The following is a 57,671-nucleotide window of genomic DNA, read 5'->3' as shown; positions in this document are numbered from 1 at the left end:
GCGGTTCCTTTGTTCGCCCTCGTTGTACATCGTCGCGACGCCATGACAGCCGCTTTACGTGTAGGTTTTTTAGCTGCCCGCAAGCCTGTCCGAGGAGGCATGCATGGGACGTACGTCAACTCTCTTTCCCAGTTGCAACTTGCGGTCGAGTGCGCCATGCATCACGGCGTTGTCGATGTCGGCCACAAGACCGGCAACGTGTTGCTCCTTGAACAGTATCCGGAGGGCCCAGAGTGCTGCATCGAAGGCTACGTCAGCAGCAAGCACGGACCCCGCGTCGTCGCCGTAACCGAAAATCTCTTGAGCGCAGAGCAGCATCTCGCGAAAATGGGCCAATTTGCCGAAGCCTCTTTGACCCCGGACCAAAGAGCCGCGCTCGTCACTTACGTCGAGCACGCCGCGGTGCAGATTGGACTGACCCTCGCTGTTTTCCACGCCAAAGTGCGCATAACACGCGACGGTCCGGTGCTGATCAAGATCGCGGCCTGCCTCGGAGGTGATCGCACCTGCCGGCTGATCGAACTCAGCAGGTCAATCTCTCTGCCAGAAATAACGATACGTAGCCACCTCGGCGATCCTGAGCCAGCCCACGATGCCGATGCAAAAGCTGCCGTGTGTGTCAGCGGCGTACGGTCCTTCGCACCGGTAGTGCGACACCGCCGCCGTCGAACGCGTTCGCGCCAGACCAGGTCTCCAGGAAGTGGAGGTCCATTCTCATATCGGCCGCACAGTGCCACAACGAGCGGCGACGAGCGACCGTGTCGCCATGTGTTGTGCATCGCGCCTGTTCGCCCGACCCGCGATTCGCGCCTTGCCGAAGCGCTGAGAACACCCGGATCCCGTCGCGCCTGTAACCGTATTTGAACGGTTTGCACTCCATGACAACCAACTACCCCGCCCCTCGTAGCCGCATAGTCGTGCTTAACCGTTGGTCCGACGGCTTCGCAGCCTACCATCGCTACATCGATCATGCTGCGAATAAGGTCGCTTACATCTGCACGCCGAACGGCGCCGCTGCGCTCGACGCTTCTCAAACCGCGCACGTTGAAGAGCTATCCGACATCCTTGATGAAGATGCGTTGCATAAGGCCATGAACTCCTGTCACGCGGCGCTCGGCGGCATCGACAGGCTGATCGCATTGTCCGAATTCGACCTTCTGAAGGCCGCGCGACTGCGCAATTCGTTCAATATTCCTGGCGATCTTCCCGATACCGTCGTGCGCTTTCGCGACAATGGCGCTATGAAGCATACCGTTGCTGCCGCGGGCCTGCGTGTGCCGCGCGTTGCAGCGTTGGAAGATGTGGCCTTTGCAAAAGTAAATTCGCCCCCTGTGATGCGCTTTCCGATCATTGTAAAGCCACGTACCGCCGCAGCAAGCCTAGACGTACGGCGCATAGACACCCGTGCCCGGTTGGATATGTTGTGGCCGACACTACCGCTGGTTGAGTACGAGTGCGAGGAGTACGTCGAAGGGCCCGTCTATCACGTTGACGGTTTCGTGCGCGACGGCACATGGGTAATCGCGCGCGTGTCCCGCTACATCAACACCCGTCTTCAGTTTGCACAAGGAAAACCCCTGGGCTCGGTGATGCTCGACCCGGGACCGCTGAATGATGCGGCTCTTGAATTCGCGGCCGCATGCCTGCGAGCGCTCGCCCTGAGTAATGGGCCGTTTCATCTCGAGATAATCGGAGCTTGCGACGGATTCTATTTTCTGGAAGTCGGTGCCCGTGTCGGCAGTGGGGAAATTCCCTTTCTTTTCCACGAATTGTACGGCGTCGACCTCTTTGACCTCTGGGTCACCCACCAATCAGGTGACGAGGCGCGGTTCGCCGCACGGGCGCAGGCGGCGTTAATCGCGTCAACCTCGTCCACACGCGGGGGATTCCTGATGCTGCCAGAGCCAGTCGGCAAAGTATTCGTCGGCGCACAATTGCCGAACGCTATCCCGGGGCTTTACGAAGCTGTCTTCCCAGCGAGACGTCACTTATTCAACGGTTCCAGCCGCACTGGCAACATCCTCGCACGCTTCCGCTATCGCGGCGCATCGGAGGAAGAAATCGACAAGGCAATTCGTGCAACGCTGCGCGATTTCCGCTACACGCTGGCGGAGAACGTGGCGCTCACCGAATAGCCGTACACATGACGCGTCACGCTATGCAAGACTTTGCGCCTCCTCCAACAATAGCTCGCGCATCCAGATACTTGCCGGATCACCACTATGCAGCGCAGGCCATTGAACAGCCTCAGTGAAAGTGGATAGCGGAAGCGGTACTTCGGCGATCCGCAGAGCAGAGGCCTCCCCGAGATGCCTGGCCAGCCTCAAAGGGATCGTCGCAATGCGACGCGTACCTGATAGCACCGCCGGAACAAGGTGAAATGTCGGGACGACGATCTCTTCACGCCTTCTGAGACCGAGGTCCAGCAGGAAAAACTCTTCGATTGAAGGCCTGCGTGCCCGCCCGAACCTCACTGTAACGTGTCCCATTGACATATACCGGTCGAGCGAAATCTGCTCCGACAACTGCTTGTTTGCAGGACAGCCGACACACACGAGCTTCTCGTCGAAGAGTGGCGCTTTCGGGTTAATATCCGGCAGCAATAGATCGGGCAGAATCAAAAAATCGGCGTCGCCACGCCGCAGTAGATCTCCAGGCTCGTCGTCTGGGAAAATCAATTCGAAACTTACTGCGGGAGCCTCGCGCGCAACGCGTTTAATGACCTTCTGGAAGTAGACGAGAGTCATGAAATCAGAGAGGCAGACCCTGAACCGGCGATCCGACTTTGCCGGCTGGAAGACGTCGCGCGAGATGATGGAAAGCTGGATATGCGATAGAGCCTCCCGCACCGGTCCGGCAAGCTCTATCGCCCGTGATGTGGGCACGAATTCTCGGCCTCTCATCACAAAGAGGTCGTCGCGAAAATAGTCTCGTAACCGCGACACCGCTGCACTCATGGCAGGTTGGCTCAAATTGATGTCGCGTGCCGCAAGCGTGACGTTACGCTTCGCCATCAATGCGTCCAACGCGACGAGAAGATTCAGATCGAGGCCTTTGAAGCGCATCTTTAATTATCCGCTTTGTGGATGATACATATCGAAACAATCGATTGTACAAATTTATTGAGGTCCCGCAAAGTTACGGCAATCCAGCTTGATATGCAAGTCACTAATATGAGTATTCCCGTCGTTCTACTGAACGACACTCAACATCAAGTCCCAGATATTGATCCGCAACGTGGCATTTCGCGGTTGCGACTTGGGCTGGTTCCCGGGTAAACGGTGACTCATCCAAAGATGAGTGAAAGACCATGAGAAGACTCAGCGATTGTGAAATGCCGCAATTTATTTCTGAAGTGCTAAACATGCGTGAACGTAACGGAGAGCGTCGTAAGGTTTACCTTACCTTTGACGACGGACCACACCCGATATGGACACCAAAAGTACTAGATCTGCTGGCGCGGCAACAGGTACCGGCAACCTTCTGTGTACTCGGCACCTACGCGGCTGAGTATCCGGAACTGATCCGGCGCATGGTTTCGGAAGGCCACCATGTCGCGAATCACAGTCTCTCCCATCGGGACTTGTCGAAATGTGAGCCGGATCAGATAAGGCACGAGATAGCGGAAGCGAACTCGCTTATCCAGCGTGCTTGCCCAGCGGCAACGGTGCGATATATGCGTGCGCCGTATGGAAAATGGACGAACGAAGTTATAGCCGAATCCATGAAAGCGGGACTAACGTCCCTCCACTGGTCCGTAGATCCACGAGATTGGTCCCGTCCGGGTGCAGACGCGATTGTCGATTCCGTACTGACGTCGGTGCTGCCCGGCTCGATCGTACTGCTGCACGACGGGTCTCCTCCGGAAGAGTGCGACTTGCATGATCGCGATGCTTCGCGTGAGCAGACTGTCATTGCACTATCACGCCTGATTCCACGATTGAAGGAAAGGGGCTTCGTCATCAGTTCGCTTCCGTAAGTTCAACCGAAAATCTCGCTTAATGAGTATCTCTGGCCCAGAGCTGCTCGACAGGTGGACGATATACTCCATTAGAAACGTTTCAGCAATAGATCCAGGTGTGCGCGCTGACCTACGGCTAGCACTAAGGAAATACTGACCCCGGATGCAGGCATTGGATGATCTGATTTTCAGTCGACGCCGATGGAAGCCTCCTGGACGACATCGGTACCATGAGGTGCGTTACTGGACATTTTTCTCGTACGCAAAACCGTGTCTTTCCTGCCCTATGAAGAAACGCCAAACCTACAGGCACGAGAATAATTGCCCCTCGAATCGAGCGTGAACCTTAGATGATATTTCCACGCCTGACTCCCGCGCCATCGCTCACGGCAGGCCTGTACTGAGAATCCCAACGTCTCCTAGCACACTGACCTGATGAACATTTCTGCCGCAATCAACACTACATCTGTCCTACTATATGCGTCACTTTCGGCCATCTATAAAAGCGCGCAGGTACTTCATACTCTACCGACTAGCGGCCGACCTGCATACGTCAACGTATCCAAGACCGAGTATTTGCCGGACATCGACGTCATCGTCCCGTGCTTTAACGAAAACCCAGAAACGCTGCGGGCGTGTCTCGACTCGATTGGCGCCCAGGACTACGCGGGCGGCATCAGGGTCCACGTGGTCGATGATGGATCCGCCAACCGCGATGCGTTGAAGGTGGTGTATCGGGAGCACGAACATGATCCGCGATTCAACTTCCTGCTTCTTCCAAAGAATGCGGGAAAGCGTAAAGCGCAAATCGCCGCAATACGTTCTTCGACCTCGGAACTCATACTTAACGTAGACTCGGACACCACTCTGGCTCCGGATGCAGTAAACAAACTCGTGCTGACAATGAGTGACCCATCGGTCGGTGCAGCCATGGGGCAATTGATAGCCAGTAATCGCAGCGACACGTGGCTGACCCGCCTGATCGATATGGAATACTGGCTTGCGTGCAACGAGGAGCGCGCGGCTCAAGCGCGATTTGGCGCTGTGATGTGCTGCTGCGGACCGTGTGCGATATATCGGCGCACAGCGCTTCTTCTGCTTCTGGACCAGTACGAAACGCAAATGTTCCGGGGCAAGCGCAGCGATTTTGGCGAAGACCGCCATCTGACAATTCTCATGCTCGCGGCGGGCTATCGAACGGAGTACGTTCGAGATGCAGTCGCCGCGACCGTCGTTCCAGACAAGCTGCGGCCGTACCTGCGCCAGCAATTGCGCTGGGCGCGAAGCACCTATCGCGACACGCTGCTCTCCCTCCGCCTTTTGCCTCGTCTTGACCGCTACCTAACTCTTGACGTGATCGCGCAAAATATTGGCTCTCTGCTGCTCGCCATTTCAATGATCTCCGGCTTTTTGCAGATATTGCTCACAGCCACGGCTCCTTGGCAGGCATGCTTCGTCATTGCTTCAATGACTGGGGTCCGCTGCTCCGTTGCTGCCATTCGCGCTCGCGAGCTTCGATTTCTTGGATTTTCAGTGCACACACTTATAAACCTATTGCTCCTGCTTCCGCTAAAAGCATACGCTCTATGTACCCTGGACAACAGTGACTGGCTTTCTCGCAGTTCTGCCGTCGAAGACGGCGGCGAGCACCGTGCTCCCAAGAGTGAGTAATGCGTAGCCTCGCGCGCTCACCAGGGAATCTTCCTTAAACAGTGGTCTGTATACATTTCTGGCTCCATGTCTAATGCGACGATCACGTTCTCGAGTGTAAAGAAATCCTACGGCGGTAAGCTTGCCGTTGACGGATTGTCCTTCCGTGTAGGGCCCGGCGAGTGCTTCGGTCTGCTCGGGCCTAATGGTGCAGGCAAAAGCACTACCACTCGAATGGTGCTAGGTATGGCGCTGCCTGACGCAGGCGTGATTACCGTCCTCGGGGAACCGGTGCCAGCGCGGGCACGCCTAGCGCGCAGGCGCATTGGCGTCGTTCCGCAATTCGACAACTTGGAGCCAGGTTTTAGTGTGAGCGAGAACCTGCAGCTCTTCGGGCGCTACTTTGGGATGAGCACAGGCGAAATCGAGGCGGTGGTCCCGTCCTTGCTGCAGTTCGCACATCTCGAGGACAGGGCTCACGCACGCGTCACCGAGTTGTCGGGCGGAATGAAGCGCCGTCTAACCATTGCACGCGCGCTTATCAACGATCCGCAACTTATTGTCATGGACGAACCGGCGACAGGGCTAGATCCGCATGCGCGCCACCTCATCTGGGATCGTTTGCGCTGCTTACTCGCACGCGGCAAAACGATTCTTCTCACTACTCATTTCATGGAAGAGGCAGAGCGATTGTGCGATCGACTATGTGTAATCGACAGAGGACGCAGCATTGCGGAGGGTGCACCTGATGCGTTAATCCAGGAGCAGATTGGAAGTCACGTTCTCGAGATATACGGCGGCAACCCTCATGAACTCAAAGCGCTGCTGATGTCGTTTGCACAGCGTACAGAGGTAAGCGGTGATGCACTGTTCTGCTACACGGCCGATCCACAACAGGTATGCACGCGACTGAGCGAGCGTACAGGTCTGCGTATTGTGCAACGTCCCGCGAACCTGGAAGACGTTTTTCTTCGGCTGACCGGGCGAGAAATGAAGGATTGAATAATGCGCGAAGTGTTTATGATTGCCCTACCCGGCAACGCCTGGAATTGGCGCACAGTATGGCGGCGCAATTATCTAGCGTGGAGAAAAGCGGCACTGATCTCCGTTCTCGGCAACCTGGCGGACCCGATGATGTACCTTTTCGGTCTCGGCTTCGGTGTCGGAATAATGATAGGCCACATCGACGGCGCTCCTTACATTGCGTTCCTGGCGGCTGGAATGGTTGCGACAAGCGCCATGACCTCAGCGACTTTTGAAACGATTTACGCTGCCTTCGCTCGCATGCAAGTTCAGCGCATGTGGGAAGCCGTGCTCTGCACCCAACTGACCATTGGCGATGTCATTATTGGCGAATTGGCATGGGCCGCTACAAAAGCCCTTCTCGCAGGCTCCGCCGTTATGGTGGTTGCGGCGATGCTCGGTTACGCGGCGTTTTCGAGCATCGTATTTGTTATGCCTGTCGTTCTTCTAACTGGCCTCGCTTTCGCGAGCGTGGCAATGGTACTCGTCGCGATCGCGCCGAGTTATGACTATTTCGTTTTCTACCAGACGCTTGTGCTTACGCCCATGTTGTTCCTGAGTGGTGTCGTCTTCCCTGTGCACCAACTGCCCGGGGCGCTTCAATACCTTGCACAGTTCCTGCCGCTTTCCCACTCCGTTGAATTGATCCGTCCGGCGATGCTTGCACGTCCGGTCGGCGGCATGGGGCTGCATCTGGGCGTGCTTTGTGTCTACACAATACTTCCATTCTTCTTGTCTGCGACACTGGTCCGCCGCCGCCTGATGTCTTGACGCTGACGGTGTTGCGACTCAGCAGCAGCCTTGTGATAAGCGCCGGACTGGGGCTACCTCCAAACCACCGCTTTCAACCTACTGAAATGCACGCCATGACCAACTTCATGCCGAAAACGCAGCCATTCGTGATTCTCGGGATGCCCAGAAGCGGCACTCACTATCTGGAAGAGCTGCTGAATGCTCATCCGAACGTCTTGAGCAATGGCGAGTTACTCAACATCCACGACGCCAATTGGCCTGACACCAACCGGCTCAAGTGCAGCAATCGGGAACTTCTCGAACTCGCTTATCTTCGCTATCCGGTCCAAAATGGCAAGGCGTACGCTACGCATATCGGTTGCAAGATCAATGAGCCGCAATTTATGGAACGCCCCGGATTCTTTGAGGAATTAGCACGGTGGCCATGCCTGAAGGCGATTTTTTTAGTCCGCAGGAATACGCTGGAATCGCTGCGATCCCTGGTGCAAGCGAGAGAAAGTGGTGAATGGCTGAAGTACGGTTCGGATAATTGGTCAGCTCCGCCTCCTCAGGTCGCATTGACTATTGAACTATGCGAAGCCTACTTCAAAGCCGCAGACGATTTTCATCGTCAAGTCGTCGACTCTTTCGCGCCAGAGAATCTGCTTACAATGGGCTATGAAAACCTCCTCAATGACCCCGCCGCATGCATGGAGGCGGTGCAGACGTTCCTTGGAACTTCCTTTCATCCTTGCTCCCACGGGACGACTCTTCAACGGCAGGAAGTACGGCCTCTGGAGCAAACCGTACTCAACTTCGACGAGTTGAAAAGTCACTTCAGTGGCGGGCAGTATGAGAGATTTTTTTGAAACAGCAACAGCAAGAGATGGACTTTCTCGTGATCGCATGGTTCATGTTCGCCCACGTTCATTTCCCTAGAAGTAGCACCAAATCGATCCTTCAAACCATTCTTCTATCTAAAGATTCATTTTACGATCTTTGCGTTTCCTACTGGCGCCGAATGCGATGCTTCCGCCTTCTGGGCAATCGCACGCCACGGGTTGCGCGTAATCGCAACTGAACAAGGTAACTTTCCATGTCCTCAAAGGTGCAGTGGAAACTGTGCTGGGAGAATGAGCTCCAGCTTTCCGATCATCTCGAATTGGCCCAGTTTTTCCGGACAACTTATGGTCCAACCGGACCGTTCAACGCAAAGCCGTTCGACGGCGGTCGAAGTTGGGCCGGGGCGAGGCCCGAACTCCGCGCCATTGCCTACGATTCGCAAGGTGTGGCGGCGCACATGGGTTCGTTACGCCGCTTCATCAAGATTGGCGCAACCGACGTGCTAGTGGCGGAACTGGGTCTGTATGGAGTGCGGCCAGACCTAGAGGGGCTCGGAATCAGCCAATCTATTCGTGCGATGTACCCTGTATTGCACGAGCTTCGTGTGCCATTCGCATTCGGCACCGTCCGCCATGCTTTGAAGACCCACTTCACCAGGTTATGTCGACATGGAATGGGAACAGTCATCTCGGGGGTTCGCGTCCGCTCAACGCTTCCCAACGTTCACCTCGATTTGCCGGCAACACGTGTTGAAGAAGTACTGGCGGTGATTTTGCCGATTGATAGGGCGATGAGTGAGTGGCCGCACGGGACTGAAATCGAACGCAATGGCCCTGAGCTGTGACTCGCCTGCATCTGAACCGGACATGCGGTCAGCGGCTCGATCTGTCCTGCAACGAGATTTGAACGCACACGCTCAGGTAAACTAAATTGAAAAACGTAACGCATTTTGACTTGTTGCGTAGGGAGTTGGACGCGGACGATCCGTGGCGACTGGACAGTAATCCGTTCGAGCGTGAGCGTCATATGCACATGCTTCGGTTAGCGCTCTCTAAAGGCCCCGTTGCCCATGCTCTCGAGGTCGGATGTGCGGGGGGCGCATTCACAGAAAAATTGGCACCTTACTGTGAGCGGCTCACCGTGATGGATGTGATGCCGCAAGCGCTTGCGAGGACACGCAAGCGGCTAAATTACCCGCCAAACGTGAACTGGATCGTTGCAGACGTCCAGCACTTTTCCTGCGCAGAGCGGTTCGAACTGATCGTAGTCGCGGAGGTTTTCTACTATCTCGCCGACATCGCTGAAGTGCGGGATGCTATCCACAAACTGGCATGCGTACTCGCGCCTGACGGCCAGTTGATATTCGGTTCAGCACGTGACGCCAATTGTCAACGCTGGGGACATATTGCTGGTGCTGAAACGGTGCTGAAGATGCTAAGCGAACGGTTCACCGAGATTGAGCGAGTCGAGTGCGTCGGCCAGTCGTCCAATGAGGATTGCCTGCTCGCATGCTTCCAGAACGCGGTGCATTTTTCCCATCAATCAGATTTCCCTTGCTAGGGTGAAAAATACCATGCGCATCTGTGGCCTCAAGCTGACACACGACGGAGCAATCGCCGTTGTCGAAGATGGAAAGCTCCTTTTTTGCATCGAACAGGAGAAGCGGGACAACAATCCGAGATATCACGATATACGGAACCTCGATGCAATTGAAACTGCACTAGCCGAGCACGGTCTACGGACTGACGACATCGACGAATTTGTGATCGACGGCTGGGACGGCGAAGTGACGTCGCAGTTTCAGATGCTGAGCGGCCCCAGCCCAATCGTCCTCGAGGGTGCCCTCTATACGGAAAGAGAAAACGGCGAACTTCTGGCTTCGGTCGACGGCACTGGGCTGCTGATCGGTGGCAAGTCATATCGGTACAGGAGCTACCCTCACGTGTCCGGCCATGTCGCCGCCGCATATTGCACGAGTCCGTTCGCACAACTTGGGCAACCTGCGTTATGCCTAGTGTGGGATGGCGGCATGGTGCCACGGTTGTACCATGTAGGACGCGACGACGTGCGGCTCATTGGCCAGTTATTCCCCATCATCGGTCAAATGTATGCGGCGGCCGGACATCATTTCGGGCCGTATGCAAAGGGGGCGGGTGCGGAGTGGGACCTGGGAGTGGCCGGAAAGCTAATGGCATACATCGCCCTTGGGTCAGTCGACGAAGAAATCGTTGATATATTTCACCATCTTTACCTGGAACGCTTTGCAGGCGACACAGAACTTGCGCGAAACTATCGCCAGAATCTCCATCTTCCGAGTACATCGCTCGCAGCGATACGCGATTTCTTCCACGCATGCGCGCCGGAGCTGCAGGCTAAACCTGCCGAAGACGTACTCGCCTCTTTCCATACTTTCCTCGAGCGCCTACTCGTCCGCGAAATGGAAAAGGCTCTGCGGCGCCATTGTATTCCTGGGCCGCGCAACCTATGCATATCCGGCGGATGTGGACTCAATATCAAATGGAACAGTGCATTACGCGCAAGTGGCTTGTTCGACGCTACCTGGATTCCGCCCTTTCCGAACGACAGCGGTTCGGCGATCGGCACCGCATGCTGCGCAATAGCCGCGAACGAGGGCTTCATGCCGTTAGAGTGGTCGGTATATAGCGGCCCCGCAATGAAAACGGGCACCCGAGTGCCCGGCTGGTCTGCGTCGCCTTGTTCCCTAGCTGAACTTGCACATATTCTCGCCAAAAATAGACCCGTCGTTTTTCTTGCCGGACGCGCCGAGCTGGGCCCACGAGCACTTGGGGCGAGAAGTATTCTCGCCGCTGCGACTTCGCCGAGCATGAAGGCTCTTCTCAACGATGTCAAGCATCGGGAATATTTCCGTCCTGTGGCACCCATATGTCTTGAAGACCGGGCGCCTGCTGTATTTCTCCCCGGCACTCCAGACCCCTACATGCTGTTCGATCATCAAACACGCGACGAATGGCGGGACAGGATACCTGCCGTCGTGCATCTCGACGGTTCTGCGCGATTGCAGACCATTGCAAGGTCATCCGAACACCCTGTTGCGCAACTGCTAATCGAATACGAGAAGCTCACAGGCCTTCCCTTGCTGTGCAACACCAGCGCCAACCACCTGGGACGAGGCTTTTTTCCCGATGTTGCGTCGGCGTGTGAATGGGGACGTGTCGAACACGTTTGGTGCAATGGTCTTCTATTTACCAAGACATGCCGAAACGAGATTTCGGCGTCAGTCGATGAGCCGGTATCGTTTGGGCTCGCATGAATTTGAGCTTCACCGTAATGCCGCAACAAGTGAGCGCTAGCTCATACCCCGACCGGACCGATCTAAGTAGGCAAGTATGGCGAATGAGCCTTCCACTTTAGAGTTGTATGCGCACGGCTTCCGGGTTCCCCCGGAAGCAAGAGCACGCTTGCTTCGGCAAACGCCGGCCATTCTCTGGTTTACCGGCCTATCAGCTGCGGGAAAGTCGGCTATCGCTGACACCGTGGAGGCGCGTCTCCATACAGCTGGCCGACTCACCTACATTCTTGACGGCGACTCCGTCAGGCTCGGTCTATGCAAAGACCTTGGCTTTACCGATGCAGACCGTCACGAGAACGTACGGCGCGTCGCGGAGGTCGCAAAATTAATGGCCGACGCCGGCATCGTTGTTTTGGTGTGCCTCATCTCGCCGTTCCGCCGCGATAGGGAACTCGCCCGCTCTACGGCGGGCCGCCGTAATTTCGCCGAAATCCATGTCCACGCGAGTTTAGCCGCGGCGGAGGCCCGTGACCCTAAAGGGTTGTATCGGCTGGCAAGGCGCGGCGCAATCCAGCGCTTCACCGGCATCGACTCCCCGTATGAGGAGCCGACGGATCCGGACGTCTTCATTGACACATGTTGCAAGTCCATCGACGAAGGTGCCGATATGGTCCTGAATTGGCTCCACAGTTCTGACCGTTGCCATCATTCGTGATTGCATACACGCTTCGCGGCAACACCGTTGAAACTGGGGGAGTTCTGCATCCGACAATTGAGAACACTCATCGCTCGCAAGCCAGGTAGATAGATAGATGAATGACGAGGTCCATTGCAGCTCCGGTCGTGCACGTTTGCATCCGCAATCGTGCGCGGTGGCTTTTCACTGCACAACAGGCCGGGTTGTCACGCGTGCCGCAGTAGTCGCTGCAGTGTTTCCACTGCTCGGCTCGCTGGCCGACTGCACGGTCGGCCCAGAATACCACACGCCAGCGCCACCCGCGATTCAGCATTACACAGCAACGCCTCTACCTGATCGCACGGCTTCGTCGCAGGGCGAAGCGGGTCTCGAGCAGCGGTTTGCGGCCGGCGGCGACCTGCCCGCTCAGTGGTGGACGCTTTATCGCTGCGAGCCGCTCAACACGCTGATAAGCGAAGCACTTAAAAATAGCCCAACGATCGCAGCAGCCAGTGCCGCGCTACGCCAGGCCGCCGAGAATCTGAGCGCACAAGCAGGCAGCGCACTCTACCCCTCTGTCGATATCAAGCTCAACGCGATACGTGAGAAGCTGAACGGCGCGACGTTGGGGCAGCCCAACGTCAACAAAATACTGACTCTATACAACACATCAGTAAGTGTTTCATATGATCTGGATCTGTTTGGTGGAGTTCGGCGCGAGCTCGAATCGCTGGGCGCGCAGGTCGATTTTGAGCGCTTTCAGCTGCAAGGCGCCTACCTAGCACTGTCGGCAAACATCGTCACGACTGCCGTCAAGGAAGCGTCGCTGCGTGAGCAGATCAGCGCGACCGAGAACATCGTAGCCGACGAGGAGACGCAGCTTGGCGTTTTGCGCAAGCAATTCGAGTTCGGCGGCGTGGACCGGATTGCCGTGCTCTCGGAAGAGACGTTAGTCGCGCAAACACGGGCGACGCTACCGCTGCTGCGGCAGTCGCTCGATCGGACTCGGCACCAGCTTGCCGTGCTTTCGGGCAGATTACCGAGCGAGACAGGTGTGTCCGAATTCACGATGTCGATGTTCACGCTACCGCAAACCTTGCCGGTCAGTCTGCCTTCCTCGCTGGTCAGGCAGCGGCCGGATATTTTGGCCGCTGATGCCGTGCTGCACCAGGCGAGCGCCGAGGTCGGTGTCGCCACGGCAAACCTCTATCCACAACTTATGCTCTCCGCGAATTACGGCCCGCAGTCTTTAACGCCCGCTGGCATGCTGAAGTATGCCGACATGATCTGGAACATCGGCGCGGGACTCACCCAACCAATATTCCATGGTGGGCAGTTGACCGCAAAAAAAAGGGCGGCGCAAGCCGCCTTTGACGAGGCCAACGCGCGATATCGGGAAGTCGTGCTGCTCGCGTTCGAAGATGTGGCGGACACGTTGCGCGCACTCGATCACGACGCGGCTGCTCTTGCCGCCCAAACCGACGCCTGGCGCTCGGCTAGCAGTTCACTGGATGTGGCGCGCGGACAGTTTCGAGTCGGCGGAGTCAGCTATCTGTCGCTGCTCGACGCACAGCGCCAATATCAGCAGGCCGTCGTGAATCTCGCGCAGGCGCAAGCAGCTCGCTATGCAGATACAGCTGCTTTATTCCAGGCACTGGGTGGCGGTTGGTGGAATGACACGGCGTATGACGAGAAGGGGCATGCCAACGCCGGCCCCCGCTCCCAGTGATTGCTCATGACGATTGCTACGCGCCGCATACGTTTCACGGGTAACGCGCCAAAGACGCTTGTGCGTCGTGAGTTTGCCGTGCAAGGACACTACGATGACGATGAAAAGACCAACAGGAAAACGGATGACCATCATGCTGATCTGCGTGGGCAGTCTGCTCGGCACGCTCATCGGCTTCAATCTTTACAAAGCGCATATGATTAAAAAGTTCATGATGCGCGATGGCATGGCCGCCGCCACGGTCACGTCAGCTGTGGTCAGCTATCAGACTTGGCAGCCACAGCTTTCCGCCACGGGCAGCCTGCGCGCGGTGCACGGCGTCGACGTGACGACAGAAGTCTCAGGCCTCGTGCGCGAGCTCAAATTCAGTTCCGGTGAGGAGGTGAAAGCCGGACAGGTTCTCCTGCGCCTCAACGACGACTCTGATCGCGCACAGCTCGCATCGCTACAAGCTGCCGCGGACCTTTCGCAAACGGTTTACACGCGCGACAAGGCACAGTATGACATTCAGGCCATCTCAAAAGCCCAGTTGGATGCCGACACAGCCGAACTGAAGAGCAAACGGGCGCAAGTCGAACAGCAAGCTGCCCTCGTCGCCAAGAAAACCATTCGCGCACCTTTCGCAGGACGCGTGGGGATCACCACCGTTAATCCCGGCCAGTACATCAACCCGGGGGACGCAATTGTTACCCTGCAAGTCGTCGATCCCATTTACGTCGACTTTCACCTACCCCAGGAGCAACTGGGACAACTCGAGGCCGGACAGCACGTCGCCGTAAATACAAGCACATTTGCGAACCTTAGCTTCAGTGGCCAAGTCCGCGCGATAAATCCGCGCGTGGACAACGCGACCCGCAACGTTCAGATCGAAGCGGTGCTGGACAACCACGAGCGCAAGCTGTTGCCCGGCATGTACGCGAACGTGAAGATCGATGTGAGTAGCGAGCAGCGCTATCTGACCTTGCCTCAAACCGCGATCGCGCACAATGCGTACGGTGCAACGGTATTCGTCATTAGACCGAGCGAGCACAAAAACGCGCACGGTAAAACGATGCCGGTGGCGCAACAGGTATTCGTGACGCCGGGACCCACGCGCGGCGATCAGGTGGCGATCCTGAGGGGTCTCGACGAAGGCGCGCAGGTCGTCACGAGCGGTCAGCTCAAGCTACAGAACGGCACACCGCTCATCATCAATAATCGTGTGCTGCCTGCGGACAATCCTGCTCCGACGCCTCAGGAGCAGTGAAAGGCCTCCCGATGAAATTCACCGACATTTTTCTCAACCGACCGGTCCTCGCGTCAGTACTGAGCGTGCTGATCCTCGTACTGGGCTTGCGTTCGCTCTCCACGCTGAAGGTCAGTGAATATCCTCAGACCCAGACGGGCGTAGTCACGCTTACCACTTCCTACTACGGTGCGAGCGCCGACACAATGGCTGGGTTTATCACGCAGCCGCTGGAAGCCGCCATCGCCCAGGTGCAGGGCATTGACTACATGTCGTCGAAAAGCAGCACGGGCGTGTCGACGATCAACGCGACACTACGCATGAATTATGATCCGAACCGCGCACTCACCGAGATCAATACACAGATAGCGTCAGTGCGTAACCAGTTGCCGCGCGAGGCCCAGCAGCCGGTGCTGACGATGCAGGTGGGTCAGACCACTGACGCGATGTATATGGGCTTCTACAGCGACGTGCTGCCGCCCAACAGTGTCACCGACTATCTGCTGCGCGTCGTGAAGCCGAAGCTCGACTCCATTCAGGGCGTGCAGACCGCGGAAGTACTGGGCGGTCGCCAGTTCGCATTGCGCGCATGGCTCGATTCAACCAAGCTCGCAGCGCATAATGTCACTGCTTCCGATGTCTACACAGCACTCGGCAACAATAACTACCTCGCGACACTCGGCACAACAAAAGGTCAGATGACCAGCGTCAGTCTAAACGCGCGTACCGACGTCCATTCGGTGGAGGACTTTCAGAAACTGGCTGTCAAACAAAAGAACGGAGTGATAGTGCGTCTCGAGGACGTTGCCAATGTCGTGCTAGGCGCGGACAATTACGATTCCAGCGTGGCATTTGGCGGCAAGCGTTCTGTGTTTATCGGAATTAAGGTAGCGCCTGACGCAAACGTGCTCGATGTGGCCAGACGCGTTAAAGCCGTGTTTCCCGATCTGCAGAAGCAGTTCCCGACGGGGATGGCTGGTGACATCGTCTACGACGCGACAGACTTCATCAACAGCGCGATTGATGAAGTAGTGAAGACGCTCGTCGAGGCGTTGCTGATTGTCACGGCCGTTATCTTCCTCTTCTTCGGTCGCTTGCGCGCCGTCATCGTACCCGTGATCGCGATGCCGCTTTCGCTGATTGGTACGTTCTTCATGATGCAGTTGCTCGGTTACTCGATCAATCTGTTGACGTTACTCGCGATGGTGCTCGCGATTGGGCTGGTGGTCGACGATGCGATCATCGTCGTCGAGAACGTCGACCGCCACATGAATGAAGGCAAGTCTCCCATGGAAGCCGCGCTAACCGCCGCGCGCGAGCTTGGCGGCCCGATTCTGGCCATGACCGCCGTGCTGATCGCCGCATATCTGCCTATCGGCTTTCAGGGCGGCCTGACAGGCACCCTTTTCACTGAATTTGCGTTCACCCTTGCGAGCGCCGTCGCGGTGTCAGGCGTGATTGCGCTAACCCTGTCGCCGATGATGTGCTCGCGCATTTTCCAGAACGTGCACGAGTCCGGGCGTTTCGCCGTTTTCGTCAATCGACAGCTGGATCGTGTGCATACCGGCTATGCGCGGCTCTTGCACGCGGCCCTCGACACATCTTCCGTGTTCGTCGTCATGGGAGTTATGCTGCTTTGCGGAACCGTGTATCTCTTTTCAACATCTCAGGCAGAGCTTGCGCCGCAGGAGGACCAAGGCATCGTCCTATCGCTGATCCAGGGCCCGCCGAATGCCACAGTCCAGCAAATGCAGACATACGCCGATCAGATATTAGAAATGTCGAAGCGCTTGCCCGAGTATGCCCAGATGTTTCAGCTAACTGGCCTGCCAACGTTGAATCAGGGCTTCGGCGGCGTGCTCTTCAAGACTTGGGACAAGCGGAAAAGAGGCGCAACCGATCTACAACAGGAGCTCCAGCAGAGGTGGAATGGCATTGCTGGTGCTCGTGTCGCCGCGTTCCAGTTCCCGCCTTTGCCGGGCGCACAGGGTTTCCCCGTGCAATTCGTGATCAGCACGACAGAGCCCTTCGAGAATCTCGACGAGGTGGCGAAAGACGTACTCCAGAAAGCGCGTGCAAGTGGCATGTTTCTCTTTGTCGATAGCGATCTAAGGATCGACAAGCCAGAAACGGTCGTCATAGTTGACCGCGACAAGATCGCGTCACTCGGCCTCACGCAAAGCGATGTAGGACAGGCGCTAGGCGCTGCACTCGGCGGTAACTACGCAAACTACTTCTCGATCGCTGGCCGCTCATACAAGGTGATTCCGCAAGTCCAGCAAATAGATCGACTGAATCCGTCACAGGTACTCGACTATTACTTGCGCACGCCGGACGGCAGCATGATTCCGGCGTCGACGGTTGCGCACCTGAAGCAAGCGGTCGTCCCCGAATCGATCAATCGGTTCCAGCAACTCAATGCGGCAACGATCTCCGCTGTGATCTCACCTAGCGTCTCCCAGGGCGAAGTTCTCGACTTCCTTCGTAAGTCCACGACCGACGCAGCTCCGGCAGGTTACAACACCGACTACGCAGGGCTATCGCGCCAGTTCATGCAAGAGTCCGGTAACTTCCTGGTCACGCTCATGTTCGCGACGATTATCGTGTTCCTTGCGCTTTCAGCGCAATTCGAAAGCTTCCGCGATGCCCTGGTCATTTTGGTGTCCGTCCCGATGGCGCTCTTCGGTGCTCTCGTCTTCATCAATGCCGGCTTTTCGACGCTCAACATCTATACGCAGGTTGGACTTGTCACGCTCATGGGGCTCGTCAGCAAACATGCGATTCTTGTCGTGCAGTTCGCAAACCAGCTTCAGCGCGTGGGCCGCGGCAAGCGAGAAGCCTTGGAGGAAGCGGCAGGTGCACGCTTACGCCCGATCCTCATGACGACGGTCGCCATGGTGCTCGGCGTACTGCCCTTAGTCGTCGCCTCGGGCGCGGGCGCAGCAGGCCGCAACGCAATGGGCCTGGTGATCTTCACCGGACTATCGATCGGCACTGCGTTCACACTGTTCGTCGTACCGGCAATGTATATGTTGCTGGGTGCAAATCATCAAGGGACGCCAAAAGACCAGTCATGACCTGGTTGTCCATCTGTGCAGTAGCGATGTCTTCGTCTATTCAAAATACGCACTCCCCGGCACCCGTGCGTCAGCATGATTGCCGCGTGAGGACAAGCGATGCGCTGCTTGGCTTTGGATTTCGTCGAGCACGCCTAACCCACCCTTCTGCGGTTACGGAAGCCAACGCTGGAAGGCCCACCGGTCGTGCTCGTCGAGCGCTATTGAGCTCACAGGCAATGAGATGGACAAGAGAACAATGAAGCGTCACACGCTTGCAATGGCACATGGATCAAGGTGCTGGGGTCGTGACCCGACGCAAACGCACGAGCGCGACGAGGTTTCTGACCCGATGCAAAGTCCATCGTTGTCAGCGCGCCTAAGGTTGACCCAGAGCACATTGTCGGATCTCAGGTATAGCATCTCCATTTTCACACTATCGACACAACGATCCATAGCACGCGTCAGATTGCTATAGACATCAATTTTACTTGTTTGATTTCGCCACGGCGGATTGCTATCGTCGATTGCATAGATATCCCAGTGCGTCATTTTTCTACTGATGTAGCAAAACGTTATCAGCATCGATATATGGATCTCGACCTGTTCTATCGAGATTCGTGCGTCACTTCCCCGCCATCATCGACTTTCGCCTCGATGCATTGCCATTACAGGAGAGAATCCATGAAAAACTGCGTTTTGCCTTCTAAAGGCCTATCGCCGACCGTCGATTTGCTGTATGACTATGCTCCGTTTTTGGAGCGGGGCGCATCTGCAGGGGCAATCGGGACGCTTTCCTCGAATATCGAAAGTCCACGCGTTGCTATCGTGGGGGCAGGCATCAGCGGCCTTCTTGCTGCTAGCGAACTAATGCGAGCAGGTATAGGCGACGTCACTGTGTTTGAAGCTCGCGATCGGATTGGCGGCAGGTTGTGGTCACAGGCGTTTGACTCGGAGCACCCACATCTCATCGCCGAAATGGGCGCAATGCGGTTTCCTCCAAGTGCGACCGGTCTTTTTCATTACCTTGACCGGTACGATATTCCCACCACAGCATCGTTCCCCGACCCTGGAGTCGTTAATACGGAGCTGCATTATCGGGGCGTTCGCCATATTTGGCCGGCCGGAGATCCGCCGCCGCCTCTATTCAGGCGTGTACACGAAGGCTGGAGAGCCCTTCTGCGGGATGGATGCGTGATCAACGGCATATCTCTCGTCGCGCCGGCCGAAATTACGGCGATGTTGAAAGCACAGCGTTTTAGAGAGGCACGCGCCGCGTGGCAAAGATGGCTGGATTTATTTCGCGACAGTTCGTTCTATGCCGCCATGATCACCATTTTCACGGGTCCTTGCCCACCTGGAGGTACTGCGTGGGAAAGACCATACGACTTCGAATTGTTTGGATCTCTTGGGATTGGCTCGGGTGGTTTTCTTCCTGTCTTTCAGGCCGGATTCACCGAGATTCTGCGTCTCGTCATTAACGGTTACATGGACGATCAACGCCTCGTCTCGTGTGGAATTTCAACGTTGTCTGAACGCATTGCAGGCGAGAATATTTGTGGAAGCACGGTCGCCGAACGGGTTCGCTTTAGCGGCGTCGGTCGCATCTACAAGGAAGGTGCAGAGATCAAGCTCATGACCGACGAAGAAGAAATTGCGACGTTTGACCGGTTGATCGTCACCAGCAACAACAGGGCGATGCAGATGGTTCATGGCTTGACAGATGACGAAACCTTTCTCAGCCGCGACGTATCAAGAGCGGTCAGAGAAACCCATCTGACCGGATCGTCAAAGCTCTTCATGCTCACCCGAGACAAGTTCTGGATAAACAAGAAACTTCCCGTCACCATCCAGTCTGACAGCTTCGCACGAGGCGTATACTGCCTTGACTACGAACCTCACAACCCAGATGGCCGGGGTGTGGTTTTGCTCAGCTATACTTGGGAGGACGACGCTCATAAGTTGTTGAGTGTTTCAGACAAAAGAGAGCGGTGCGAGTGCTTAGTCGACGACCTGTCTACCTTCCATCCAGAACTTGCGCGTCACCTAATCCCTGCAGATGAGGACTATGAACACTGCGTCCTCCACCATGACTGGCTAACCGATCCTCATTCGTGCGGCGCCTTCAAGCTCAACTACCCAGGTGAGGATGTCTATTCGCAGCGTCTGTTTTTTCAATTCCAGACGGCAAACGATCCAGCAAGCGATACAGGGCTCTACCTGGCAGGATGCGGCTGTTCTTTCACCGGTGGGTGGATTGAGGGAGCCGTGCAGACAGCGATCAACAGCGCATGCGCCGTTATACGTAGCGTCGGCGGAGATCTTTTACCTGGCAACCCTCTTGACGAAATACGCAGTGCCTACTGCTACTAAAATCGCGCGCTCAGACCTCCCACCTGCAAAAATTTATGTATTTTCAAAACACTCTTGAATCGCTTTGCGACCTCGTAAGGTCGGGAGCAGTTATAGCGGAAGAAATCCGGGACCACGCACTGAACGCTGACGCTCGCCAGACGCATCTAAACTGTTTCATACGTGCTCGCAGCCCGGAGGCGCACTTTGCGAGAGCGAATGACACTCTGAGAGGTGCGCCACTCTACGGCATTCCTTTTTCTACAAAAGACAATATCTGCGTCAAGGGACTCCCTGTAACCGCCGGGACACCGGGCATGGAAGATTGTATAGCCACTCGCGACGCACTTTTGGTCAGAAAACTCAAATCTCTCGGCGCCGTCGTCGCCGGCAAGAACAACATGCATGAACTGAGCTTTGGAATCACGTCCGTCAATCCTCATTGGGGAACCGTGGGTAATCCGGTGGCTCCGGGCCATTTGTCCGGCGGAAGCAGCGGTGGCTGCGCCGCAGCTGTGGCAGCCGGTATTGTCCCGATGGCGATCGGAACCGACACTGGTGGCTCGGTGAGGATACCCGCGGCCTTTTGCGGCATAGCGGGTTTCAGACCAACAAGTGGCCGGTGGTCTTCAACCGGAATCATTCCGGTTTCACGCACGAAGGACTCACCGGGCCTCCTGACGCGGACAGCGAAAGACGCTTTGTTTCTGTATGACTTGCTGAGTTCCGATAGACAAATCCCGTCAAAACAAACAGATACTCGCTGCCGAATCGGTCTTCCAAACTCCATGTGGAACGACGTGGATGATGACGTTCTGGATCACTGCTGGCGGGCGATCAGGCGTCTCACTCGCGCAGGATTTCAGTGCGTCGACCTCGATGACGCAGTTGTTTCCGAATTAAGTAAGTTCGGCACTTTTACCATTCCGGTTTACGAATTTTTTACGGACTTTCCACGCGCACTGCTCTCGCTTGGATGGGGAAGCAGGGTTAATGCTGTGTTCGAGAACATCCATGACAAGCGCGTAAGGAGCATCATTCATCAACAACTTGACGGAAATCTGATCTCCGCAAAAGACTATTCCGCCGCAGTGCAGAACGTTAGCGCCTTGCGGCTGCAAATGAATGCGCTGCTCAACGCTCGAGGGATCGATTTTCTCGCTTATCCCACTGTCCCGCTCACCATTCCTCACGTTAGCGATGCGGAGCGTCCAGGACTGTTCGCCGACGTGATTCGGAACACCGACCTCGCCAGCAATGTCGCAATGCCCTCCATTACCTTGCCTGTAGCGCCGAACGATGCATTACCCGTGGGATTGAGCCTTGATGCCGCACGCGGCCAAGACCGCCGGCTCCTCCTGATGGCAGCCGCTGCGGAAGAGATTCTTGCTTCGTAGCGTACGCGACTTTCCGCCGCGCTGGCGCTGGACTTCCAAACGATCACACACCGCTCCGAGGTAAACACTTCATGCAGATTTCGTTGCAAAGAATAAGCATGCTTTTTGACGCGGGTAGCTTTGTGGACCATGATCCAAAAGCGGAATCCCACTTCCTCTGCGGCGAGGGACTGATCAATTCGGTCAAGTCGTTTCTGGTCATGAATCGTGGTCAAGACTGTATGTTCAAGGCAACCGGACAATGGCGCACCGCCGAGCAAATCATAAGCACAGTGACTCAGGCCCGGGACCAGCGGGCTCCGTTGATCTACATACAGGATCATCCGGGAGAGGTGGGCAGTTTCGATACAACGAAGGTAATTTCATCGGATATGTCGAGATTGCTTTTGTCTCCAATAGGTATGGGCAGGGTCAGCGCGTCGCTCGCAGAGTTAGCAGAGACCAATCTGCTGATCTCAGCAATACTTGGACCGACGTCAGGCCCATTGGCTCTTCCGATCATGCTCGCCGATCTGGTGTTGATGACTAGCAAAGGGGCCCTATGTATGGGCCGTCCGGATATGGTGAAGGCGATGCTGGCTGAGCAGTCGGATCTGTATTCGCTTGGCGGAACAGACGTTCACTGCAGGGGCTCAGGGTCAGTTCATCTCGCGTTCGAAGATGAACGCCGTCTATTCGAATGCGTAAGAGATTTTCTGCGCTGCCTCGTCAAAGACAAGGCGCCGGCCATGCTCGAATATCAGGAACCCGATGCAGTCGATTTTGAAAATCTGATTCCACCCGATCACCGCACACCCTACGACATGCATCATTTGCTGCTCTCTTTTGTCGACAAAGGCAGCTTCACTGAGACAAACGCCGAATACGCACAAGAAGCATTGACAGGCTATGCGCGCGTCAAGGGACATTTCGCGGCGATCGTGGCAAACAACCCGCGATTCAGTAGCGGCGCCATCCACCGAAAATCCGCGGCCAAGATGGCAAAAATGATAAACATTGCTGCAAAAACCAGCATGCCAATCATCTTCCTTGCCGACATTCCCGGGTTCATGATAGGCAGGGAAGCTGAAAATAGCGGCATATTTTTGGCAGCGGCGGAGTTGTTCAGAGCACATGTCAGATGCCACGTGCCTAAGCTACTGCTCGTCGTCCGAAAAGCCTACACCGGCGGTGTGTATGCGATGAGCGGTCCCGGATTCGATCCAATAGCCGTGCTGGCGTATCCGCAGGCACACATCGGCGTTTTTAGTCCAGAGACAATGAGCAAAGTGATATCTGGCGCTGACGGCGCTACTAGAGACACGATGCGGAAGCTATCGGACGAGATCCAGAATCCCAATCTGTTGAAGGCTAATGGCCTGATTACAGACGTAATAGAGATTGAAGAAACTAGACAACAGGTTGTCAGATATCTGTTCCCGACGTGACGCAGTCTCTTCCTCACGGAAGATTTTAGCGTACGACCGCGCGCAATGGCGCCTCGAAGAGGACCGTTTTGCACCATCAAAAGCCCTCAGCCTTCTGAAGGTTTCAGCAAAATCGAGGCTCTGTCGATGCGCAATCAGCGATACGTGATCGTTTACCCGTGCAGAGAACTAGACTGCGGCCGCAGAATTTGGAAGATGGTCTCAGAAACTCAGGTGCCCACGTCAAGTTTCGCGCCTGCGCCTTACTGCCCTCGCGACGTTCCACGTACGTTGCCATGTTCAAGTTCGTGCATCATATCGGTAATTTGCGTATGCCCCTGTTTCACCCGATCGCCTGTCGGGGACAACGTTGCGAAGACCGTCGCGCGTGCCAGCGAATTTGCTATCAGCCGCTGATCGTCGGCGTTATCGGTGCAGCACCGGGACTTCGGCCATTACCGCCCCGAGTACACCACTTTGCTGGACCATACAGGACGCCTTCAACAAGCGACCGTCGGTTATTCCGCACTTGGCCATCCGCTCAATTATGATGTGGGGCGGGAAAATCAAATCGTTGAATGCTAGCTGTCATTTCTCGCGTCTCCTAGTCCGTTGAACCAGATGAATTGCACCGGATTCTCCGCGATGGATCGGAGTACTTCCATTTCAATGGGAGTGCCTGCTTATTGTATTGACGTATGTACCGCATGAGCTTTTTGTCGAGATCCCTGGTGCTGGTGAATACGCCACGCGCAATGACGTCGCGCTGGATGCGGGCAAACCAGTTCTCGACCTGATTCAGCCATGACGAATACGTGGGCGTGTAATGTATCGAGACCTTCGGATGGTCGGCCAGAAATATTTGAACAGCGGCGGTTTTATGGCTGCTCACGTTGTCACATATCACGTGAATCTCCTTTCCGCGTGGCTGCGCCGATACTACCTCGGTGAGGAACGCAACAAGCTGGGCGCTGGTATGGCGCGGCGCGGTTTTGCCCAGCACTTCGCCGGTGGCGACATTCAATGCCGCGAACAGGCTCACGGTGCCGTTGCGTTTGTATTCAAAGCCATGACTCTCGGCACGCCCGGGCGAGAGCGGCAACATCCGGTCCTTGCGATCCAGCGCCTGGATGGCTGTCTTCTCGTCCACGCAGAACACCGCCGCATGCAACGGCGGATTAAGGTACAGCCCGATCACATCGGCGGCCTTGGTCTCAAAGTCAGGATCGTTGGACACCATGTGCGTATCGAGACGACGTGGCCGAATGTCGTGCTTGCGCCAGATACGTTGCACGGTCATGAAGGCCATGCCCAGCTGTGCCGCCAGTTTGCGGCTGCTCCAGTGCGTCGAGCCGTCGGCCGGCTTGCGTCGCAGCGTGTAGTCGAGCACTCTCGCTTCAAGGCCCGCGAGGTCAGGTCGCGGCGCACGGCCTGGATGTCTGCCGTACACGTTCACTGGCGAAACGCGATTGCCACGTTGTGATGAAACGCGAATCGCATCGCAATTCGGCCATGATCGCCGCACGCGAGGCTCCTTCGTCGAGCAGCAGGATCAACCGCGCACGCCTCACCTCGCCAACGGCCATTGTGCGGCTGCGCTGCATCGACATCAGGTCTTCGCGCTCGGTTTCACTCAGATTCATTTTGCCCATGCACTATTAGATCAGTGCAATTTCATTGGTTCACTGGACAGTGTTGTGTCCCAGAAATAACTTTACGTAAATTCAGATTGTTCTATGATCGAATCACGATGAGTTGGAGGCGATCATGGGACGCAAAGGAATCGAGGTTGTCGTGTCGGAACTGGAGCGAGAACAATTGCTGTCAATGAGCCGCTCGCGTTCGCTGCCGCACTCTCTGGTGCGCAGGGCAAAGATTGTCTTGATGGCCGCTGACGGCCATACGAGTCAAGAAATTGCAACGCAGTGCGAAGTAACACCGCCGGCAATTACGCACTGGAAGAAGCGGTTTGTTGCCCATGGACTTGCCGGTCTGCATGATGAAGCCCGTCCAGGCCGGCCTCGCACGCATGACGATGAAGCAGTTGCGGAATTGCTGGCGAGGATACTGCATGAGAAGCCGGACGGGGCAACGCACTGGAGCGTGCGCTCCGCTGCTGCGCAGACAGGGATTTTGAAGAGTTCGGTGGCCCGATATCTGTCGTTGTTCGGCGTACAGCCTCATCGGTCAAAAAGCTTCAAGCTGTCTAATGATCCCTAATTCGTGGAGAAGGTGCGCAATATCGTCGGGCCGTACCTGAGCCCCCCGACCAATGCCCTGGTGCTGTGCGTCGACGAGAAGAGCCAGTGCCAGGCGCTGGAGCGTACGCAGCCGATGTTGCCAATGGGGTTGGGCTGTCTCGAGGGAGTGACGCATGATTACGTCCGGCACGGCACTACCACTCTGTTCGCCGCGCTCAATACGGCAACGGGTGAAGTTATTGCGCAATGTAAGCCGCGCCACCGACATCAGGAATTCCTGGCGTTTCTCAGGCATGTGGATCAGGCGGTGCCTGCCGATCTCGATGTGCATCTGATCGTCGACAACTATGCGACACACAAGCATCCCAAGGTCAGGGCGTGGCTGGCCAGGCATACGCGCTACCACATGCACTTCACGCCGACCTACTCAAGCTGGCTGAATCAGGTTGAACGCTGGTTTGGCCTGATTACGCAGCAGGCGATCCGTCGAGGGTCGTTCAGGAACGTGCGTCAACTCATCACCAGCATCGAGCGATATATCGAGCAGTACAACCAACACGGCCGGCCGTTCGTATGGACCGCGACCGCCGATTCAATTCTCCAGAAAGTGGCTCGGCTATGCAAAGTTATTTCTGGGACGGAACACTAGTGCCCAGATGTCCCAGAGAGACGAACTCCCCGCTGTGGATTTCGTTCCACGCCGATCCCACTGCGACGGCATAGCAAGGACTGTCGACCGCGATCAGATTGGCGTCATGTCCGTAGAAGAGTTGGGTCGGTGAATGTGGCAATCAACTCCTGAGACAAATCAGTTGTGATGCCGGCAGTACTTACTTACGACTGAAGCGCAAACGGCATTTAGAATGCGGATGCTTCCCATCCAAACAATCTATTTTCGCAATGGCGCGGAGCGACGCATACTAGATCCTGCTGTGTAGTCGTCACCGTTATAGTTGAAGTAACTACGGTACTGATGTTGCTTGATCAGCTAGGTGCATCCCGTGCACCACCGCGCGCACTTCGAATGGCATGCCGAGCCGGCATTTATCGGACGCGCCGGACCAAATACTCTCGGACGTGTGAACCGACAGTTGACAGCTATCAGGCAACCGGCTGATGAGTACTGCTTTAACCTAGGCTCGCGCATAAAACGCCGATTCGCCGGAGCAAATGAATGCACGTTGTCGATATTGATCAGATGGCCTTGTTCTTCGTGAACTCATTTGAGCTCGTGATGGTCTTCGCTAACGTCTGCGTCGTACTCGAGCTGATCTTCCCGGCCTACCGTTACAGTTTTTCGTCATACATTCGGGGCGCGCGGAACTGGATAATCCGCATTGGTTGTGGTGCATTAATCTGGCACCTTTACGCTATGGGGCTGCAATGGTTAGGTGTGAAACCACTCCTGACTGTCGATTTTGAGGCGTTGCTCCATTCCGGAAACACGATTGTAGGGGTGTTTATGGCAGTTCTTTCTAGCGTTCTGGTTGCAATTGCCGGCGACTTCTTTTACTACTGGATGCACCGCGCACAGCACGCAATTCCGTTCCTGTGGCGCTTGCATGCGACTCATCACTCGATCCGCGAGTTGACCGCATGGAACTGTAATCATCACATTTCCGAACCGATTGTTTACGCGATGTTTGTAGCACTGCCACTCGCGCTAATCCACTTCAAGTCCGGTGTCGCGCCCGCGGTTGCCATGACGCTAATTAGTTTTCAGGCGCATCTTTCTCACTCGAGCACCCGTGTGAATCTCGGGCCGCTCCGATACATCATCGGCGATAACCAGTTTCACCGCATTCACCACTCAATGGAGTCGCATCACCGGCACCAAAACTACGGGTTCTTCACCACCATCTGGGACACGGTTTTTCGCACGGCATACTGGCCGGTAAAAGAGGAATGGCCGGAAGTTGGTCTTCGCAACCAACCGGAACCGCATACGGTTCGCGACTACGTTCTGTTCCCGTTTGACCAACGCCGCTGGCTTCGGCCGTCAGTCAAAAGTGGCAATAGGATGGGTGACTGACAGTTCGGCAATTTTACCGCTCATATCGCTGCTAAAAGCCAAGGGAGACCAATCTCGACTGACATCACCCACCCTATAGGAGACAGCAAGCTTATGCAGCGAATGCCATTCCTCGCCGGCTGTGCCGCCACAGCTTTGATGGTTTGCAGTGCAGAAGCACAGGCCGAGACTTGGTCTGCAACTTCGCCCGAAACCTCGTCCTGCTATCCGTCCAATCTCCTTTTTGCCTCTAGCTCCTACGGTAGCTACACGTTCAACAATGACGTCTGGGCGCCCTGCCAAGGCGTCGCCGCAGGCGAGCAGACAATCTGGGCCAACAGCAACCTTGACTGGGGCGTCTATTCAAATCAACCCGACACCGGCCACATCAAGGCCTATCCGCACATCGGATACGCCGTCAACAAGTCCCTCAGTTCGCTTAAGTCGCTGACTGCTGTCGTCTCAGCGATCACTCCTTCTAGCGGCGCTTGGGAATCGACTTTCGATATCTGGGCCGGAAACAAGGCGCACGAAATCATGGTCTGGCTCAACTATACCGGATCCCCTGATGGCTGCGGCAACGTCAAACCGATTTCTGCGAACTGGACGTTTTCCGGCTGCGCGATCCCAATGCAGAAAGATGTCCAGTTGTCGGGCGGTTACTGGAATGTATACGTGGGCAGCAACGGCAGTAACACGGTCTATTCGTTTCTTCGCACAGAAAAGACCGACCATGCCAAGCTCGACGTGCTGGCGTTCATGAATTACCTCAAGTCGCGGAATTATTTCGATGACGTCGTGCTTGGCGATGTTCAGTATGGCTTCGAGATAACATCGTCGCCTGGCGGTCTGCCCTTCGCGTCCAAAAACTTCTCCGTCACCACCGAATGATATCGGCGCCTCCCGTCCTCGCGTGGATATATGTGTATCCGCCGGTAATGCAGACTTCCCGGAACAGGCCAGCCGGAATGACCGTTGTTCTGCCCAACGGCGAAAGTTTCATTGACGTCAAGCGATCCGTGCGGGGATGCAGGAGCAGGAGCATCCCTTCTGCGGGTAGGCATCTGAAACACTGTCCCGGCATCGTCGTCGGTTGCGTAGGAGCGGTTGCGTTTTCTGCCAGACGACCGGTGACACCTCAATCGATCTCAGATAGCGGTTCAACGGTAGGTCACCGACCTCTTAAGATGCACGAGTGTCTCAAGGCATTGTCCGCGCCGACTGAATTTTGAGCCACCGAGGGTGCGGACGAAATTTTCGATCCGTAAACGCCGACGCGCCACGAAGGATTGTCACCGATCAGTTGTGCAGCTATCCGGCCGCGAGGGGCGAAATTCCAGAACTGGCAAACATCAAACACGTCGTCGTCAAAGCCAGTGCCCGGGTGAAAAACCGCGCCGAAAACAGCCATCAACCTACGCGTGAGCGCGAACGCCGGATGCGTGGCTTCCGCGATCCTGATCGCGCACAAGCGTTCTTATCGAGCTTCGGTCCGCTTCGCCAGCACTTCGCGCTTGAGCGACATTTGCTGCGTGCATCACTCTATCGCAAACAGCTCGCCGCACGCTTTGCCGGATGGCATCGATTCACTGGGCTCGCCCAAGATCCGTCCAATTTCTGAACAAATGTACGTCCTGTGCGCTCTTGCGTCTCGAATACCTTAACGTGACAACGCCTTGTAATAGAGTCTGAATGTAGCGTAGCGTCGACGACGGGCGCGGTCGACGGCTGCTGCAGCGAGGGCGGGACTGGGAGACCTGACTATCCGAAAGCACTCTCAGTCTCCCGATCACTATCGCCACGAACGGATCAGCAGATCCGCGGCAGTTGCTCGCCTGTAAGCCAGTCGACGATGCGCCGTCCGCCGAATTTCGTCTCGATCTGCACGAAGCCGTGGGCGTCCGCGACCACCTCACCGATGCAAACCGCCGCCGCGCCCAACGGATGTGCGCGCATCGCGGCGAGCAGTTGCGGCGCGTCGACGCTTGCGCAGATTGCAACTAGCTTGCCTTCGTTGGCGACATAAAGCGGATCGAGGCCGAGCAGTTCACACGCCGCATCGACTTGCGGCAGCACGGGAATTGCGCGCTCCTGAATGCGCATCCCGACGCCCGACTGGCTGGCGATCTCGTTGAGGGTGGTGGCCAGTCCGCCGCGAGTCGGGTCGCGCAGAACGCGCACACCGGGCGCGACGGCAACCATGTCCGCCACGAGCGTGTGCAGCGCGGCGCTGTCCGAACGGATCTCCGTGTCGAAGCTTAGGCCCTCGCGTTGCGACATGATCGCCACGCCGTGCTCGCCGAGAGTGCCCGAGAGCAGCACAACGTCGCCGGGCCGCGCCTGCGCGCCATCAACGTGAATGCCCGAGGGCACGACGCCGATCCCGGTCGTGGTGATGAACACGGCATCGCCCTTGCCGCGCTCGACGACCTTGGTGTCGCCCGTCACGATTGGAGCGCCGCAAGCGCGCGACGCAGCAGCCATTGACTCGACGATGCGGAGCAGATCCGCCAGCGGGAGGCCCTCCTCCAGGATAAAGCTCGCGCTGAGATACGAAGGCCGTGCGCCCGCCATCGCGATGTCGTTGACGGTGCCGTGCACGGCGAGGCTGCCGATGTCGCCGCCGGGAAAGAAAAGCGGCGAGACGACGTGCGCGTCGGTGGTCATCACCATGCGCTCGCCGGGCCCGGGTGCGAGATGCGCGAAGGTGGCCTGGTCGTTGCCTTGGCGCAGCCATTCGTTATCGAAGGTTGCGACGAACAGCTCGCGGGTCAATTGCGCCGATGCGCGGCCACCCGCGCCGTGGCCCATGTCGATGCGGCCGTCGCGAAAGTTTAGGGGTCGCACGTAGGCGGACTTCACCGGGGATGTGTGGACTGGGCGCATGCTTCGACGACTCGAATGTCCTTAAAGCGACCATAAGAATAATGCGCGGCGCATGAGCCCTCGCTGGACACCATGCACGAGCCCATGGGATTCTCGGGCGTGCAGACCGTGCCGAACATTGTGCAGTCGCGCGGATGTATTAGCCCCCGCAGGATCGCCCCGCACTCGCATTTGCGGTGATCGGCGACGGGCCGGTAGACGAGCTCATAGCGGACTTCGGCGTCGTAGCGCGCGTACTTCGGGCGAATGCGCAGCCCGCTCAATGGGACCTCGCCCAGGCCGCGCCACTCGAACGACTCCCGCGTTTCGAACACCTCCTGCATGAGCGCCTGCGCGGCAGCGTTGCCCGCGCGCGTGACGGCGCGCGCGAACTCGTTCTCGACCTCCGCGCGGCCATCGTTGACCTGACGCACCAGCATGAGGATCGCCTGCAGCACGTCGAGCGGCTCGAACCCGGCAATCACGACCGGCTTGCGATACCTCTGCGCGAAGGCCTCGTAAGACGCGGAGCCGATCACAACACTCACGTGCGCGGGACCGACGAAGCCGTCGAGCAGCACCGCGTTCGCGTCGACAGACGGCTCGGCGAGCAGATGTGTCATCGCCGCGGGCGTGAGTACATGGCAGCACAGCACGCTAAAGTTCTCCGCGCCGCAGTCCGCCGCTTCGCTAACGACGAGCGCGGTAGGCGGCGTAGTGGTCTCAAAGCCGATTGCGAAAAAGACGACCTCGCGTTCCGGATGCTCGCGCGCGATGCGCAGCGCGTCGTGCGGCGAATACACAAGGCGGATGTCCGCCCCGCGCGCCTTGGCCCGCTGGAGCGATAGACCGCACGAGGCAGGCACGCGTATCGTGTCGCCATACGTGCAGAGGATCACGTCGTGTTCGAGCGCGAGGCGAATCGCGAGATCGATGCGCCCAAGCGGCAACACGCAAACAGGGCAGCCGGGACCGTGGATCATCAACACGTTACCGGGTAGAAGATCAGCGATGCCGAACCGGGAAATGGCGTGCGTGTGACCGCCGCAGAACTCCATGAAGTGATAACGGCGTTCGGTCAGCGTCTCCGCCTGAATGCGCCCAGCAATACGCGCGGCGAGTTCGTCGTCGCGGAATTCGTCGACGTACTTCATTGCGCCGTTCCGGACTGGACGATGGGCGCGTCGCCAAGCGACCGAGCGACCTCGCTGAACAGCGCGAGCGTGCGCTCGGCCTCTTCGGGGTCGATCACGCCAAGCGCGAAGCCGACATGCACGATCACGAAGTCCCCTGGGCGCACGTCGGGCACGAGCGCGAGTGAGACCGTCTTTCGAACGCCCCCGAAATCGACGACGCCTGTTTCGGCGTCGGACCGGTCGATGAGCTGTGCCGGCATGGCTAGACACATGGACTGACTCCTCGTGCCGTCGTAGGCATGGACAACATCTGCGGACCATATGTGGCAACCCAAGCCTGGCCAAGCGCTAGCCCGGCGTCGCCGCAGGGCACCGTGTCGGGCATGAGGGTGTGCACGCCGTGCGCCGCGAGCGACTCTCGTAGATGCGCGGTGAGCAGCCGATTAGCAAAGCAGCCGCCGCCAAACAGAACGGCGCGCCCCTGCGCGGCAAGCGCGGCCCATTGGGCGAGCGCCTCGGCCAGCGCAACATGAAAGACGGCCGCACCGCACGCGGCTTCGCCGGCGTCCGCGAGCATGAGCAACTTGACGAGGAGCGGACGAAGGTCGAGCTCGCCGTTGTCCGCGATTCGCCACAGGCCCGCCACATCGGGGGCCTCGTGCGCGACGAGGTAGCCGCTCGCGAGCCTTTCGAGCGCGATGGCCGCCTCGGATTCGGCGCGCTGGCGCAGGCACACGCCGAGCAGTCCCGCCGCCGCATCGAACCAGCGACCCGCACCGGTGCTAGGCGGGCAATTGAGGCCGTGCGCGAGCATGGCGCCGACCGTGCGCGCCGCGGTCGCGCCCACGACGGCCGAGAGCCGCGGCCCGATTTCGCCGCTGCGCCCGAGCGCGTGCAGGGCGGCGGCGGCCATTCGCCAAGGCTCGCGCGCCGCGACGTCGCCGCCGGGCAGCGCGAGCGGCGTGAGACTGCCGAGGCGCTGCCAGCAGGCGGGCGCCACCTCCAGCAGCTCACCGCCCCATGCGGCGCCGTCCGTGCCGAAGCCTACGCCGTCGAGCGCGAGGCCGATCACGGGCTCGCGCAGCCCTTGCTCGGCCGCAACCGCGCCAATATGCGCGTGATGATGCTGGACGCCGACGGTCGGCACGCCGAGCCGCTCACCCCATTCGAGCGCGACGCGCGTGCTGTAGAAGTCGGGATGCAGATCGTGCGCGATCGTGCGCACGGGCTGCCCCGCGCGCTCGGCGGTCTCAACAAGCGCCGCCACCGATGCGTCGAGTGCCACACAGTGCTCCAGATCGTCGAGATCACCGTGCAGCATCGACCAGTGAACGTCGCCGCCGATGCACAGGCACGCAGCGTTCTTCAGCCATGCGCCGGTGGCGAGCACCGTCCGCTCGCCGAGGGTATGCGGCAGGTTCTGCACACGCGCCGTCATGCCTCGCCTCCGGCGCGATGCTTTTGCGCGCGCTGCGCCGCAAGCTTGTTCTCCAGCACGCTAATGCGCTCGGCAATCGAGTCGCGTGCACTCGTGATCCAGTCGAGCCACGCATCGAGGCCTTCGCCGGTTGTGGCCGAAAGCCAGATCACTTCGAGGGACGGATTCACGCGGCGCGCATACGCGATGCACTGCTCGACGTCGAACTGTACATAGGGCAGCAAGTCGACCTTGTTGACTATCATGAGGCGCGCGGCGGCGAACATGTCGGGATACTTGAGCGGCTTATCTTCGCCCTCCGTTACCGAGATGATCGCGACCTTCGCCTCCTCGCCGAGGTCCCACAGCGCGGGGCAGACGAGGTTGCCTACGTTCTCGATGAAGAGCACGCTGCACGGGGTGTCGGGCGTTAGCGGCACGTGTTCACGCTCGTCCTTGTGCTCATGGTAAAGGCGATGATCGTGCAACGGCAGCCGTCCGAAGGCCGCGGCGACCATCGCGGCGTCGAGATGGCAGCCCTTTCCCGTGTTCACCTGGATCGCGGGCGCACCGGCCGCGCGGATACGCTCTGCGTCGTTTGCCGTCTGCTGGTCGCCCTCGATCACGCCGATGGGCAAGCTCGGCATACGCTCGCGCAGCGCGGCGATCGACGCACACAGCAGGGTCGTTTTCCCCGAGCCCGGGCTCGACACGAGATTGAGCGCACGCACGCCATGCTGCGCGAAGTGCCGCCGGTTGACGGCGGCATGGCGATTGTTCTCGCCCAGCACGTCGTGCTCGAGCTTGATGGTGCGGCCCTGGTCTAGGCCGGGCACCGTGAAGCCCGCGGGCCCGAGCCCGTAGTGCAGGTCTTTGCCCGATGGCGTCCGGTAGGAGCGGGAATGAGTGTCGGACTGGCCCTGCGCATGCGCGCACTCGTGTCCCTGAGCGGTGTTTTGCCGATCGCCGGTGGTGATGCACCCGCATACTATGCACATGTTGCTTCTCCTTGCGCTAATCCGATGATTGTCAGGCATCGTCGACGACCAGATCGACGATGCGCAACTCTGTGCCGCCGTTCGGCTGGAGCCAGTAGCCGCCGCAGTGCGCGCAGGGGGCGCCCCGCGTGGCCAGCGCCACGGTCGCGTTGCAGTTCATGCACCACGCGCTTCCCGAGGGTTCGTCGATCTCGACCCGTGCGCTGCAAAGGCAGGTGCCGGGCGCGATCGCTTTGAGGGCAAAGCGCAGCGTCTCGACATCGACGCCAGCGAGGCGCCCGACTTCAAGCCTCAGCACCTTCACGCGGACAAAGCTCTCACGCTCCGCGGCCGCTTCGACCAACGCAAGCACGCCGCCGGCCAGACTTACTTCATGCATACCTTGGCTTCCATTCAGCTCAGTATTCGGGGCCTTGTCTCGATCCTGGTGCTCACGCGCCGTCCGTGTCGACCACATAGGCGGCACACGGATCGAACGCGCCCATCCACGCGCCTACTCGCGCGGCGAACGTTCCATCGCCGCACGCCGGGTCCAGCCGCGACAAGGCTTGCGCGAGCGTGCCTTGGCCGTGGAAGTTCCACTCAGTCGGCGCGACCACGCGATAATCCTCGATGCGCGCCGCATCGTCTGGCGCGAGGCGCACCCAATGGAGCAGCACGCCGCGCGACATCTCGCACCAACTGAGCGCCTCGCCGGGCGCGCACGTCAGCGCGCCAAAGCGAAGCGCACTTGGCCCGCCATCGCCCGCTGCCAGCCGCGCCACCTCCGCGACGCGCGCGCCAATCCGCAGCCAAGGCGTGTCGTATTCCAGCGCACGCGGATCGTCGCTACGTGTCCACACGCCGGTCTCCGCAGGCAGGCCGCGTTGTACGGGCGCGTGCGCGAAGACCGGACTCTCGGCAATCGCCACGGCCAGTTCGCTTAACCGCGTTTCGTCGATGATGAGCGGCCGCGGCGTAGCGCGCATCGTATCGGCGTGTGCGCGGCAGGCTGCCAGCAACCGGGCCGGGAACGTCGCGGCTCGCGCGCTCCAGGCCGCTAAGTAGCCACGCGGATCGTCCGTCCAGTGCGCTAGCCACTTTTGCGCAGGCATGCCCAGAACGTGCCGCTCCAGCCAGTCGGAGGAATCAACCGAGTCGAAGTCGGGCAGCGTATGCGGCGCGGCGGCGGCGAGCCGTACCGGCCAGTCGGTCCACATGCAGCGAAGATGCACGGCGAGCGTCTCACGCATGAGCATTGCGGCGTGAGCGGTGTCGGTCACACCGTCGCTTTTGTGCTCCACTGAAGCGCCCGCTGCGTCGACGGCAAGTTCTGCGCAGAGCCTATGCGCGAGTCCGCACAACGAGAAGAGCGCCGACAGCCGCGCCGCAGCGGTTGCTACCGGTTGCCCGCGCAGCAGCGCGGCGGCGAGTGGTGGGCGCCCGCCCGCGATGCAGTCGTGCCGGCCGGGGCGCACCCGGTACTGTGCGGCCAAGGTCGCCAGCATCGCCGCGTTCATGGAGCGCTCCCTAACGCGCCCGGCCGCAGCAGGAGCGAATGACGCGACACGCGCGGGACACCGCCCGATGTGGCGCTCTTCTGTCCGGCGAATTCGAGCATCGGCAAAAAAAGCGAGCAGCACGCATAGGCTCCGACGTCTTGCGCGTGCGCGCCGAGCCATTTGAAATCGACGTCGCCTAGACGCACGCGCGCTTTGCCGGCCTGCCGCGGACATTGCACCGAGTCCTGCATCGCGCCGGGTAACGATAGGGGCCTCATGGACAACGGCGTGATCGGCATCCCGAACCGACCGCATCGGGCCCCGGTCTCGCCGGGCATCGGCCCGAAGCCGGTCCCCTCGATGCGCAAGGCGAGTTTCACGACCGGCATGTCAGGCATCGCACTGGTTGCGGCCGTCTCGAAGTGCGCGACCAGCGTAGCCACCCTTGGATCGCCGTGTATGACCTCCCGCTGGATTGCACGCACGGTCAATCCGCGTCCCACAAGAACCATGAACTGATCCGGCGCGCGGCCGTAAACGCGGCAGCGCCAGTGCGCCTGAAGCGCCACGAACGTCGCGTGCGGCGGAATCTGCAAGACCGGGTCGCCTTGTTCGGGATGGTGGATCCACCAGCAGATCTTGCATTCGAGGCACGTGTGCGCCTCGATTCGGCTGCTGGCGCCGAGATGGCAGTCTTCGAATTGCTTCGTTCGCTGGTCCATCGTCACGCCTCACCCACCCACTCGATCAACTGGGTCAAGCGCTCGCGCGAATCCGCGAGGTCTTCTGGCGCGGCGCGCACGACCTCTGGCAGATCGGTGATCTCGATCGTGTTCAGAATCAGCATGTCCTGCGAGTTGAAATATGCAACACGCCAGCAGTTCGCGATCGCCGTGCTGCACACTCGGCATTTTCCGTAGCCGCGCGACAATATCTGTACCGCGCCTTCGCCCAGCACGGCGTCGATCAGTCGCTGATCCCCCGGCGACAACGGCAGGAGCGTTAGGTTGACGATGTGGGGCGCATCCCCGGCGCGCCAGCGCGCGACGGAATCGCGTACCTCGCTCAGGATCGACGGCGCGTTCATCACGTCGAGCGGGAGCATGTCCGGCAATGGCATCATCGGCTGCGCCGGGTGTTCGGGCCGGGCAAGCATCGCGGGGGCCGCGCCGATTTCGAGGCGGTCGATCGGGCCCGCGCCATTCTGCTCGACTACGCACCACAGGCCGGCAAACACGGTCTCCTGGATCAGCCCGCCGCTCCGCTGCGCGTCGTCGACGCGCGCGCTGACCTCGCCCTCGCCCAGCACGTCGTTGAGAATGCGCAACGTTACCGGATCGTACGGCGTCAGATCGATGGTTTCGGGCGGCGTGCCAGGTTCGTATGCCGCCAGTACGCCCAATACGTCGCGAAGCACGCCGCGCGCGGCGTCGAGTGCCCACGCATCACAGCGCTCAGGCAGCGTCGGCGCCACATAGATGCGCATGCCTTGCGGCATCGGCAGATAGTCGAGCACCGCGTCGCTCTCGGCCTGGTTGCCCGGGCCGAAAGGCGCGACGGGAATGGGAAATGGACTCATGGACACGATCAACGACCCCAAGAATTGGTTGACAATTCGTGACAGCCGGGCGAAGCGCCGACGGCGTGACCGGGAATGCCGACCCATGGCATCCGCGTAGTCGGTTGCCCGAGCGCATGTGCGACGTTTGCCACGTAGTCATCCCAGTCCGTCATACTGGAGAGCCTCGTGACATAAGCGCCGTCGCGCAGACACAGCAACGTGGATCACCGCCACACGCGGCGCGCGAGTTCGGGCAGCATCATGGCCACGTCGAGGAATTCGGGAAAGTGCACCGCGTCGGCCCCGAGCAGCGCTACGCATTCGCCGCCGTACGCAATCCAGTCGTCTACCTTTCGTTCGTCCACGGACACGGCGTGTCTGCCATCGGTTAGCCGCTGCCACGGGCGTCGCGTCAAGCGCGATACCGTTCGTATTTGTCATGTCGATTGCTCGGAAGACCCGTGACGGCCATGCGTCGGTTGCGCGCTGGAGGTCAACCGGGCTAGATCGTCCACGCCGAGGTCGGACGGCATTTCAAAATGCGAGCTCGCTCGGGCCATGGCGGCGTCTCCCTCCAGCGCCAGTTCCACGAGCGAGAGCGTCGCGTCGATTTCTGCCGCGCGTGTCCCGTCGAGCTTCTCGCGCGCCGTGTCGAGAAAGACCAGCAGCCATTCGCCGGCGCTGCATGGACCAACCAGCGAAGTGTCGATCCGGCGGTGCCCGTCGCGTCCGTGGCACAGCGCCTGCAAGCCCTGCACCTCGATCACCCGCATCGGCACGCCTATACACACGACGGCGTCTCCTCGCGGCGCATGCGCTGCAGCACGCGCTCGTCGCCGGTGCGGCACGCATCGGCCTCGCTGGGCCGCTCGCCTTCGTAGCGCGAAAGCGCGAGATGTGGCAGCGTGACCGCATCGTCGGCATGTAACGGGGTGTGGCGCGGCGTGGGCTTTCCGCCCCATGCGGCAAGGCGCTCGAGGCCAAGTTCGAGCGCGCGCTCGAGCGACGCTTTAACGGCGGGTCGCAGGCTGCCGCCGAAATCGGCCACTTCGTCCGGCTGGCAGCCGATCAGCAGCACGCGGCGTGGATACCGGCCTGTCAGGCGCGCGAGCATCAGCACCTCCTGGAAGCCGGTCTGGTGCAGGCTTATCTTGCGCACGCCGAGGAACGCCGGTACATCGTCATTCTCAACGATCTTCAGCGTGCCCGGCGCGAGACCGTAATCGACCGCGTCGAAAATGAGCAGACTGTCGGTGGCCTGGACGTACTGGACCAGACACAGCCCTTGCGTGCCGCCGTCTATGAGGCTCACGTGCGGGGCGAACTCAAAGTGCTGCTCAAGCGCCTCAATGCAGCGCACGCCAAAACCCTCGTCGGCCCACAGCAAGTTGCCGATGCCGAGTACGACGATGGCAGGCGCGGCGGTTTGTGCACAAATCAGCATTGCAACCTCACTTCCTGAAGGTACGGTAGCCCGATATCATCGTGCCGACCATGTTCTGGCGCCCCATGACGTCTTCGCGGATCGCCATATAGACATGCACGATCACGAACATCAGGATCGCCCACATGCCGAGGCGATGCCACGTGTGCACGCTCTGCGACTGGCCGATCAGCGTGGATACCTGGCCAAACGCAATCTGTTGCCAAGAGTCGGCCTGCGCGCCTTCGCCATACAGTGCGAAACCGGTCACGATCATGAAGAGTGAGATCAGCAGGAACACGAAGAACATCGCGAATCGCGATAACGGATTGTGCCCGCTGAGCTGGCGCGGCGTGGGTCCGAGGAACAAGTAGTAACGCAGCATGGTGAGCATGTCCAGCCAGTACTCGCGCGAGAATACCGGCACCCAGAACATTTCGCGCGCATGGCGATTGCCGACAATCGCCCAATACGCGCGGCCCACAAGTCCGATTGCGAACAGGTAGCCCGCGGTGAAATGCGCAAACCGGATATAGCCCATCAGAAAATTCGCGCTCGCCTCGCCGGGCTGTGTGGGAAGGGGGGAGCCGATAAAATCGCCGGTCAACGCCAGCACCACGATCGACACTGCGTTGATCCAGTGCCAGACGCGTACCGGCGCTTCGTACACGTAAATCGCCTCGGTGGGCGAAACAAAGTCGGCCGCCTTTTCGCGTCGAGAATACGATTGCATCGTCATCATCCTTGCGTGCCGCGCGGCGTCGGTGAGCGCAGGCGCTGTGGCGGCCTAGTGGGGTTAGCGCACAGTCACGGCGGTCATTTCCGCACCGTCCGCGTTCATCACGTGCGTCGAGCACGCCATGCAAGGGTCGAACGAATGCAGCGAGCGCAGGATCTCGACGGGCTGCTCGACATTCGCCACGGGCATGTCCATGAGGCTCGCTTCGAACGCGCCAATCTGCCCTTTCGCGTCGCGCGGGCCGCCGTTCCAAGTGCTCGGAACGACGCACTGGTAATTCTCAATGCGACCGTTCTTGATCCGGATCCAGTGGCCGAGCGCGCCGCGCGGCGCGGCGACCGCGCCCACGCCCTTCGCCTCGGCTGGCCACGTCGAAGGATCCCACTTGTCAAGGTTCGCTGTCGAGGTGTCGCCGTTGCGGATGTTTTTCAAGAGGCTTTGCCAGTCGTCCGCCATCATCTCGGAGCAATACTCCGCTTCAAGCGCGCGGGCGAGCGTGCGGCCGATGGTGGTCGGCAGCAGTTGCTTCACGCCAAGCGAGCTTTCCGGCAAGCCGAGCAGCTTTGGCATGCCCTGGTTCACTGCAAGGAGGGAGGCCTCGATCTGTTCCTTCATACGGCCGCAATGCGGATTGCTCTGCTCCGCGTGTGCGTAGCCGAGGATGTAGCGCGCGAGCGGTCCGACTTCCATCGCGTGCCCGCGCCAGCGCGGCGACTTGATCCACGAGTACTTCGCGCTCTCGTCGATCGACTCGATTGCGGTGCGCGTGCCCTTCGTGTTGGGTCCGAGCTCGTAGTGCGGTTCGGTAATGCCGTCCCAGGGATGCAGCCCGCGGTAGTTGTCAGGGTATTGATACCAGGAGTGGGCGACGAACTCCTGCACTTGCTCGGGGTCGCGCGGATCAACTGGCAGGAGCGTGTTCCAGTCGCCGTTGATGATGGCTCCGCCTGGCATCTGGTTGGTCGATGGGTTGTAGTTGACGAGCGGATACGCGCCGTAGTCCATCACGTTGGTCGCGGCCAGGCCGCCGCCATGCAGCCAGCCGCGTGCCTTGTAGATCGTGCCGATCGCAAGCAGATCGGGCACATATACGTTGCGGCAGAAAGTGATCGCTTCGTCGATGAGCGACTTGACGAAATTCAGGCGCTCCATGTTGATGGGGGCGCCGGCCGCTAGGTCGTTGCCGATATTGATCGCGCAAGGCACGCCCCCCCACGAGGTAGTTCGGGTGCGGATTCTTGCCGCCGAAGATCGCGTGGATCTTGACCCACTCCTTTTGCATGTCGAGCGCTTCGAGGTAGTGCGTCACGGCCATCAGATTCGCTTCCGGCGGCAGCACGTACGCGGGGTTGCCCCAGTAGCCGTTCATGAACGGACCGAGCTGGCCGCTTTCGATGAACTTGCGCAGACGCGTCTGCACATTGCGGAAATAGCCCGGTGACGACATCGGATGCGCGGGCGAGATGCGCTGTTGCAACTCGGACGTGAGCTTGGGGTCGGCCTTGAGCGCCGACAACACGTCGACCCAGTCGAGCGCGTGCAGGTGATAGAAGTGCACCACGTGGTCCTGCACTTGCAATGTCTTCGACATGATCTCGCGGATCAGGTACGCGTTGGGCGGAATGCGGATGTCGAGCGCGTCCTCGACGGCGCGCACCGAGGCGAGCGCGTGACATCCCGTGCATACGCCGCAGATGCGCTCGACGAACGCCCATGCGTCGCGCGGGTCGCGCCCCTTGAGAATTACTTCAAGCCCGCGCCACATGGTGCCGCTGGAAACGGCGTTGCGGATCACGTTGTTCGAATCAACATTGACCTCGACTCGCATATGGCCTTCTATGCGTGTGACCGGATCGACGACGATGCGGCGTCCGTTCTTACCGAGCTGAAACCCTGGGTTCGAAATGGCGGTCATGGTTGCTTTCCTTTGCGGCTTCGGCTGCACCCCGACGCGGGGTATAGCTGTTCTCCGTCGCGGTCGTCCATTGAGCCCTGCTTCGACCTGGCGTGCTGAATTGCCGAAGCGGCTGCATGCGCAGCAGTGGCGGCGCCCACCACGACGGCCGCGGTCGCGCCGATCTTGTCGGCGTTCGCTTCGACTCCGAACTGATCGATCCGCGTGAGCCGATCGTAGAAGGAGCCCTTATCCCAGAATCCTTCCTCAGAGCAACCGAAGCAGCCGTGGCCCGCCTGAATGGGGAAGCTCGTGCCGCCGTTCCAACGCACGGTCGAGCAGGCGTTGTATGTCGTCGGGCCCTTGCAGCCGACCTTGTAGAGGCAGTAGCCGCGCCGTGCCGCTTCGTCGTCCCACGACTCGACGAACTGGCCCGCGTCGAAATGCGGACGGCGGTAGCACTTGTCGTGAACACGCTGGCTGTAAAACATTTTCGGACGGCCTTGGCGATCCAATTCCGGTATCCGGTCGAACGTGAGCATGTAGGTAACGACGCCCGTCATCACCTCGGCGATCGGCGGGCAGCCTGGAACCTTGATGATCGCCTTGTCGGTGATCACCTTGTGGATTGGCACCGCCTGCGTCGGGTTCGGCTTTGCCGCCTGCACGCAGCCCCACGACGCGCACGACCCCCACGAGATCACAGCCCTCGCGTCCTTCGACACACGGCGCAACTGATCGACGAATGGCTTTCCGCCAATAATGCAGCTCATGCCGTCTTGATTCAGCGGCGGATTGCCTTCGACGGCAAGGATGTAGTTGCCACGGTACTTCGTCATCACGTCTTCAAGGACCGCCTCGGCCTGGTGTCCCGCGGCAGCCATCAACAGGTCGTCGTAGTCGAGCGAGATCATTGAAAGCACGACGTCCTTCGCAAGCGGGTGCGCCGAGCGGATGAACGACTCTGAGCAGCAGGTGCATTCGAGTCCGTGTAGCCAGAGCACCGGCGTGCGAAGCTTGGTCTCCATTGCGTGGACAATCTTCGGCATGAACGCAGGTCCGAGGCCGAGCAACGTCGTCGTCAGCGAGCAGAATTTGAGGAAGCTACGGCGCGAGATCCCTTGGCGTCGCATGACTTCATAAAACGTTTCGATCACTATGTGGTCCCTTGATCGCGTTCGGCCCTGCGACGCTGGCATATACGACCGCGACTTCGGGTCGTCTCACTGTCGGTGATGCGTTCTGAAAATAACAAGATTCGTGCCGGCTTCGTGTCGCGGGTCCCTAAAGAAAAAAATATTCCGCGGCGCTTGCCGTGATTGAGGTGGAGGCGGGAGGGACTACGGTGCTGCGCCGACAAAACCTTCTCGTAGTGGCGACGGGCCGTTCGGCTAACAGAGGTCAGCCAGTACAGGATTTTCACAGAACGAAGCAAAATATCTGGAGGTTCAGGAATCAACCTATGCGCCACCTTTTCGCACGGCGTGAAACTAGAAAAATTGCCGAGAAAGCTCGATAAATTCTTGGGGTGCCTGTCTTGTTTGTCCAATTCTCGACGACATATGTCGGCGTTGTCACGTTGAGGCTAGGCTGAAAAAGTCGCCGAATTTGCGACGTGTTGGCATTGTGGAACCGTATGGACTTCACACGCGCGGTGGGTGCGCTGCTTCGTGAAGCCGTGCGCCTGCGGTGCTTTGCTGTGGATTAGCCTTCTGGCTGGCGTAAGGGCTGTCAGCGTAGACCTTCCGCTCCTGGCCGTGTAGCAATTGCGGCAGCGGATGCACGTTGGCCGGCGCGAGCACTACGCTGTGCACCGGGCCACGCTGGCTGTCCTCGTCGATGTATAGCTTCGCGCCGAAGTACCATTGCTTGTCTTTGCGCATCTGATGCATTTGGGGGGGCGCACGAGTTCTGCTCATGCTACCTCGAATATTGGCGCACCGATGATGGTGGCATCCACGACCGTGACGCTCCTGAGTTTCATGCGGTTCGTCACCCGGCCGACTTCGGCAATCAATTTCTCACCTCAGCTTGAGGGTTTCAAGAAGACGGCGAAATTTCAGCAGTGTGGTGACGTCCGGTACTGCCTCCCAGTCCAGATTCTCGCAAAGCGACGCAACCTGGCACTAACGTAAAGAGCGTCTTCACAAGCGAAATCGGCCAGGTTCAAGCAGTGCTGGATAAAATGAAGGCGCAGCATGCGCTCCCGGTCAATCGGCGGGCGGCCATTGCCGCACCTCGGATAATACGGCTCGACCAGTGCGCAAAGCTCAGCCGACACGGCGAAACTGCGAAACTGCGTTCATCGCGAGAAACTCATCACGTCGCGTCCGTTTGTGATGCGTCTCGAAAGCCGCACCTTCATCGGCGGCCATCGACAGCGTCGGCGGCTTCACCCTGTTCTGTCCTCCGGGTCCACCCCGATCTATAACGCTCGCAGTAGCTCTGCGGTCGACTTGATCAGCGTTGCGTGAAGTACGCATTCGTGCGCTGGGAGATGTTGCATATCCGACAACGTCGAATATGCAACACTGCGGTTGCCGCGACAACGGAGAATTAAGGCGGCGGTTATGTCGCAACGACCACTTAACTTCGCCGGACGCTTATCAACTCGATGCTCATTGTCCGCTTGTGTGCATAGTGTGGGCCGTGCTGGACAAAACCATCAATGGGCCTTTACGGCCGAAGTCACTCATCGTCGTGGAACCTCGACAGCTGCGGGCTTACCATCTCAATGCAGTGTCGCGATAGGGCGCTGCGTTGCGGTAAGATTCGCCCCCCGCATCTTGATGACCACATAAACGGCGATACCGAAGAAGATGCCGTTTCCGAGCGCCGCCACGGTGCTCAAACGCTGTCGTCACCCAGTGGATGCGGCCATGCTGTGCGCGCGGTGGTACAAGTCCTACTCGTTAAACTTGCGCAATTTTGGTTCCCCTTTCGCTCCGCCGCGACTCTCAGTTTTTCGCCGCGGCCGCCAAGAAAGAAACGCCGCGGATTGGGCATTGATCTTGCGTTCTCAAGGGGCGCCCGGTGGAGTGTGCACCATGCCGGGAAGACGCATCGCCCATTCCAAAAGGAGGCGTCACGATGGCGTTACTGGAACGAGCCGCATGGTATGACATTGCACGTGCCACCAACTGGACCTCAAGATATGTGACGGAGTCAGAGCTCTTTCCCGATCTCATGTCTGGGGCGCAAGGCATTCCCATGGCGAGTTGGGAAACCTACGACGAGCCCTACAAGACGTCGTATCCCGAGTATGTGCGCATCCAGCGTGAGAAGGATGCTGGCGCATATTCAGTCAAGGAGGCACTTGAGCGTAGCCGCATGTTCGAGGACGTCGATCCGGGGTGGCTCTCCATTCTGAAGGCGCACTACGGTGCAATTGCGCTCGGCGAATATGCGGCGATGAGCGCCGAGGCCCGAATGGTACGTTTCGGCCGTGCGCCCGGCATGCGCAATATGGCCACCTTCGGCATGCTCGACGAGAATCGTCATGGTCAGTTGCAGCTCTACTTCCCTCACGACTACTGTCCCAAGGATCGCCAGTTCGATTGGGCCCACAAGGCGTATCACACCAACGCGTGGGGTGCGATTGCCGCGCGCAGCGCGTTCGATGACCTGTTCATGTCGCGCAGTGCGATCGAAATCGCGGTCATGCTAACCTTCGCGTTCGAAACGGGTTTTACCAACATGCAGTTTCTCGGCCTCGCGGCCAATGCCGCCGAAGCGGGCGACTACACTTTTGCAAGCCTGATTTCCAGCATTCAGACAGATGAGTCGCGCCATGCGCAAATCGGGGGTCCCGCCTTGCAGATCCTGATTGCCAACGGCCGTAAAGAGCAAGCTCAAAAGCTCGTTGATGTCGCGATCGCGCGCGCGTGGCGTCTGTTCTGCCTGCTCACGGGCTCCTCGATGGATTACGCCACGCCACTCGTGCATCGCAAGCAGTCGTTCAAGGAATTCATGCGGGAATGGATCGTAGGTCAGTTCGAACGCACTCTGATCGACCTCGGACTCGACCTGCCATGGTACTGGGAACAGATCATTCGCGAGTTCGACTACCAGCACCATGCGTATCAATTGGCTATCTGGTTCTGGCGGCCTACCGTGTGGTGGAATCCTGCTGCCGGCATAACACCTGAGTGCCGCGACTGGCTCGAAGAAAAATATCCCGGCTGGAACGACACGTTCGGCAAAGTGTGGGATGTCATAGTCGATAACCTGCTTACCGGCAAGCCTGAGCTCACCGTTTCCGAGACGCTGCCGATCATCTGCAACATGAGCCAGTTGCCTATCTGCGCGATCCCTGGCAATGGCTGGAATGTAAAGGACCATCCGCTCGACTACAACGGCCGCACGTATCACTTCAACTCGGAAATTGATCGCTGGGTGTTCCAGCAGGACCCCGCTCGCTACCGCAATCACCTCTCGCTCGTTGATCGCCTACTGGCTGGGAAGATCCAGCCACCCGACCTGACGGGTGCGCTGAAGTACATGGAACTCGCCCCGGGCGAAAGTGGCGATGACGCGCACCATTACGCGTGGGTCAAGGCGTACTGCAACAAGCTTTACGAAGAAAAGTCTGCATGAAGCCGCGATTCAATGGAGGGCGATATGGCTCTTGTCCCTGTGATTTCTAATTTTCAGTACGACTTTGTATTGCAGCTCGTAACCGTGGATACCGACAATTCCATGGACGAGATCGCCGCCGCAGCATCTCATCATTCGGTGGGCCGGCGAGTAGCGCCTCAACCCGACAAGGTGATCCGCGTGCGCCGCCAAGGTAGCAAGCAGTTCTATCCGCGCAACGCGAAACTCGGCGAGACCGACATCAAGCCGATGGAAACGCTGGAATTCATCTTTTGCGATGATTGAGGGCGACATGAAGTTTCGGAAAGTTTGCACTCTCGATGACCTGTGGGAGGCGGAGATGACCGAGGTGGAAGTGGATGGCCACGTGATCGTGTTGGTACGTCCCGAAGGCGGCGAGCCGCGCGGCTTTCAGGGCATTTGTCCGCACCACGACATTCAGCTCGTTGAAGGAAAATTCGATGGCCGCGTGCTGACGTGCCGGGCTCATCAGTGGACCTTCGACGCAAATACGGGCAAAGGAATCAATCCGGGTGACTGCCGTCTCGCCGAATATGCCGTGAAGCTCCAAGGCGACGATGTTCTGATTGCCGTAGAAGGCGTTCATGCGCTCTTTGCCCATTCCTGAGTCCGCAGGGGAACACAACATGAACATTGACAAGACCGCCGAAGCTTACCGTAACAACCGCGTGGGTCCGGTGCTTCGCGCGAGCAGAATCACGGCCGGCGTCATCGAAGCCGCGCACGAGGACAACCCCGGCAAGGCGATCCGCGTGGACGACAAGCTCGCATATGTGCGCATCGACGCGGACGGCGAACTGATCCTATGCCGCTCGACGTTGGAGGGAGCGCTGGGTCGGCCGTTCAGGATGTCCGAACTCGAAGTCAATCTCAGCTCGTTCGCGGGCCGCATCGAGACGACCGACGAGTATGTGCGTTTTTACTACGAAAAGACGCTTTAAGGAAGGTCAGCTGGAGTCCTGGCATTGACGCCCGTTCAGCTCTCTTGGAAGCATCGCGAATTAGTTGGGTAGAAGTGTAATGTCGCAGTTCCCTGGATCTTTCAACCAAGCCTCCGAATCTCTCGACACGATGCGGCGTGGTACCTTGGTCGGAGCCGATTTGCGCTGATCGAGCCGCGTCTATGCGCCAGGCAAAAACGGACGACCGCTTTTCCCGATCGCGACGATGCCGCAAATTCGGTTTATGGAGCAAAGGTTCGCTCTGTCGGACCCTGCAATGGAAGAGGCGCAGTATCGCGAGTTGCTGGGTCTCGAGGGCGGCATGGTGCACTGAACCAGAGCGATTGTCTGGACGCTATACACCATAAGATCGACCGCCTCAAGGCAAAGATCCCTGCCAAGATTGAACATCCCTTTCCCATCATCAAGCGACAGTTCGGCTATGCGAGGGCCCGCTATATGGGGTTGGTGAAAATGCCGTCCAGACCACGACGCGGTCTGCTCTTAGCGATTTATGGATGATGCGCAGAGCTTTGCGAAACACTGAAGATCTGCCCGTGCAGTTATATGTTTCACCGGCACGGCAACTGACGGGTGACTCTGCCGGGAAATCTCCACACAAGAATGTCGTCGCCGTTCAGACTGCGATGAGCGTGGAGGATCACCGCTCCGAAAGCGACCTCTGCAACCCTTCCTTAACTGGAGACAATCATGACGCAACCCGAAGTCCTCAAGCCACTGAAAACATGGAGCCATCTGGCGGCCCGGCGGCGCAAGCCAAGCGAGTACGAGATCGTCACGACCAATTTGCACTACACGACCGACAATCCCGATGCGCCGTTCGAGCTCGATCCGAACTTCGAAATGGCGCAATGGTTCAAGCGAAACCGCAATGCTTCCCCGCTTACTCGGCCCGACTGGAATGCGTTCCGCGATCCTGACGAGCTCGTCTACCGCACCTACAACATGCTCCAGGACGGGCAGGAAACGTATGCCTTCGGGCTGCTAGACCAGTTCTCCGCACGCGGTCACGACACCATGCTCGCACGCACCTGGGCGGGCACGCTCGCGCGCCACTACACGCCCTCCCGCTTCCTGTTCCATGCACTGCAAATGGGCTCGGCATATCTGACCCAGATGGCGCCCGCTTCCACGATCTCAAACTGCGCTGCTTACCAGACAGCGGACACTCTGCGCTGGCTCACTCACACGGCGTATCGCACCAAAGAGCTGTCGCAGACGTTCGGCGACCTCGGCTTCGGCACTGACGAGCGGTACTACTGGGAGGACGATCCAGCATGGCAGGGCTGGCGCAAGCTCGTCGAGCACGCACTCACAGCATGGGACTGGGCGGAGAGCTTCGCCGCGCTGAACCTCGTCGCGCGCCCGGCGGTGGAAGAAACAGTCTTGCGAAGCCTCGGAGTGGCTGCGCGGCACAACGGCGATACGCTGCTCGGCCTCATCACCGATGCGCAGTTGATCGATGCACAGCGCCATCGGCGATGGGCCGCCGAACTCGTTCGCATGGCGCTTGAGGAGCAAAACAACCGCGCGGTGCTGACGGCTTGGGTGAGCAAGTGGGAATCGCTCGCCGACAAAGCTATCGCGGCGTGGTGCGTTGCGCTCCCCGACTCACCGGACGCCAGTGCGCACGCGAAAGCGGCCACGCGCGAGTTCAGGGGCTCCGTCGGTATATGAGTGTCGGCACGAGCCGGCCCATGCATGCCCGCACGATGTCCTCGAAACGTTCGGCCATTTCGTCGATTTCACACGCCGACGAGATGAAAGGCGGCGCGAACAGCACATGGTTGCCCTCCACGCCGTCAGCGGTACCCGAGCCCGGATAGATCAACAGGCCGTGCTGGAGCGCTTCCCGCTTGAGCCGCGCAGCGAACGTCGCGCCGCCAGTATACGGTGCCTTTGAATCGCGGTCCTCGACGAACTCCACGCCGACAAACAGCCCCCGGCCCCGCACGTCCCCGACGATTTCGACATTTGCGAATCGCTCCTTCAGCCGTGCGCGCAACTGATGCCCGCGCACGACGACTGCGTCGAGCAGATGATCGTCTTCTATTGTGCGCTGCACTTCGAGCGCGACGGCGCACGCGAACGGGTGATTTACGTGCGTTTGCCCATTGCCGAGCACGCCCGTGCCCTGTGCCATCGCATCGTGCACGGCGGCCGACATCAGTACCGCGGCGATCGGCTGATAGCCGGCCGCGAGACCCTTGCCAATTGCCACGAGATCAGGAACGACGCCATCCTCGAGATAGGCGTACACTAAACCGGTCCGCCCCATGCCGGCCATCACCTCGTCGAGCAGCAGAAGCACGTCATGACGTTCGCAGACTTCACGGATCTTCTTCAGGTAGCCCGGCACAGGAGGCACCGCGCCGTTGGTTGACCCGACTACCGTCTCGGCGACGAACGCCGCGACGTTCTCCGCGCCAAGCGTGCGAATCTTGTCGTCGAGCTCCTGTGCGAGGCGGCCCGCGTACTGCTCATCACTCTCACCCGCGCGCCGGTGCCGGTAGGCATAGCACGGCGACACAAACTCGGCGCGCGGCAGCAGCGGCTCGAACACCGAGCGGCGCTGTGGATTGCCGGAGATCGCGAGCGTCCCCAACGTGCTGCCATGATAGCCTTGTCGGCGCGCGATGAAGATCGATTTCGACGGCTTGCCGCGCTCGCACTGATACTGATAGGCGATCTTCATCGCGAGTTCCATCACCTCTGAGCCACCTGACAGGAACTGCGCCTTCGCGAGCCCATTCGACGCCGCGACCAGCCGCTCGGCCAACTCCTCCGCCGCGGGCGTAGTGAAGCTGCCCGCATGCGTCCACGCAATCTTGCGCGCCTCGCGCTCCATCGCCGCGACGATGCGCGGATGCGCATGGCCGAGGCTCGAGACGGCAACGCCTCCGCACGTATCCAGATAGCGCCTGCCCGAAGCATCCTCGATCCAGACACCCGAGCCCCTCACTGCGACGATCGGGGATGAGTTCAGATTTTTGTATACGAGCGCCGACATGGCATTTTTTCCCAGTTTTCATTGGGTGGGTCAAGACGGTAGCAGCGATCCCATGATGTGGGCGCGCGATGAAAGCTCGGGCTGAAACGCGAAGAATTGCCGATCCGACGCAACCAGCCTACAGGTACGAGCACCAGCATGTGCAGCGAATAGAACAGCACTCTGAGCAGCATCGCCTTCTCCTTTCGAGTTTCGACACTGGCTCAGTCGAGCGGAATCTCGACGCGCCAGTCGGTCGCTTCCTGAAACGCTGGCTGCTCGGTTCGCACGAGTACATGCGAACCGAGCACGAGCACGTCCATCTCCGTGCGCATGAAGCACGCGTATGCTTCTTCTGGCTTGCAGACTATCGGCTCGCCGCGTACGTTGAACGACGTGTTAACGAGCACCGAGCAGCCCGTTCTGCGCTTGAATGCGAGCAACAGCTTCGTGAACGGGGCGTTGTTTTGCGTGCTCACGGTCTGGATGCGCGCGGACAGATCGACGTGCGTGATCGCGGGCAATGTCGACCGCACGTCGTTGATGCTGCCGAGGCCGCGGCGATAATCGCCGGGGCCGCGTGTGACATCGGTCTTGATCGCATCGGCGATCTGAGACACGATCAGCATATAGGGGCTCTCTTCGCGCGAGTCGAAGTAGCGTGTCACATCCTCGAGAAGTACGGCGGGCGCGAAGGGCCGGAACGACTCGCGGTATTTGATCTTAAGGTTCATTTTGCGTTGCATTTCGGGATCGCGCGGATCGCCGAGGATCGAACGCGCACCAAGTGCCCGCGGACCGAATTCCATTCGACCCTGAAACCAGCCAACCACGGTCCCGTTGGCGATATGCGTCGCCACCTCGTCATAGAGGGCATCGCCCTCAAACGACTTGTAGCAGTACCGGTTTGCGTCCAGGAACGCAGCGATCTCATCATCGCTGAAGCTTGGTCCAAGCAGCGCGCCGCGCATCGCGTCTGAACCGCTCGCGGCGAGATGCGGGCGACCGTCGAGTCCGACCGCGAGGTCCATCGCAGCGCCCAGCGCGCAGCCCGCGTCGCCGGCTGCTGGCTGGACCCAGATCGAATCGAATTCGCCGGAACGGCTCAACACACCATTTACGACGCAGTTGAGCGCGACACCGCCCGCGAGGCACAGATTCCGCTCGCCGGTCTGCTCGACGGCAGATCTGGCGAGACCGAGCACGAGCTCCTCGGTCACCTTTTGTACCGACGCGGCCAGATCACATTCGCGCTGCGAGATCGGACTTTCCGGCTTGCGGGATGGGCCGCCGAAAAGCCGCTCGAATCGCTCGCCGATCATCCGGTCGCCCTTCAGGTACTCGAAATAACGCATATTTAGCGTAAACGAGCCGTCCGGCCGGATGTGAATCAGCTCGTCGCGAATCTTCTGGGCGTAGACCGGCTTGCCGTACGGCGCGAGCCCCATCAGCTTGTACTCACCCGAATCGACCTTGAACCCGCAGTAATACGTGAATGCCGAATAGAATAATCCGACGGAGTGCGGATACGAGATTGAGTTGCAGAGCTCAAGCGACGTGCCCGACCCGCGCCACACGGTCGTCGAATGCCATTCGCCGATTCCGTCGATACAGAGCACGGCGCTCCGCTCATACGGCGAGGGAAAGAACGCCGCCGCCGCGTGCGAACGATGGTGCCGACAAGCGACGACCTTCGGCGCGCAACCGCAGCCGAGCTGGGCGATTTCCTTGTCGACGTGTTCGAGCACGCGGCGCTTCCAGCGCAACCATTCCGGCATGGTGCGTGAAAACGCGGCTGCGCCGCCGATGCCGGCGCTCGCAAACGACGACATGACGCGTGAGAATTTTTCCTTCGGGTCTTCGTAGTAGACGATCGCGGCGAGATCGTCTAGCTGGATGCCCGCTTCGCCAAGGCAATAGCGAATGCCGTTCGCCGGAAATCCGCTATCGTGGCGAATCCTTGTGAAACGTTCTTCCTGCACCGCCGCGATAGGTACGCCATCACTGATTAGAGCGGCCGCGCTGTCGTGATAAAACGCCGAGATGCCCAGAATATGGTTGGCCATGCGAGAAGGACCGTCCGTAGATCGATTTCAAAAAACGAGGGGTGCGCGTCAGTACGACGGCCTTGTGAGCTGCGCTCGCGGTGTCTCGGCGCGCCCGTCAGCAGGCTGCTGCGACAGATGTGCGAACGCGTCGCTTCGCCCTTTCTTGACGAGTCCGGCGAGAGCCGGTACAAGCGACGCAACAAGCACCACGCTCATCGCAATGTTGAATGCGCGCAAGGCATGCGGTTTCGTCAAGAAGCGACGTAGGAACGTCCCGAAGAGCACCCATACCATCGAGCACGGCGAGCCGAATGCAAAAAACAGTAGCGCGATCGCGAGTACGTCCAACCTGTACGAGTCCGATGTCGACGCATAAGTGAGCACCGCGCCGACCGCCATTACCCACGCTTTTGGATTGATCCACTGGAACAATGCTGCCGACAGAAAGCCTAGAGGCGATGCCGCCTTCGCATCGAAGTTCACCGTCGGCGACGTCGCAATCCGGTATGCGAGGTACAGCATGTAGACGGCGCCGGCGAACTGCAATACGTCGTGCAGCGCCGGGAAGCGGCGGAAGACGGCCCCCGCCCCGAGCCCGACCGCAGTCAGCATAAGCGGAAAGCCGACATTGATCCCCGCGACGTGGCGCATTGTGCGCGCCGCGCCGAAGTTGACACCGGATGACATCAGCATCACATTGTTTGGCCCCGGCGTCACACAGGTCGAAATTACGAATAGGATGATCGACAGATAGTCCATTGCCGCTCCTCGTGGGCGCTCAGCGATAGTCTTCGAGTTGGCCGCGGCGGCGGACGTCGACCGACACGCAATGGAACCCACCGCTCAAGCTGCGCGCATGCCGCATTGGCAGCGGCGCAACGTCGATGCGGTGCTTTTCCAACGCACGGATCAGCTCGATCTGCCGGTCATTGACCACGGCAAGCGACGGGTTGACCATGATGAAGTTCATTCCCTGCCAGATCGATGCGCGTGGATACGACCAGCAGTAGCCGGTATCAACCATCCCCGGGCACCAGACTACTTCCCAGTTGCGGAAAATCGCTGGCACCTGCGCGCGCGAAATCCGCTCGGGACTTAGGACAACGAGTCCCGGGCGCACGAGCGTAATCGTAGTGTCGATGTGCGTGCCGTCGTAGACTCCCTCGATCGGATGCACGCGATAACCCTCCCCGAGCGTACGTTGCAGCCATTCGTACCCGAGCCGGTTGCCGCTGCGCGAGACAAGGTAGAGAATGTCGCGCCCCATCCGGATCACGTTTGCCGCATCGAAGATCGGTTCGTCATTGGCAAGGATCTCGCCGTCGGTGGGCTTGACGCGATACGCGCTGTCGGGCAAGCGAGGCTTAGGCGCCGAGATCCATTTGGCGCCGCTGGCGAAGTAGTCGAGCAGGTGCGAGTGATAGGCATGCGATTCGAAGTAGCGACTTCGCAGCGTCATCGGCGCTTCGATGATCAGGTCGCCTATAGGTAGCAGCACATCGCGCGGGCAATAGTTGTATTCGCCGTCAGTCTGCCAGCCCGGTGCGCCGAACGCCGCCGTATGATCGACCGGCTCGGGACGCCTGACCGTCACGCCTTGGCTGCGCAGGAACAGCGCGAACCTGTCGAGGTCTTCGTTCGCCTCGGCGATCACATGCGCCGGATACGGTCCGGACGGAATCTGGTCAGCGCGCTCATGATGGTCGGCGTAATCGAGTGCGAAGAGTCCCGGATCGGCGCGCGGCACTTGCGCGCCGTCCGCGATCCCGACAATCATCTCTTCGAGCGGATCCCATTCGTTATGTACGTTGACGAGCGACATCGTTTCTCCATGCTTGGTTGAATTGAAATCGAAATCCCGTGCGGCGCTCAGGCGGACGCCGCGACCGGAGTGTGCTGATTGAGCAAGAGTGGCGCGCTGTCGGCTTCGGTCGCGATACGCATCCAAGGCCGCAGCCCCAACGCACCGAGCAGCCGTTCGCCGCGGCTCGGCAACGGCGCAAGCGATTCGTAGCCGACGCGGATCCTTTCCCAGCTCGCACGCGCCGCGCCCGTCTCAATCGAAGCGGCCTGTCGCATGTACACGTCGATGGCGTCGACAGCCCACGCCGAATGACCAGCCGACACGTTGTCGATCGAGTTGTGAATGTCGACGAAGTCAGTGCTGAAGCCGTAGTGTCGGAGAAAGCGCCGTGCGGAGCGATAGCTGCCGCCGACGCCGGAAAGTTCCATCGCGAGGTTCATTCCGAGGATTTCCGGCATAAATCTGCGCGGCAGCTTGCCGAGACAGAGCCAGTAAACTGGCAACCGGAACGACTCGTCCCGCAAGCGAGGATCGTATGCGAACGCACGCGTGCCCGTCGGCGGTAGCTCAATACCCATTTCGCGCAGGCCGTCGCGGAAGATCCTCGGATGGTTCAGTTGATAGCAGCCGTTGCCGAGTTCGTCCCAGTACGTTTGAAACAACGCGAAGCCGACCTGCGACGCGGCGAGGCGCCAGTCGCTGAAGCCCTGTAGCCACGAGCCGTCGATCAGCGTAAGTGGCGCAAGCTGCAATGTGGAGTCGACCACCGCTTCGCGCGACGGCATGTCCTCAGGGTCGCTCCGCACGAACTCGAGTCCTTGCAGGTCGTGCTGATCGAGCAGCCATTCGCGCAGCGCGCCGACGCGCCAAGCGCGCGGCAAGCCGCGTTGCGAACGATTCAGGGAGCGCCTCGCGCGGGCGATCCAGCGGTTGGCATAGTCGATCGCAAGCCGCTGCATGCGAGGCGCCATCGCGCGGCCCTGCAGTGCGAAGTAGAGGTCGCGCAAATTCGAGGGCGCGAGGCTGCGCGCGATGTCGTCGACGCAGGGAGCGATAGCCGGGGTACAGGGGCCGGCGCCTGCGAGGGCCGGCTGTGCGTCGCGCACGGCTTCAGGCGACCCAAGCCGCGACTCGGGCAAACAGTTGATCCAGCGCCTGATGATCGCGAGGTCGTCGTCGCTGAACACACGAAACATTCGGCCGCTCGGACCAATCAGTGTTGTGACGAGAAGGCTGCGGTCGGCAAACCCTGGCACGACAAGTCGGCTTCTCGCGAGCGCATCAACGAGCGGTAGCGGATTATGCATCGCTTCCTCGAACCACTCGGCCAAGGCGCGGCCCTCGAGCCGGTACTCGTGATGATAGACGGCGCCTTCGCGCGCCCTCGCCCGCATTAGCTGGGCCATCGCCGCGCGCGGCGACACTGCACGTCCCGCGGCCTCGATCACGACGTCGTCCCACTCGCGCAGTGCAACGCCCGCCCATGCGATCGCGCGCTCAATGCGCTGGCGCCACTTCTCGCTTCGCGCGACGAACCGTTCGACGACCCATTGCGAGATCGGCTGCGCCGCTGTCTCGTCCGTGAGACCGACGAACGTGCGCAGATCTAGCCCATGTGAATCGAATAGGACCCCCGGCGCATCGCGCAGCGCAGTCCAGCAAGGCGCCAGCCCCATCGCGCGAAATGCGAGATCGATGCCGGCGAGCTCTGGCCCGAACGCGTCGCTTCGACGGCTCATCGCAAGCAGGAGAGCTGGCAATCGAAACGCCTCGTCGCGAATCGCCGGCAGTGTCGACAACTCGAAGGGCTCAAGCGCGAAGCGCGAGTGGCCGGCTTGCCGCAGCAACGCCTTAAAGTGGTCGTAGCGCGACGCCTCCGGTAGGCCGACACCGACGTCGCCTGCAAAGAGCGCCATCATGCGTAGATGCACTTCGTCCTCAAACACGCCGGGCGCGCTCATTCCCTGGAGCCAGCAGCCGAGCGACGAGGCGAGCGGCGTCGACTGAACGAGCAGCGTGCCGACGAACACTCCGATACCGGCCGTGCGCCGAGCCTCGTCGTAAATCCGCAGATAGTCGGCGTGCCGCGTAGTGCTCCATGCGCCAATATTCCCGGCGAGAGAACGCCAATCCGCCCCGCTCGGCGCATCGGACAATCCGTCAAACTTCGTTAGCGCAACGATGCCGTCGCTATCCAGAAACGACTCTGGATCCATCGCCTGTCGATAAATCTCTCGCCACATATTTGTCCCTTGAGGGTGTAACGATCCGGACGGCAACCCGAGAGCCGCCTTTCTTTCCGCGGGGACCGCTCAAGCGGTTAAAACATCGGATAGATCGACGAATCGGCCTTCTTCTTTTTCTTGTAGAACCAATGAGCCAACAAACGTTTGATGAGACGCATGACTCCTCCTTTCAAATGGCATCAAGAATGAGCTTCGAAACGAACTCATGCCCCCGATCCGTAAAGTGGATACGATCGACAAAGAGCCATTGATCGGGCTGAAGCGTTTCCGAAATGATTGGCGTGATGTTGACGAATTTTACGTCGAGCTTTTTCGCACCTTCTTCGAGCTTCGCCGCGTAGGCGGCGCAGACATCGCGATGCAGGATATCGCCGTAGGCGTCGCTAAAGCGGCCAACACGATCAAGCTCCGCGAAGAGAGCCTCCTCCTGTGGGCAACCCTTCGCACGCACCCAGCCCGCCAGCGGCTGAAGGATGAAGGTGAGCTTCGCGCCGAGATCTGCCGCGATCGCGCGCCACACGTCGAGGTGGCGCAGCGTCAGGTCCGCCGCGAAATCGATCTGGTCGACCATCGGAGGCGGCGGCTCGGCATCGCGGGCGCGGTCGAAGAGCGGCCACCCCTTGCGCTTGCCAGCCACAGGCTCGGAACTGAACGCGTCGAAGAACTGACCGCAGTTGAAAAACGCTCCGTGCTCGAGACGGTTGCGGGCGGGCTGCCGTGCGAGCCCGAGGTTATTGAACCCAGAGAACAGCACGATCTCCTCGATTTTCGGCAACAAGTGCCGATAGAGCGTGAGGAGGATCACCTCCTGCGCTGAGTTGAAGCTGCGCCCGCCAAAGTTGAGCCACGGCGCGGCGCGCTGATCGTTCTCAGAGAGCCGCGACGACAACGTCCAACGATCGGCGCTCGCGCCGATGCCGAACACCGTCGAGCTGCCGGCAAGCAGGCGGGCCGAGTGCATGCCCGCGTGATCGGAAACCGAAGAGCGGATGCCGCCGCGATCGGAGTAACGAAATCCGCTACAGTCCGTATTGACCACTGAGGAACGGTAATTGACCGGATGGAAGTACATCATGTACGGCAACCACCGCACCTCGCCTGCGTCGGTGAATTTCCTCTCGTAGCCCGCCATTTGCGGCGTCAGTTCCAATCTTGCACTCATTAACGCTCCCTCAGGTTATACACAGGCAGGCGATCAATGGACTATCAATAAAATTGCAACCCGCACAAAAAACTCTTTATGGATAACGTAATACATCGATATTAAATACTACGGATTCTGAATGGCGCAAATGTCACTCGCGGCACCAGCGTGCACTACCCCTCAGCATAGCGGCCAACAGCCCGCCGCAAAACACTCTCTTTTTTCTGCTCATAGATAATTCTTACCGCAAAAAGGTTACTAGGCCTCCACCTTCACTGGCTCCAATACTGCCTGCGTTTTCCGCAAATCACTGGCACGGGCAACACTGACTGAGTCTGAATGATGCCATGCGGGCGGGTGGAACGACCAGAATAACGACATCAAATGTATTGATGTTAATGGCCCGCTAGGTTGATGGAGAGCGCGGTAGAATATTCGCAATGAAAAAGACAGTATTGCTTCTTCAAGGTGATTGGTTGCCTGCCATCTTCATCAACTGATCGATTCGCTGGTCCGACGAAAAAATGCGATAAATAATAACTATGTCTAGTCTAGACATCATGTATGGACCTGCCGCACCTCAAGGTACGCGGATTAAGCTTGAGGTCGGTTACTCCGCGGCTCAGAGCCGCATTGAGGGGGCAGGTCATGAACAAGTTTAGCAAGTACGTGGGCCTGGATGTACATGTGCGACCTGAAAGTCGCTTGAGTTTCTGTTTCACTGGAGAAGGTATGACCTGATGAAACCGGTTGTTCCATCAACCGTTCCCTACCCGGACATGCCGAGCCGGTAACAGCTCGGTGTGAAGCTCTG

Annotated in this window: 46 protein-coding genes and 6 pseudogenes (1 of these 52 running past the window's edge); 27 read left to right on the top strand and 25 right to left on the bottom strand. The window is 59.2% G+C overall.

Annotation, left to right across the window (positions count from 1 at the left end):
* Together AB4Y42_RS36920 and AB4Y42_RS36915 are read left to right on the top strand one after the other, a co-directional pair.
* Positions 1 to 864, top strand: partial view of an acetyl-CoA carboxylase biotin carboxylase subunit family protein gene (locus AB4Y42_RS36920; protein WP_368696942.1) — the 3' portion only. 366 nt of this gene lie to the left of the window's left edge; 864 of the gene's 1,230 nt are visible here — the last part of the coding sequence; the start codon falls outside the window, past its left edge; its stop codon occupies positions 862 to 864.
* Positions 865 to 878: 14 nt separating this feature from the next.
* Positions 879 to 2,135 (top strand): acetyl-CoA carboxylase biotin carboxylase subunit family protein, encoded by a 1,257-nt coding sequence (locus AB4Y42_RS36915; RefSeq protein ID WP_368692677.1) that lies wholly within the window; start codon positions 879 to 881, stop codon positions 2,133 to 2,135.
* Positions 2,136 to 2,156: 21 nt separating this feature from the next.
* Here the strand turns inward: AB4Y42_RS36915 and AB4Y42_RS36910 are convergent, their stop codons facing one another.
* Positions 2,157 to 3,065, bottom strand: a complete 909-nt coding sequence (locus AB4Y42_RS36910) for a LysR family transcriptional regulator (protein WP_368692676.1) — start codon at positions 3,063 to 3,065, stop codon at positions 2,157 to 2,159.
* 245 nt (positions 3,066 to 3,310) lie between these two features.
* Between AB4Y42_RS36910 and nodB the strand changes: the two genes are divergently transcribed.
* From nodB to AB4Y42_RS36835, 15 genes are all read left to right on the top strand, one after another.
* Entirely contained in the window at positions 3,311 to 3,979 is a 669-nt protein-coding gene (nodB, locus tag AB4Y42_RS36905) for a chitooligosaccharide deacetylase NodB (protein ID WP_368692675.1), read from the top strand.
* A 417-nt stretch (positions 3,980 to 4,396) separates the two neighbouring features.
* Positions 4,397 to 5,632, top strand: coding sequence for a chitooligosaccharide synthase NodC (gene nodC, locus AB4Y42_RS36900; protein ID WP_368692674.1), 1,236 nt, complete (start codon positions 4,397 to 4,399; stop codon positions 5,630 to 5,632).
* A 54-nt stretch (positions 5,633 to 5,686) separates the two neighbouring features.
* Positions 5,687 to 6,613 (top strand): nodulation factor ABC transporter ATP-binding protein NodI, encoded by a 927-nt coding sequence (gene nodI, locus AB4Y42_RS36895; RefSeq protein ID WP_368692698.1) that lies wholly within the window; start codon positions 5,687 to 5,689, stop codon positions 6,611 to 6,613.
* A gap of 3 nt (positions 6,614 to 6,616) precedes the next feature.
* Entirely contained in the window at positions 6,617 to 7,405 is a 789-nt protein-coding gene (locus AB4Y42_RS36890; protein ID WP_368692673.1) for an ABC transporter permease, read from the top strand.
* A gap of 95 nt (positions 7,406 to 7,500) precedes the next feature.
* Positions 7,501 to 8,235: a sulfotransferase gene (locus AB4Y42_RS36885; protein ID WP_368696941.1), complete on the top strand. Its 735-nt coding sequence runs from the start codon at positions 7,501 to 7,503 to the stop codon at positions 8,233 to 8,235.
* A 227-nt stretch (positions 8,236 to 8,462) separates the two neighbouring features.
* The gene (locus AB4Y42_RS36880) at positions 8,463 to 9,053 is read left to right on the top strand and encodes a NodA family N-acyltransferase (protein ID WP_368692671.1); all 591 of its coding nucleotides are present in this window, start codon (positions 8,463 to 8,465) and stop codon (positions 9,051 to 9,053) included.
* 86 nt (positions 9,054 to 9,139) lie between these two features.
* Positions 9,140 to 9,769 carry a nodulation methyltransferase NodS gene (nodS, locus tag AB4Y42_RS36875; RefSeq protein ID WP_368692670.1) on the top strand — a complete coding sequence of 210 codons (630 nt, stop codon included), beginning with the start codon at positions 9,140 to 9,142 and terminating at the stop codon, positions 9,767 to 9,769.
* A gap of 13 nt (positions 9,770 to 9,782) precedes the next feature.
* A complete protein-coding gene (nodU, locus tag AB4Y42_RS36870) occupies positions 9,783 to 11,501 on the top strand; it encodes a nodulation protein NodU (RefSeq protein WP_368696940.1) in 1,719 nt (572 codons plus the stop codon).
* 76 nt (positions 11,502 to 11,577) lie between these two features.
* Positions 11,578 to 12,195, top strand: coding sequence for an adenylyl-sulfate kinase (gene cysC / locus AB4Y42_RS36865; protein WP_368692668.1), 618 nt, complete (start codon positions 11,578 to 11,580; stop codon positions 12,193 to 12,195).
* A gap of 97 nt (positions 12,196 to 12,292) precedes the next feature.
* Complete coding sequence (locus tag AB4Y42_RS36860; protein ID WP_368692667.1) at positions 12,293 to 13,885, top strand: efflux transporter outer membrane subunit; 1,593 nt, start codon at positions 12,293 to 12,295, stop codon at positions 13,883 to 13,885.
* Between the two features lie 94 nt (positions 13,886 to 13,979).
* Positions 13,980 to 15,131 carry an efflux RND transporter periplasmic adaptor subunit gene (locus AB4Y42_RS36855; RefSeq protein WP_368692666.1) on the top strand — a complete coding sequence of 384 codons (1,152 nt, stop codon included), beginning with the start codon at positions 13,980 to 13,982 and terminating at the stop codon, positions 15,129 to 15,131.
* Between the two features lie 11 nt (positions 15,132 to 15,142).
* Positions 15,143 to 18,187: an efflux RND transporter permease subunit gene (locus AB4Y42_RS36850; RefSeq protein WP_368692665.1), complete on the top strand. Its 3,045-nt coding sequence runs from the start codon at positions 15,143 to 15,145 to the stop codon at positions 18,185 to 18,187.
* Positions 18,188 to 18,850: 663 nt separating this feature from the next.
* Positions 18,851 to 20,539 (top strand): NAD(P)/FAD-dependent oxidoreductase, encoded by a 1,689-nt coding sequence (locus AB4Y42_RS36845; RefSeq protein ID WP_368696939.1) that lies wholly within the window; start codon positions 18,851 to 18,853, stop codon positions 20,537 to 20,539.
* Between the two features lie 35 nt (positions 20,540 to 20,574).
* Positions 20,575 to 21,915 carry an amidase family protein gene (locus AB4Y42_RS36840; protein ID WP_368692663.1) on the top strand — a complete coding sequence of 447 codons (1,341 nt, stop codon included), beginning with the start codon at positions 20,575 to 20,577 and terminating at the stop codon, positions 21,913 to 21,915.
* A 71-nt stretch (positions 21,916 to 21,986) separates the two neighbouring features.
* Positions 21,987 to 23,342 carry a carboxyl transferase domain-containing protein gene (locus tag AB4Y42_RS36835; protein ID WP_368692662.1) on the top strand — a complete coding sequence of 452 codons (1,356 nt, stop codon included), beginning with the start codon at positions 21,987 to 21,989 and terminating at the stop codon, positions 23,340 to 23,342.
* Between the two features lie 583 nt (positions 23,343 to 23,925).
* Here the strand turns inward: AB4Y42_RS36835 and AB4Y42_RS36830 are convergent.
* Positions 23,926 to 24,973 (bottom strand): annotated as a pseudogene (locus AB4Y42_RS36830) (IS630 family transposase).
* A 115-nt stretch (positions 24,974 to 25,088) separates the two neighbouring features.
* On the opposite strand from AB4Y42_RS36830, the pseudogene AB4Y42_RS36825 reads away from it, so the two are divergent.
* The 4 genes and pseudogenes from AB4Y42_RS36825 to AB4Y42_RS36810 all read left to right on the top strand — a co-directional run.
* Positions 25,089 to 26,171 (top strand): annotated as a pseudogene (locus AB4Y42_RS36825) (IS630 family transposase).
* A 525-nt stretch (positions 26,172 to 26,696) separates the two neighbouring features.
* Positions 26,697 to 27,554 (top strand): sterol desaturase family protein, encoded by an 858-nt coding sequence (locus tag AB4Y42_RS36820; RefSeq protein ID WP_368692898.1) that lies wholly within the window; start codon positions 26,697 to 26,699, stop codon positions 27,552 to 27,554.
* Positions 27,555 to 27,656: 102 nt separating this feature from the next.
* Positions 27,657 to 28,424: a glycosyl hydrolase gene (locus AB4Y42_RS36815; RefSeq protein WP_368696938.1), complete on the top strand. Its 768-nt coding sequence runs from the start codon at positions 27,657 to 27,659 to the stop codon at positions 28,422 to 28,424.
* 385 nt (positions 28,425 to 28,809) lie between these two features.
* Positions 28,810 to 29,154, top strand: a pseudogene (locus AB4Y42_RS36810) (DDE-type integrase/transposase/recombinase); the annotation flags it as partial.
* A gap of 188 nt (positions 29,155 to 29,342) precedes the next feature.
* On the opposite strand, the gene hypE reads toward AB4Y42_RS36810, so the two are convergent.
* The 16 genes and pseudogenes from hypE to AB4Y42_RS36730 form a co-directional block, all read right to left on the bottom strand.
* A complete protein-coding gene (hypE, locus tag AB4Y42_RS36805) occupies positions 29,343 to 30,419 on the bottom strand; it encodes a hydrogenase expression/formation protein HypE (protein ID WP_368692900.1) in 1,077 nt (358 codons plus the stop codon).
* Positions 30,392 to 31,552, bottom strand: coding sequence for a hydrogenase formation protein HypD (gene hypD, locus AB4Y42_RS36800; RefSeq protein ID WP_368692901.1), 1,161 nt, complete (start codon positions 31,550 to 31,552; stop codon positions 30,392 to 30,394). Before hypD ends, hypE begins: the two co-directional genes overlap by 28 nt.
* A complete protein-coding gene (locus tag AB4Y42_RS36795) occupies positions 31,549 to 31,806 on the bottom strand; it encodes a HypC/HybG/HupF family hydrogenase formation chaperone (RefSeq protein WP_368692902.1) in 258 nt (85 codons plus the stop codon). The genes hypD and AB4Y42_RS36795 overlap by 4 nt, the downstream gene beginning before the upstream one ends.
* Positions 31,797 to 32,972 (bottom strand): carbamoyltransferase HypF, encoded by a 1,176-nt coding sequence (locus tag AB4Y42_RS36790; RefSeq protein ID WP_368692903.1) that lies wholly within the window; start codon positions 32,970 to 32,972, stop codon positions 31,797 to 31,799. Before AB4Y42_RS36790 ends, AB4Y42_RS36795 begins: the two co-directional genes overlap by 10 nt.
* Complete coding sequence (gene hypB / locus AB4Y42_RS36785) at positions 32,969 to 33,949, bottom strand: hydrogenase nickel incorporation protein HypB (RefSeq protein ID WP_368692904.1); 981 nt, start codon at positions 33,947 to 33,949, stop codon at positions 32,969 to 32,971. Before hypB ends, AB4Y42_RS36790 begins: the two co-directional genes overlap by 4 nt.
* Before the next feature lie 31 nt (positions 33,950 to 33,980).
* Positions 33,981 to 34,328, bottom strand: coding sequence for a hydrogenase maturation nickel metallochaperone HypA (locus AB4Y42_RS36780; RefSeq protein ID WP_368692905.1), 348 nt, complete (start codon positions 34,326 to 34,328; stop codon positions 33,981 to 33,983).
* A gap of 52 nt (positions 34,329 to 34,380) precedes the next feature.
* Positions 34,381 to 35,448, bottom strand: coding sequence for a hydrogenase maturation factor HoxV/HupK (locus AB4Y42_RS36775; protein WP_368692906.1), 1,068 nt, complete (start codon positions 35,446 to 35,448; stop codon positions 34,381 to 34,383).
* Positions 35,445 to 36,152: a [NiFe]-hydrogenase assembly chaperone HybE gene (gene hybE / locus AB4Y42_RS36770; RefSeq protein ID WP_368692907.1), complete on the bottom strand. Its 708-nt coding sequence runs from the start codon at positions 36,150 to 36,152 to the stop codon at positions 35,445 to 35,447. Before hybE ends, AB4Y42_RS36775 begins: the two co-directional genes overlap by 4 nt.
* A gap of 2 nt (positions 36,153 to 36,154) precedes the next feature.
* Positions 36,155 to 37,096 (bottom strand): hydrogenase expression/formation protein, encoded by a 942-nt coding sequence (locus AB4Y42_RS36765; protein WP_368696937.1) that lies wholly within the window; start codon positions 37,094 to 37,096, stop codon positions 36,155 to 36,157.
* Between the two features lie 119 nt (positions 37,097 to 37,215).
* Positions 37,216 to 37,407, bottom strand: a complete 192-nt coding sequence (locus tag AB4Y42_RS36760) for a hypothetical protein (protein WP_368692909.1) — start codon at positions 37,405 to 37,407, stop codon at positions 37,216 to 37,218.
* 21 nt (positions 37,408 to 37,428) lie between these two features.
* Positions 37,429 to 37,764 carry a HypC/HybG/HupF family hydrogenase formation chaperone gene (locus AB4Y42_RS36755; RefSeq protein ID WP_368692910.1) on the bottom strand — a complete coding sequence of 112 codons (336 nt, stop codon included), beginning with the start codon at positions 37,762 to 37,764 and terminating at the stop codon, positions 37,429 to 37,431.
* 8 nt (positions 37,765 to 37,772) lie between these two features.
* Complete coding sequence (locus AB4Y42_RS36750) at positions 37,773 to 38,435, bottom strand: HyaD/HybD family hydrogenase maturation endopeptidase (protein WP_368692911.1); 663 nt, start codon at positions 38,433 to 38,435, stop codon at positions 37,773 to 37,775.
* Between the two features lie 7 nt (positions 38,436 to 38,442).
* The gene (cybH, locus tag AB4Y42_RS36745; RefSeq protein WP_368696936.1) at positions 38,443 to 39,147 is read right to left on the bottom strand and encodes a Ni/Fe-hydrogenase, b-type cytochrome subunit; all 705 of its coding nucleotides are present in this window, start codon (positions 39,145 to 39,147) and stop codon (positions 38,443 to 38,445) included.
* 63 nt (positions 39,148 to 39,210) lie between these two features.
* Positions 39,211 to 41,068: pseudogene (locus AB4Y42_RS36740) on the bottom strand (nickel-dependent hydrogenase large subunit).
* Positions 41,065 to 42,204, bottom strand: coding sequence for a hydrogenase small subunit (locus AB4Y42_RS36735; protein ID WP_368696935.1), 1,140 nt, complete (start codon positions 42,202 to 42,204; stop codon positions 41,065 to 41,067). Before AB4Y42_RS36735 ends, AB4Y42_RS36740 begins: the two are co-directional and overlap by 4 nt.
* Positions 42,205 to 42,671: 467 nt before the next feature.
* Positions 42,672 to 43,422 (bottom strand): annotated as a pseudogene (locus AB4Y42_RS36730) (IS5 family transposase); the annotation flags it as partial.
* 715 nt (positions 43,423 to 44,137) lie between these two features.
* Here AB4Y42_RS36730 and AB4Y42_RS36725 point away from each other — a divergent pair.
* The 6 genes and pseudogenes from AB4Y42_RS36725 to AB4Y42_RS36700 all read left to right on the top strand — a co-directional run bounded on the left by AB4Y42_RS36725 (position 44,138) and on the right by AB4Y42_RS36700 (position 48,303).
* On the top strand, positions 44,138 to 45,643 hold the full coding sequence (locus tag AB4Y42_RS36725) for a YHS domain-containing protein (protein WP_368696934.1): 1,506 nt from the start codon (positions 44,138 to 44,140) through the stop codon (positions 45,641 to 45,643).
* Positions 45,644 to 45,667: 24 nt separating this feature from the next.
* Entirely contained in the window at positions 45,668 to 45,928 is a 261-nt protein-coding gene (locus tag AB4Y42_RS36720) for a toluene-4-monooxygenase system B family protein (protein ID WP_368696933.1), read from the top strand.
* Between the two features lie 7 nt (positions 45,929 to 45,935).
* On the top strand, positions 45,936 to 46,271 hold the full coding sequence (locus AB4Y42_RS36715; RefSeq protein ID WP_368692873.1) for a Rieske 2Fe-2S domain-containing protein: 336 nt from the start codon (positions 45,936 to 45,938) through the stop codon (positions 46,269 to 46,271).
* Positions 46,272 to 46,290: 19 nt separating this feature from the next.
* Positions 46,291 to 46,605: an MmoB/DmpM family protein gene (locus tag AB4Y42_RS36710; protein WP_368692872.1), complete on the top strand. Its 315-nt coding sequence runs from the start codon at positions 46,291 to 46,293 to the stop codon at positions 46,603 to 46,605.
* Positions 46,606 to 46,974: 369 nt separating this feature from the next.
* A pseudogene (locus tag AB4Y42_RS36705) lies at positions 46,975 to 47,079 on the top strand (IS5/IS1182 family transposase); the annotation flags it as partial.
* Between the two features lie 237 nt (positions 47,080 to 47,316).
* Positions 47,317 to 48,303: an aromatic/alkene monooxygenase hydroxylase subunit beta gene (locus AB4Y42_RS36700; RefSeq protein ID WP_368692871.1), complete on the top strand. Its 987-nt coding sequence runs from the start codon at positions 47,317 to 47,319 to the stop codon at positions 48,301 to 48,303.
* Here AB4Y42_RS36700 and AB4Y42_RS36695 read toward each other — a convergent pair.
* From AB4Y42_RS36695 to AB4Y42_RS36665, 7 genes are all read right to left on the bottom strand, one after another.
* Positions 48,281 to 49,636, bottom strand: a complete 1,356-nt coding sequence (locus AB4Y42_RS36695; RefSeq protein WP_368692870.1) for an aspartate aminotransferase family protein — start codon at positions 49,634 to 49,636, stop codon at positions 48,281 to 48,283. The genes AB4Y42_RS36700 and AB4Y42_RS36695 overlap by 23 nt on opposite strands.
* Complete coding sequence (locus AB4Y42_RS36690; RefSeq protein ID WP_368696932.1) at positions 49,609 to 49,809, bottom strand: hypothetical protein; 201 nt, start codon at positions 49,807 to 49,809, stop codon at positions 49,609 to 49,611. The genes AB4Y42_RS36695 and AB4Y42_RS36690 overlap by 28 nt, the downstream gene beginning before the upstream one ends.
* A 30-nt stretch (positions 49,810 to 49,839) precedes the next feature.
* On the bottom strand, positions 49,840 to 51,681 hold the full coding sequence (locus AB4Y42_RS36685; protein WP_368692868.1) for a carbamoyltransferase: 1,842 nt from the start codon (positions 51,679 to 51,681) through the stop codon (positions 49,840 to 49,842).
* Positions 51,682 to 51,729: 48 nt separating this feature from the next.
* Complete coding sequence (locus AB4Y42_RS36680) at positions 51,730 to 52,422, bottom strand: LysE family translocator (protein ID WP_368692867.1); 693 nt, start codon at positions 52,420 to 52,422, stop codon at positions 51,730 to 51,732.
* A 19-nt stretch (positions 52,423 to 52,441) separates the two neighbouring features.
* Positions 52,442 to 53,611 (bottom strand): inosamine-phosphate amidinotransferase 1, encoded by a 1,170-nt coding sequence (locus AB4Y42_RS36675; protein ID WP_368692866.1) that lies wholly within the window; start codon positions 53,609 to 53,611, stop codon positions 52,442 to 52,444.
* A complete protein-coding gene (locus AB4Y42_RS36670) occupies positions 53,533 to 55,683 on the bottom strand; it encodes an iron-containing redox enzyme family protein (protein ID WP_368696931.1) in 2,151 nt (716 codons plus the stop codon). Before AB4Y42_RS36670 ends, AB4Y42_RS36675 begins: the two co-directional genes overlap by 79 nt.
* Before the next feature lie 199 nt (positions 55,684 to 55,882).
* A complete protein-coding gene (locus AB4Y42_RS36665) occupies positions 55,883 to 56,863 on the bottom strand; it encodes a hypothetical protein (protein WP_368696930.1) in 981 nt (326 codons plus the stop codon).
* Positions 56,864 to 57,671 lie beyond the last annotated feature (808 nt).

This window comes from Paraburkholderia sp. EG286B (genome assembly GCF_040965655.1).
Classification (GTDB): domain Bacteria; phylum Pseudomonadota; class Gammaproteobacteria; order Burkholderiales; family Burkholderiaceae; genus Paraburkholderia.
Note: the sequence above shows the minus strand (reverse complement) of the source record. Positions and strands in the feature narration are given on the sequence as shown.

What these genes read in the sequence shown, in the direction of transcription:
- AB4Y42_RS36915 (WP_368692677.1), top strand. Translation starts at nt 879, where the DNA reads ATGACAACCAACTACCCCGCCCCTCGTAGCCGCATAGTCGTGCTTAAC.
- AB4Y42_RS36910 (WP_368692676.1), bottom strand. Translation starts at nt 3,065, where the DNA reads ATGCGCTTCAAAGGCCTCGATCTGAATCTTCTCGTCGCGTTGGACGCA.
- nodB (WP_368692675.1), top strand. Translation starts at nt 3,311, where the DNA reads ATGAGAAGACTCAGCGATTGTGAAATGCCGCAATTTATTTCTGAAGTG.
- nodC (WP_368692674.1), top strand. Translation starts at nt 4,397, where the DNA reads ATGAACATTTCTGCCGCAATCAACACTACATCTGTCCTACTATATGCG.
- AB4Y42_RS36890 (WP_368692673.1), top strand. Translation starts at nt 6,617, where the DNA reads ATGCGCGAAGTGTTTATGATTGCCCTACCCGGCAACGCCTGGAATTGG.
- AB4Y42_RS36885 (WP_368696941.1), top strand. Translation starts at nt 7,501, where the DNA reads ATGACCAACTTCATGCCGAAAACGCAGCCATTCGTGATTCTCGGGATG.
- AB4Y42_RS36880 (WP_368692671.1), top strand. Translation starts at nt 8,463, where the DNA reads ATGTCCTCAAAGGTGCAGTGGAAACTGTGCTGGGAGAATGAGCTCCAG.
- nodU (WP_368696940.1), top strand. Translation starts at nt 9,783, where the DNA reads ATGCGCATCTGTGGCCTCAAGCTGACACACGACGGAGCAATCGCCGTT.
- cysC (WP_368692668.1), top strand. Translation starts at nt 11,578, where the DNA reads ATGGCGAATGAGCCTTCCACTTTAGAGTTGTATGCGCACGGCTTCCGG.
- AB4Y42_RS36860 (WP_368692667.1), top strand. Translation starts at nt 12,293, where the DNA reads ATGAATGACGAGGTCCATTGCAGCTCCGGTCGTGCACGTTTGCATCCG.
- AB4Y42_RS36855 (WP_368692666.1), top strand. Translation starts at nt 13,980, where the DNA reads ATGACGATGAAAAGACCAACAGGAAAACGGATGACCATCATGCTGATC.
- AB4Y42_RS36850 (WP_368692665.1), top strand. Translation starts at nt 15,143, where the DNA reads ATGAAATTCACCGACATTTTTCTCAACCGACCGGTCCTCGCGTCAGTA.
- AB4Y42_RS36845 (WP_368696939.1), top strand. Translation starts at nt 18,851, where the DNA reads ATGAAAAACTGCGTTTTGCCTTCTAAAGGCCTATCGCCGACCGTCGAT.
- AB4Y42_RS36840 (WP_368692663.1), top strand. Translation starts at nt 20,575, where the DNA reads ATGTATTTTCAAAACACTCTTGAATCGCTTTGCGACCTCGTAAGGTCG.
- AB4Y42_RS36835 (WP_368692662.1), top strand. Translation starts at nt 21,987, where the DNA reads ATGCAGATTTCGTTGCAAAGAATAAGCATGCTTTTTGACGCGGGTAGC.
- AB4Y42_RS36820 (WP_368692898.1), top strand. Translation starts at nt 26,697, where the DNA reads ATGCACGTTGTCGATATTGATCAGATGGCCTTGTTCTTCGTGAACTCA.
- AB4Y42_RS36815 (WP_368696938.1), top strand. Translation starts at nt 27,657, where the DNA reads ATGCCATTCCTCGCCGGCTGTGCCGCCACAGCTTTGATGGTTTGCAGT.
- hypE (WP_368692900.1), bottom strand. Translation starts at nt 30,419, where the DNA reads ATGCGCCCAGTCCACACATCCCCGGTGAAGTCCGCCTACGTGCGACCC.
- hypD (WP_368692901.1), bottom strand. Translation starts at nt 31,552, where the DNA reads ATGAAGTACGTCGACGAATTCCGCGACGACGAACTCGCCGCGCGTATT.
- AB4Y42_RS36795 (WP_368692902.1), bottom strand. Translation starts at nt 31,806, where the DNA reads ATGTGTCTAGCCATGCCGGCACAGCTCATCGACCGGTCCGACGCCGAA.
- AB4Y42_RS36790 (WP_368692903.1), bottom strand. Translation starts at nt 32,972, where the DNA reads ATGACGGCGCGTGTGCAGAACCTGCCGCATACCCTCGGCGAGCGGACG.
- hypB (WP_368692904.1), bottom strand. Translation starts at nt 33,949, where the DNA reads ATGTGCATAGTATGCGGGTGCATCACCACCGGCGATCGGCAAAACACC.
- AB4Y42_RS36780 (WP_368692905.1), bottom strand. Translation starts at nt 34,328, where the DNA reads ATGCATGAAGTAAGTCTGGCCGGCGGCGTGCTTGCGTTGGTCGAAGCG.
- AB4Y42_RS36775 (WP_368692906.1), bottom strand. Translation starts at nt 35,448, where the DNA reads ATGAACGCGGCGATGCTGGCGACCTTGGCCGCACAGTACCGGGTGCGC.
- hybE (WP_368692907.1), bottom strand. Translation starts at nt 36,152, where the DNA reads ATGGACCAGCGAACGAAGCAATTCGAAGACTGCCATCTCGGCGCCAGC.
- AB4Y42_RS36765 (WP_368696937.1), bottom strand. Translation starts at nt 37,096, where the DNA reads ATGGGTCGGCATTCCCGGTCACGCCGTCGGCGCTTCGCCCGGCTGTCA.
- AB4Y42_RS36755 (WP_368692910.1), bottom strand. Translation starts at nt 37,764, where the DNA reads ATGCGGGTGATCGAGGTGCAGGGCTTGCAGGCGCTGTGCCACGGACGC.
- AB4Y42_RS36750 (WP_368692911.1), bottom strand. Translation starts at nt 38,435, where the DNA reads ATGCTGATTTGTGCACAAACCGCCGCGCCTGCCATCGTCGTACTCGGC.
- cybH (WP_368696936.1), bottom strand. Translation starts at nt 39,147, where the DNA reads ATGCAATCGTATTCTCGACGCGAAAAGGCGGCCGACTTTGTTTCGCCC.
- AB4Y42_RS36725 (WP_368696934.1), top strand. Translation starts at nt 44,138, where the DNA reads ATGGCGTTACTGGAACGAGCCGCATGGTATGACATTGCACGTGCCACC.
- AB4Y42_RS36720 (WP_368696933.1), top strand. Translation starts at nt 45,668, where the DNA reads ATGGCTCTTGTCCCTGTGATTTCTAATTTTCAGTACGACTTTGTATTG.
- AB4Y42_RS36715 (WP_368692873.1), top strand. Translation starts at nt 45,936, where the DNA reads ATGAAGTTTCGGAAAGTTTGCACTCTCGATGACCTGTGGGAGGCGGAG.
- AB4Y42_RS36710 (WP_368692872.1), top strand. Translation starts at nt 46,291, where the DNA reads ATGAACATTGACAAGACCGCCGAAGCTTACCGTAACAACCGCGTGGGT.
- AB4Y42_RS36700 (WP_368692871.1), top strand. Translation starts at nt 47,317, where the DNA reads ATGACGCAACCCGAAGTCCTCAAGCCACTGAAAACATGGAGCCATCTG.
- AB4Y42_RS36695 (WP_368692870.1), bottom strand. Translation starts at nt 49,636, where the DNA reads ATGTCGGCGCTCGTATACAAAAATCTGAACTCATCCCCGATCGTCGCA.
- AB4Y42_RS36690 (WP_368696932.1), bottom strand. Translation starts at nt 49,809, where the DNA reads ATGCTGCTCAGAGTGCTGTTCTATTCGCTGCACATGCTGGTGCTCGTA.
- AB4Y42_RS36685 (WP_368692868.1), bottom strand. Translation starts at nt 51,681, where the DNA reads ATGGCCAACCATATTCTGGGCATCTCGGCGTTTTATCACGACAGCGCG.
- AB4Y42_RS36680 (WP_368692867.1), bottom strand. Translation starts at nt 52,422, where the DNA reads ATGGACTATCTGTCGATCATCCTATTCGTAATTTCGACCTGTGTGACG.
- AB4Y42_RS36670 (WP_368696931.1), bottom strand. Translation starts at nt 55,683, where the DNA reads ATGGATCCAGAGTCGTTTCTGGATAGCGACGGCATCGTTGCGCTAACG.